The following is a 57,671-nucleotide window of genomic DNA, read 5'->3' on the forward strand; positions in this document are numbered from 1 at the left end:
GGCAGCGTGGCGGAAGGCGATGAGGATATCGCGCCAGAAACCGACGCTGAAGCTGATGATGACATCGCCGAAGATGATGAATAATCTGCGGTAATGTTGCGAAAAGGGCCGGGATATCCCCGGCCCTTTTTATTTGCCCGGCGCGGGTGATCCAGAGAGTATAACGTTGCGACAAAACGTGTTTACCGCTACCTTAACCCCATTCTGTTGAGTCCCTGACGGCCGAGCATCGCCACATTGAAATATCTTGCTTCTTTTCATACCACGCTAAAAGTTTCACGCTACCTGTTCCGGGCGCTGGCGGTCCTGCTGTGGATGCTGATTGCTTTCGTCTCGGTATTTTACATTGTTAATGCGCTGCATGACCGGGAGTCGGAGATCCGCCAGGAGTTTAACCTCAACGCCGATCAGGCGCAGCGCTACATCCAGCGCACGGCGGACGTTATTAAAGAGCTGAAGTATGTTGCCGGCAATCGGCCGGGCGGCGGCCGTGAAGGCGACGCGCCGCCGGTGCAAAATGGCGACATCGCGGTTCCGGACTTCGAACCGCTCTATCCGGATTCAGATTGTGGGGCAATGAGCGGCACCTGGCGCAATTCGCTGCAGTCTCTGGCATGGTTTATGCGCTACTGGCGCGATAATTTCTCCGCGGCTTACGATCTCAACCGTATCTTTTTAATTGGCAGCGATAACCTGTGCATGGCGAACTTTGGCCTGCGCGAGATGCCGCTCGAACGAGACCAGGCGCTGAAGGTGCTGCACCAGCGTATTGAGCAGTATCGCGACGCCCCGCAAAGCGAACGCGGCAGCAATCTGTTCTGGATTAGCCAGGGCGTGCGTCCCGGTGTCGGCTACTTCTACGCGTTGACGCCGGTCTATATAGCTAACCGCCTGCAGGCGATGCTCGGCGTCGAGCAGACCATTCGCATGGAGAGCTTCTTTACGCCGGGCAGCTTGCCGATGAGCGTCACTATCCTTGACGACAACGGCCAGCCGCTCATCTCCCTCGCCGGGCCGGACGCTAAAATCAAGGGTGAAGCCCGCTGGATGCAGGAACGGATCTGGTTCGGCTATACCTCCGGCTTCCGCGAGCTGGCCATGAAGAAGAGCCTGCCGCCATCCTCCCTGAGCATCGTATATTCGGTATCGGTAGACCAGGTCCTCGAGCGCATCCGGATGCTGATCCTCAATGCGATAGTGCTCAATATTCTGACCGGGGTGATGCTTTTCGCCCTCGCGCGAATGTACGAGCGGAGGATCTTTATCCCGGCGGAAAATGACGCCCAGCGCCTCGAGGAGCACGAGCAGTTTAACCGTAAGATCGTGGCCTCGGCGCCGGTGGGGATCTGTATTCTGCGCACCCTCGACGGCACCAATATTCTGAGTAACGAACTGGCGCATAACTACCTCAATATGCTGACCCATGAGGATCGGCAGAGGCTGACGCAGATTATCTGCGGCCAGCAGGTCAATTTTGTCGATGTGCTGACCAGCAATAATACCAATCTGCAAATCAGCTTCGTTCACTCGCGCTACCGCAACGAAAACGTGGCTATCTGCGTGCTGGTAGACGTCAGCGCCCGCGTCAAAATGGAAGAGTCGCTGCAGGAGATGGCGCAGGCTGCAGAGCAGGCCAGCCAGTCGAAATCGATGTTCCTTGCGACGGTGAGCCACGAGCTGCGCACGCCGCTGTACGGCATCATCGGCAACCTCGATCTGCTGCAAACCAAAGAGCTGCCGAAGGGCGTCGATCGTCTGGTCACGGCGATGAACAACTCGTCCAGCCTGCTGCTAAAGATCATCAGCGATATTCTGGATTTCTCGAAAATTGAGTCCGAACAGCTGAAAATCGAGCCGAGCGAGTTCTCGCCTCGCGAGGTGATGAACCATATCTCGGCAAACTATCTGCCGCTGGTGGTGCGCAAGCAGCTCGGGCTGTACTGCTTTATCGAGCCCGACGTTCCGCAGCTGATGTCCGGCGATCCGATGCGTCTGCAGCAGGTCATTTCTAACCTGTTGAGCAATGCCATCAAATTTACCGATACCGGCTGCATCATCCTGCACGTTCAGTGCGCCGGCAACTATCTGCAAATCAGCGTGCGCGATACCGGGGAAGGGATCCCGGCAAAAGAGGTGGTGCGCCTGTTTGACCCGTTCTTCCAGGTCGGTACCGGCGTTCAGCGAAATTTCCAGGGAACGGGTCTCGGGCTGGCGATTTGCGAGAAGCTCATCAGCATGATGGATGGCGATATTGCCGTGGAAACCGAGCCCGGAATGGGCAGCCGCTTTACCATCCGCATTCCGCTGTATGGCGTGCAAAATGGTGCGCCGCTGCTTGCCGATGGCCTGGCGGAAAAATGCTGCTGGCTTGCCGTTCACAACACCGCTCTGACGATGTTTATCACCTCGCTGCTGAATCACCACGGCGTTAAGGTAAAAAACTATGCCGGCGAGGCGCCGGGAGCGGACGATATTTTGCTCACCGATGATGAAGCGCATACCGGCTGGCCCGGGGCGGCGGTGATTATTTTCTGCCGCCGGCATATCGGCATTCCGCAGGAGCGCGCGCCGGGAGAGTGGCTGCATAGCGTCACGACGCCGCATGAGCTGCTGCCGCTGCTGGGACGTATCTTGCGCGTTGACGTGGCCAGCGCCGAACACGGCCCGGCGCTCTCCGTGCCGGAAACGCAGACGGCCAATCATGATGACATGATGATTCTGGTGGTGGACGATCATCCGATCAACCGCCGCCTGCTGGCCGACCAGCTCGGATCGCTGGGCTATCAGTGCGTAACGGCGAACGACGGGATTGATGCGCTGGGCGTCCTGAGCAAGCAGCATATTGATATCGTCCTGAGCGACGTCAACATGCCGAATATGGACGGCTATCGCCTGACGCAGCGTATTCGCGAACTGGGAATGACGCTGCCGGTTATCGGGGTTACCGCCAACGCGCTGGCGGAAGAGAAGCAGCGCTGCCTTGAGTCGGGTATGGACAGCTGTCTGTCTAAACCGGTGACGCTGGATATTATCAAGCAAACCTTGACGCTGTACGCCGCACGGGTGCGTAAGAGCAGGGAATAGGGCGGAGATTTTCGCGGGCGCAGCCTGGCAGTGGCGGGTCGTTTCTCCGGATATGGCGCATGACGGTCGCGCCGTATCCGGGAAGGTGAGCGTTACTCTTTGTCGGTTGCGCTCAGTGAAACGGAAGAGAGGTAGTTCAGCAGGGCAATGTCGTTTTCTACGCCGAGCTTCATCATGGCCGATTTTTTCTGGCTACTGATGGTTTTAATGCTGCGATTGAGCTTTCTGGCAATCTCGGTCACCAGGAAACCTTCGGCAAACAGGCGGAGAACTTCGCTCTCTTTCGGCGACAGGCGCTTGTCGCCATAACCGCTGGCGCTGATTTTTTCCAGCAGGCGCGAAACGCTTTCCGGCGTAAATTTTTTGCCTTTCTGCAGCGCTGCCAGCGCCTTCGGCAGATCGGTCGGCGCGCCCTGTTTCAGCACGATCCCTTCGATATCCAGATCCAGCACCGCGCTAAGGATCGCCGGGTTATTGTTCATGGTCAGAACAATGATCGACAGATCCGGGAAATGGCGCTTAATGTATTTGATCAGCGTGATCCCGTCGCCGTATTTGTCGCCTGGCATGGACAGGTCGGTAATCAGAACATGGGCGTCTAATTTCGGCAGATTATTGATAAGTGCTGTGGAGTCTTCAAACTCGCCGACAACGTTTACCCACTCAATTTGCTCGAGTGACTTACGAATACCGAACAGTACGATCGGATGGTCATCGGCAATAATTACGTTCATAGTATTCATGTATTAGGCTACCTTGCTACAGCAAGCTCTTGACGTAAACGTCAATGTCGCTGATGTATTTTTCTATGCTTTGCGCATCTTTTTCGCGAATCAGATGCTCAAGCGTTTCACATAACTGTCTGCCGGGTATCAGGTTAAGCATAGCAAACGCCCCTTTAAGGCGGTGCGCAGTCTGGGCCAGCGCAGCTAAATCGCTTGTTGCCAGCTCAGTATACAGTCTCTTAACATCATCCGGAACCGTGTCGGCAAATAGCGCATAATAGCCGCTGGCGTGCAGTTCGGCGTTGCTCCCGCTTCCCGGAGGAGAGGGTTGCACGTTTTCTTCCGCCAGCTGCTGTTCAATCAGTTGCAGAATCGCTTCCTGCATGGCCGCGCTGATATTAAAATTGACGCACAGTTGGCCTGGACCTATTTTTCGTATCCCGACCTCATCATCGCTTAAAAGCAAGCCAGAAGCAGTAAGATTAGACGGATTATCCGTTAAAAAGAGATCGTATTCTTGACTTGTCAGCCTCTCATCCGGCGTGATGCAGCTTGCTCCCCAGCTTTCAAGCTGACGCACGACAATCTTTCGGACCTCATTAGCCGTAATATCAAGCAATACCACCACGTCATCCAGCAGATGTTCGCCGGAGTCGCTCTCTTCTTCACCGGCCGGCATTTTGAGGTGCAGGGAGTAGCGGGTGCCCAGAGATTCGCGTGCTTTAATGTTCATCTGGCCGCCGAGCTTGCGCGTCAGCTGGTCGCAGAGCCAAAAGGTGAGCGCATTGGCTTTACCGTACAAGTCGGCCTGGGTATCGTTGAGGAACGGGAAGTGCATATTATCGATTTCGTTTGCCGAAACGCCGTTGCCGGTATCGAGGATGCGAAAGGTCAGACGATCGTCTGCGGATTCGTCCTTGCTCACCTCGAGGGTGATTTTACCGATCTGCGTGGTGGTGACCGCGTACTGAATGAGCAGCAGCAGCGTACGGCGCAGCGCGTCGCGGTCGCCGTAGCGTTGCTCATTTGCCGCCAGGGCATTGTTAATCAGCAGCTGCAGGCCTTTGCGCTTAATCACGGGCAGCACTTCTGGCACCACTTCATCGATCAGCTCCTGAATCGAGAACCGATCCGGCGTGCTCTTCCAGCTATCGCTTTCCAACAGGTTTGCCAGCTGAATTTCGTCAACCAGCTGCACCAGCTCATCCGCGTGCTGCGCCAGCCTGCTGCTTTCGGCAATGCCGAGCGCGGCCGCTTCTTCCGCCAGGCTGCGGGCGGGCTGCTTCAGCGCGGTGCCAATATGCTGCATAAACGCGGTGCGGCCCTGCTGGTTTTTCTCGTACAGGCGCTGGGCCTGCTTGAGCTTTTTACTCACCAGTACTTCCCGATCCTGATCGCGGATGATGAAGATCTGCGTGCGCGGCGCGACCTGGCTGCGGTACTGGCGAATCTCATACAGTTCGTTGTTCACCGTAGCCTGAATCACGCCCTGATGCTGATCCGCCATGTTGGTAATATTTTGCAGGTTGAGATGCGGCAGCAGATGATCGGCGATGGGGTTGCTGATAATCGTGCGGTTAGCTTCCAAATCGTGAACCAGCAGCCCCAGCGGCAGCAGCGAGACAATCTCTTCATTTATTGCCCGCAGCGTACGATGCTCGCCGCTGGCGGCAGAGGAGACGCTCGTCCCGGTCTGACGGCTACGGCCGCTGTAGTGGCGAAAGGTCGTGAAGCCAAACAGGGTCAGCGCCAGTAGGCCGATAATCAGCAGCAGCGGCAGCAGGACGTTCTGCAGCGACTCAATCATCAGGGTACTGAATGGCACCACCCAGATCAGGCGCATCCCGGTGGTATTAATGGCGGTGACAATTTCAATCCGCGTGCCGTTGAAGTTGATGCTGACGTTATCAGACTCTTCTTTATCTGGATTGCCGGTTGCGTTCTGTGACGGGTCAGGCTCAAGGCGGAAGCTGTCCAGGGTCATGCCCGGCGGGATCAAATCGTTAATCGGCAGGTCGAAAGCGACCACGGTGGCCAGATGACCCGGCTGGTTGAAGGTGGTCCGCAGGGTGAAGTAGTGGCCGTTTTGCCATGAAAGCTGGCGCAGCGACGAGAAGGTTTCTCTTTCGTCGAGCGTGTTAGCCTGCAGCAGCATTTCCGCGCGGCGGGACTCCACCACGTTGCTAATCGTCGACTCTTTAAAGCTGGAAGACAGGTCTTTGAGCGGCAGAGTTGAGACCAGAATCAGGCTGTTATCCAGCCCGTTGAGGTAGTACATCGACCAGGGAATGGTCTCTGCGCCCCACAGAATATCGAGATAGTTGGAAATTTTTTGCGTCATTTCCAGCGTTGAGCTGTCATGCGAGCCGAAAATCAGCGCCTCGGTCTTACGCCGCGGCTTTTCCAGATAATAGACATCCTGCTTTAACCGAGTTTCCTGTAAACCCTCGCCGGCGGCGCTGGAAGAGGTGGCGGCAATATTGTCGTAAATTTGCCAGGTGGCATAGCGCCATGCATCGATGCGCTTGTGCAGCGCATGGCTCACGTCGACAACCTGATAGCTTTTCTCTTTTAACCAGGCGTTGACCGCGCTTTGCAGCGTCACGCTCATCGTCGCCAGCAGGACGATGACCATTAAAATGAAGAAACGGGTGATGCTGCCAGGCATCAGGGTGAATTTTTTCTGGGTCATCGTGTAGCAGTGCGACTCATCAATGTTTGTAAGCAGGATGTGCACCAAGGTAACTGGTAGCAGAGTGAATTCGCTAAGCAGTATAAAGGCTAATTTATCAAATCCATACTACAGAATGGCCTTCGGCGCTTTTTTGCTTTGGGATTTATCTTAAAGGAACATTGACAATAAAAATGTACAGCGGAATTGATTCTGTACAGTTATTTACCGATTTCCTGCGCGAAATAGCACAAAATAACAAGAAACTACCCGGATAAGCACTTTCTGATACGCTGAGTGTTTGATTAATAACCGTTATTTTTATCGCGCCTGGCACGGGTATAATTAGAGTTATGTAAAGAAGGGTAAAAAAAACCGGATGCGAAGCATCCGGTCGAAATAGGGGTAAACAGACATTCAGAACTGAATGACGGTAATAAATAAAGTTAATGATGATAGCGGGAGTTATTCTAGTCGCAGGCGACCATTTTGTTTTGTCATTCAGTGCTATACCTGACGCAGCGTGTAACTAACTGATGGTAATTGAAAAAAATTATTTTCTTGATTATTGGTGCTTATTTTACGATTTCTCATCGTTGCGAAAAGTTCCCTTGAATTTACAAATTGAAACATCTTGTGCGCATTTTGAAACACCTTAGAAGTTTTCGTATCATATTCTTGTTGGATTATTCTGCATTTTACAGCACAATGAATATAGCCGACTGATTAGAAGGGTAATCAGTAAGCAGTGGCATAATAAAAGGCATATAACAAACAGAGGGTTAATAACATGAAAGTTAAAGTACTGTCCCTCCTGGTACCGGCTCTGCTGGTAGCAGGCGCAGCAAATGCGGCTGAAATTTATAACAAAGATGGCAACAAATTAGACCTGTACGGCAAAATCGACGGTCTGCACTATTTCTCTGACGACAAGAGCGTAGACGGCGACCAGACCTACATGCGTATTGGCGTGAAAGGCGAAACCCAGATCAACGACCAGCTGACCGGTTACGGCCAGTGGGAATACAACGTTCAGGCGAACAACACTGAAGGCTCCAGCGATCAGGCATGGACTCGTCTGGCATTTGCCGGTCTGAAATTCGGCGACGCGGGCTCTTTCGACTACGGTCGTAACTACGGCGTTGTTTACGACGTAACTTCCTGGACCGACGTTCTGCCGGAATTCGGCGGCGACACCTACGGTTCTGACAACTTCCTGCAGTCCCGTGCTAACGGCGTTGCAACCTACCGTAACTCTGACTTCTTCGGTCTGGTTGACGGCCTGAACTTTGCTCTGCAGTACCAGGGTAAAAACGGCAGCGTCAGCGGTGAAGGCGCGACCAACAACGGTCGTGGCGCTCTGAAACAGAACGGCGACGGTTTCGGTACTTCCGTAACTTACGATATCTTCGACGGTATCAGCGCTGGTTTCGCGTATGCTAACTCCAAGCGTACCGACGATCAGAACCAGCTGCTGCTGGGCGAAGGCGATCACGCTGAAACCTACACCGGCGGTCTGAAATACGACGCGAACAACATCTACCTGGCAACTCAGTACACTCAGACCTACAACGCAACTCGCGCTGGTAGCCTGGGCTTTGCTAACAAAGCACAGAACTTCGAAGTGGCTGCACAGTACCAGTTCGATTTCGGTCTGCGTCCGTCCGTGGCTTACCTGCAGTCTAAAGGTAAGGACCTGAACGGTTACGGCGACCAGGATCTGCTGAAATATGTTGACGTGGGCGCGACCTACTACTTCAACAAAAACATGTCCACCTACGTTGACTACAAAATCAACCTGCTGGACGACAGCAGCTTCACTCGTAACGCCGGTATCTCTACCGACGATATCGTAGCTCTGGGCCTGGTTTACCAGTTCTAAGCGCGCTGAAGTTTTGAAAAAGGCGCCGATGGCGCCTTTTTTTATGCCTCGTTTAAGATGGCTGGTGTACTCTTGCAGCCTTAGCAAGAGGAACCGATTGTATGGATATCACTTTTTTCCGCGCCGCGCTGCTTGGCGTTTGCGTACTCCTTTCCGGCTGTGATTCAGCCACCTCACCTGCAGCGCAAAAGAGTGCCGCGACCGTGCTGGACGGCAAAACCATGGGCACATTCTGGCGGGTCAGCATCATTGACGTTGATCAAGCGAAAGCTCAGGCGCTGCGGCAGAAAATAGAGGCCCAGCTGGACGCCGACGATTGCCTGCTTTCCACCTGGAAAAACGATTCAGCATTGATGCAATTTAACCACGCGACCTCCACCGAGCCGTGGCAGGTCAGCGAAGCGATGGCCGATATCGTCACCCTGTCCCTGCGTATTGGCGCGAAAACGCACGGCGCGATGGATGTTACCGTCGGGCCTTTGGTCAATCTCTGGGGCTTTGGCCCGGATAAGCAGCCGGTAAAAACGCCGGATGCGCAGCAAATTGCCGTGGCAAAAGCGCGCAGTGGGTTACAGCATCTGACGGTCATTAACCAGGCTGACAAGCAGTTTTTGCAAAAAGATATTCCGGATCTGTTTGTCGACCTCTCCACCGTAGGTGAAGGATACGCAGCCGATCACTTAGCGCGCCTGATGGAACAAGAGGGGATCTCGCGCTATCTGGTTTCCGTCGGCGGCGCGCTGGTTAGCCGAGGGATGAACGCCGACGGGCAGCCGTGGCGGGTGGCGATCCAAAAGCCGACCGATCGTGAAAACGCCGTCCAGGCCATCGTCGATATTAACGGCCACGGTATCAGCACCTCCGGCAGCTACCGCAACTATTACGAGCTGGATGGCAAACGGATCTCGCACGTGATCGATCCGCAAACCGGCAGACCGATCGACCATAAACTGGTTTCGGTGACGGTGATTGCGCCGACGGCACTGGAAGCCGACGGCTGGGATACCGGGCTGATGGTCCTCGGTCCGCAAAAGGCGCAGGAGGTGGTGAGAGAGCAGGGCCTGGCCGTCTATATGATTGTCAAAGAGGGGGAGGGGTTTAAAACCTGGATGTCGCCGCAGTTCCGCACCTTCCTGGTTGGCGAAAAGAATTAAACAGCAAGATTTCGGGTTTTATTCGGCGGGCGATGAATCAGACTGGCTATACACTTAAAGCAGGAGCCGATGATGAAACCGATTATTGCTGATACCGATGACCGCCGCTGGCAGGCGGTATGCGATCGTGATGCCCGCGCCGACGGTCAGTTTGTGTTTGCCGTGCTGACCACCGGCGTTTGCTGCCGACCCTCCTGCCGCTCGCGGCGGGCGCTGCGGGAAAACGTCCGTTTTTACCCTGATGTGGCGGCCGCCATCGCCGACGGATTTCGCCCCTGCAAGCGCTGTCAGCCGGACAAAAGCGATCCGCAGCGGCAGAAGGCCGAGAAAGTTGCCAGAGCCTGCCGCCTGCTTGAGCAGGAAGCGCCCATCACCCTCGAGGCGCTGGCCCATGAGCTGGCGGTCAGCCCGTACCACTTCCACCGCTTATTCAAATCCGTCACCGGCATGACGCCGAAGGCCTGGCAGCAGGCGTGGCGCGCGCGGCGTTTACGGGACGCTCTGGCGCAAGGGGAAAAAGTGACCCCGGCGGTGCTGGCCGCAGGCTTTCCCGACGGCAGCAGCTACTATCGTCAGGCCGACGCCGTGCTTGGCATGACCGCCAGCCAGTTTCGCCGTGGCGGCGATGAAACCGATATCGTCTACACGCTCGGCGACTGCGCGATTGGCCGCTGTCTGGTGGCGCAAAGCGAGCGCGGAGTGTGCGCCGTATTGCCCGGAGAAGGTGACGCACCGCTGGACGAGCTGCGCCGCCTGTTTCCTCGCGCCCGGCTTCTGCCCGGTGACGCGCATTTTTCCGCGCGGGTGGCGCAGATTTTTGCCCATATTGACGATAGCCGCCAGACCATAGACCTGCCGTTGGATATTCGCGGCACCGCCTTTCAGCAGAGGGTCTGGCAGGCCCTGCGCCAGATCCCGGCGGGCGAAACGCGTAGCTACCGCCAGGTTGCCGAAAGTATCGGCCAGCCGCGCGCCGTCCGGGCGGTGGCGGGGGCCTGCGCGGCCAACCGGCTGGCTATCGTCATTCCGTGCCACCGGGTGGTCCGCGAAGGCGGGGCGCTGTCCGGCTATCGCTGGGGAACCGCTCGCAAAGCGCAGCTGCTGGACCGGGAAGCACGAACCGAGGAGTCGTAATGCTCGATCTTTTTGCCGATACGCCCCCCTGGCAGGAACCACTGGCGCCCGGGGCCGTCATTCTGCGGCGCTTCGCCCGCCAGCGCGCCCCGGCTCTGCTGCAGGCGCTGCTGGGCGTTGCCGACGTTTCGCCGTTTCGCCAGATGGTCACGCCCGGCGGCTACACCATGTCGGTGGCGATGACTAACTGCGGGCCGCTGGGCTGGACGACCAATATGCACGGCTACCTGTATGCTCCCGGCGATCCGCTAACCGGGCGCGACTGGCCGCCGATGCCGCCGATATTCTCCGAGCTGGCCGCGCAGGCGGCGCTTGCCTGCGGCTACGCGGGCTTTGTGCCCGACGCCTGCTTAATCAACCGCTATCAGCCCGGGGCGAAGCTCTCGCTGCATCAGGATAAGGATGAGCGCGATCTGCGTGCGCCGATCGTTTCCGTATCGCTGGGGCTGCCGGCGGTGTTCCAGTTTGGCGGTCTGCAGCGGAGCGATCCGCTGCGCAGAGTGCTGCTGGAGCACGGGGACGTGGTGGTCTGGGGCGGCGAGTCGCGGCTGTTTTATCACGGTATTCAGCCGTTGAAAGAGGGCGACCATCCGGACACCGGCGCCTGCCGTTACAACCTCACCTTTCGGCTGGCAGGCGATAAAGAATAAAAATAAGAATTATTCTTGATGTCATCGGCGAGCAGTTTACACTGCTGGCTGTTTTGCTTGCCCGGATTGCTGTTATGGAACTTCTTCTTCTTGTTTGGCGCCAGTATCGCTGGCCGTTTATTTCCGTCATTGCCCTGAGCCTGCTCAGCGCGGCGCTAGGGATCGGGCTTATTGCCTTTATCAATCTGCGGCTGATGACCGTTGTCGATACCTCGCTGACGGTGCTGCCGGAGTTTCTCGGCCTGCTGCTGCTACTGATGGCGGTGACGCTGGGCTCACAGCTGGCGCTGACGACCCTTGGGCACCATTTTGTTTTCCGCCTGCGCGGGGAGTTCATTAAGCGCATCCTCGACACCCAAATTGAGCAGGTTGAGAAGATCGGCAGCGCCTCGCTGCTTGCCGGCTTAACCAGCGACGTACGCAGCATTACCATCGCCTTTGTGCGCCTGCCCGAACTGGTGCAGGGCATTATCCTGACCTTTGGTTCCGCCGCCTATCTGGCGTGGCTGTCGGGAAAAATGATGATGGTGACCGCGCTGTGGATGGCGATAACCATCTGGGGCGGATTTATGCTGGTATCACGCGTTTATAAGCATATGGCGACGCTGCGGGAGACCGAAGACAAGCTATACCACGACTATCAGACGGTGCTGGAAGGGCGCAAAGAGCTGACGCTTAATCGCGAGCGCGCCGAATACGTGTTTAATCATCTCTATCTGCCGGACGCACGCGAGTATCGTCACCATATTATCCGCGCCGATACCTTCCACCTCAGCGCGGTAAACTGGTCGAATATTATGATGCTCGGCGCCATTGGCCTGGTGTTCTGGATGGCCAACAGTCTCGGCTGGGCGAATACCGCCGTGGCGGCGACCTACTCTTTGACCCTGTTGTTCCTGCGCACGCCGCTGCTTTCGGCCGTGGGCGCGCTGCCGACGCTGCTCAGCGCCCAGGTTGCCTTCAATAAGCTGCACAAATTCTCCCTGGCGCCGTACCGTGCCGAATTCCCGCAGCCGCAGGCGCATCCGCACTGGCAAACCCTGGAGCTGCGCGACGTCTGCTTCCATTACCCGGACAACAGCTTCGCTGTCGGGCCTGTCAATATGACCCTGAAACGCGGCGAGCTGGTGTTTCTGATCGGCGGCAACGGCAGCGGCAAATCGACGCTGGCGATGCTGCTGACCGGGCTGTATCAGCCGGCTTCCGGTCAGATCCTGCTGGACGGCGAGGCGCTGGCGGTAGACCGGCCGGAAGATTACCGTAAGCTCTTCTCGGCGGTATTTACCGATGTCTGGCTGTTTGACCAGCTGCTGGGGCCGGAGGGGAAAGCGGCCGATCCTGCGCGGGTGAGCCAGTGGATGGAGTACCTGAAAATGACGCATAAGCTGCGGCTGGATAACGGCAGGATCCTCGATCTGAAGCTCTCCAAGGGGCAGAAAAAGCGCGTGGCGCTGCTGCTGGCCCTGGCTGAAGATCGCGATATCATTCTGCTTGATGAGTGGGCGGCGGATCAGGATCCGCACTTCCGCCGCGAGTTTTATCAGGTGCTGCTGCCGCTGATGCAGCAGATGGGTAAAACTATTTTCGCTATCAGCCACGACGATCACTATTTTCAGCATGCCGATCGCCTGCTGGAGATGCGTGCCGGCCAGCTGGCGGAGCTGACGGGCCTGGAGCGCGAGCTGGCGACCCGAGATGCGGTCTCCCGCACAGCCTGAAAGTCGCGCCTGCCGACCCACGGCGGGCGCTATTGCCGATTTTTCCGCCGGACGAACCCGCCGGCGGTTATTATTTCCCCCTCCTCGCGCTATGCTTAGGGCACCTGGCCTGCTGGTCGGCCAACTATTCTCACAAGGATTGCCTGACCGATGTCCGTTTTGCATAAAAAAAGCGCCAGATTGCGCGACGAAGAGCGCGCCCGCCTCATTTGGCTGCTGAGCACTGATAAGGCCGTTACCTCCTCGCTGTTGGGCAAATTAACGCTGGCTGAGCGCTATGACGACGGCACTCTTGCCGACGATCTGGCGGAAGTGGAAGTGCTGGTTTCCCACCTGCCGCCGCCGGATCTTGCCGATGCCCTCGAGGCGCTGCCTTACGACGCGCGTAACGCGCTATGGCGGCTGGTTGCCGACGATAAACGCGGTGAAGTGCTGCTTGAGGCGTCGGAAAGCGTCTGGGGCGACCTCATCGATAAGATGAGCGATCGTGAGCTGCTGTTTACGCTGCAAAACCTGGATATCGATGAGCAGGTCTATATCCTGCAGCATCTGCCGCAGGACCTGACCGCACGCCTGCTGGCGGATCTGCCGGCGGAGAGGCGCGCGCGTATTCGTCAGATGATGCGCTACGCCGACAATACCGTCGGCGCGATCATGGAGTTTGAGGTGATCACCGTTCGCCCGGAGGCGACGCTTGCCGCGGTGCAGCGCTACCTGCGGCGGTTAGGCAAAATGCCGGAAAACACCGATAAGCTGTTTGTCACCACCCGCAACAAGCTGCTGCTTGGCGAGCTGGAGCTGCAGACCATCCTGCTCAACGATGCGCAGAAGCGGGTAGGAGAAGTCATGGAAGGCGATCCGGTGACCTTTCAGCCGCACGAAGAGGCGGAGAAGGTCGCGCGCACCTTTGAACGTGACAACCTGCTGAGCGCCGCGGTGATTGATGCCGACGGCAAGCTGATGGGGCGCCTAACCATCGACGAAATCGTGGACGTGGTTTATGAAGAGACCGATAACGATTTACGTCGAATGGGGGGGTTGAGCAACGATGACGACGTTTTCGCCCCGGTGAGCAAAGCGGTGAAAACGCGCTGGGCGTGGCTGGCGGTGAATTTGTGCACCGCGTTTATCGCCTCCCGCGTTATTGATGGTTTTGAGCATACGATTTCGCAGCTGGTGGCGCTGGCGTCGCTGATGCCGATCGTCGCCGGGATCGGCGGTAATACCGGAAATCAAACCATCACCATGATCGTACGAGCGATGGCGCTGCAGCACATTCAGCCGGGAAGCTTCTCGTTCCTGATCCTGCGTGAAATGGGGGTTGCGGTGATTAACGGGCTGGTGTGGGGCGGGATCATGGGCGCCATAACCTGGTGGCTGTACGACGATCCGCAGCTTGGTGGCGTGATGACGTTGGCAATGATGCTGAACCTGCTGATGGCGGCGATGATGGGCGTTATTATCCCGATGGTGATGGTCAAGCTAGGGCGCGATCCGGCGGTCGGCTCCAGCGTGATGATCACCGCTATCACCGACACCGGTGGATTCTTTATTTTTCTTGGGCTGGCGACGATTTTTCTGATGTAGCCGACGGCCCGCCGCGCAGCCTGCGTGGGATCAGCGCCATCGCCACCAGGCCTGCCAGAACGCCAATTGCCAGATTGCTGGTGCCTACCGTTGCGGCAACGGTCACCAGCATGACCAGCGTTTCCGGCCACGGATTACGCTTCAGCTCGGTCGGACGAAGGCTGTGCCAGCTGAAGGTTTTGGCTGCCACAATGACCATCACTCCGGCCAGTACCGCCATCGGAATTTTTGCCATTACTTCGCTCAACACGGTGACCAGAAGCAGCAGCACCGCGCCGGCGGCGAGGGTGGAGACGCGGCTGCGGCCTTTACCCATTTCAACGTTAACAATGGTCTGACCAATCATAGCGCAGCCGGCGATACCGCCGTAGAACCCGGCAAGAATATTGGCGATGCCCAGCCCGGCGCTCTCGCGCGCTTTGCTGGACGGCGTCTGGGTCAGGTCATCGACTAATTTGGCGGTCAGCAGCGACTCCATCAGGCCGACAAAGGCAATGCTCAGGGCGCAGGGCCAGATAATTTGCAGGGTGTCGAGATTGAGCGGCACCAGCAGGGCGGTGAACCCCGGAAGCCCGCCGCTCATTGAGCCCTCATCGCCGACGGTAGGCAGCAGCTGCCCGGTGGTGACGGTAAACAGGGTTAACACCACGATGGCAATCAGCGGCGCGGGGATTGCTTTAATATAGCGCGGCGCCCAGAGGACAATCAGCAGCGTCAAGACGAACAGGCCGAGGATCAGCGGCTGCTTGCTCCAAAAATGGGGAACCTGGGCGAAAAAGATCAAAATCCCCAGCGCGTTGACGAAGCCGGTCATCACCGCTTGCGGAATAAAGCGCATCAACCGGGCCATGCCGCCCAAGCCAAACAAAATTTGAATAATACCGGCCAAAATGACGGCGGGCAGGATGTAGCCGACGCCGTGTTGATGCACCATCGGTCCAATCACCAGCGCCACCGACCCGGCGGCGGCGGTAACCATTGCGGGCCTGCCGCCGAGTACCGACATCGCCAGACACAGCACAACGGACGCAATCAGGCTGACCTTGGGGTCAACGCCGGCAATCACTGAGAAGGAGATAACCTCCGGAATCAGAGCCAGAGCGGTCAGAACGCCGGCCAGAGCCTCTCGCGTGAGCAGCGACGGCGAACGGAGTACGTGGCGAATAGCGCCTGTTGAAGCGGATGTAGCGTGGTTTGGAGCCTGAGGCATAGGGAGTTCGCAGGTTAGTTTAAGCCGGGACGAGTAAGCCTGAGCTTGCGTGCGGTCTGTCACAAAACGGGGGATGATAGCGCGGTCGCGCCGCTTATACCAGTACAAAATGTGATTTGTGGTACACATTTATTAAACATTTTTATAACAGATCTCAAAACTCAACTTAAATTTTAAACAATATTTAAATTTTTTATCTTCAGTGTTACTTTGATTCCTGATAATCGTGTCACCTGCGCTAAATAAAAAAAGCGAGTAAAGTAAGGCTCAAATTCGATGAAGAAAAAGATGGCCGTACCCAGCTCACCGGCGGTTGGTTCAAATACACCTCGGACCAACACCCGCCATGAGCAAGAGACGGATGTACTGTTGATTGGCGGCGGCATCATGAGCGCCACGTTGGGAACCTGGCTGCAGGAACTGGAGCCGGATTGGTCTATTACCATGGTCGAGCAGATGTCCAGCGTTGCTGAGGAGAGCTCGAACGGCTGGAATAACGCGGGTACCGGGCATGCGGCGCTGATGGAGCTGAACTATACGCCCCAGACCGCCAGCGGGATCAACATCGACAAAGCGGTCGATATCAACGAATCCTTCCATATCTCTCGTCAATTTTGGGCCCACCAGGTCACGCGCGGCATTCTGAGTAAGCCGAAATCATTTATCAACAGCGTACCGCACATGAGCTTTGTGTGGGGCGAAGATAACGTCAACTTCCTGCGCGCGCGCTACGCCGCTCTGCAGCAGAGCGAACTGTTCCGCGGTATTCGCTATTCCGAAGATCATCAGCAGATTAAAGAGTGGGCTCCGCTGGTGATGGAAGGGCGCGATCCGCAGCAAAAGGTCGCCGCGACCCGTACCGAGGTCGGCACCGACGTCAACTACGGCGAAATTACCCGTCAGCTGATTGCCGGCCTGCAGACCCACGCTAACTTCTCCTTACAGCTTGGCACCGTTGTGCGTCGCTTCAAGCGCAACGCCGACAAGAGCTGGACGGTCACCCTGGCGGATGCGAATAACCGTCGCCAGAAGCGGGTGATTAAAGCCAAATTTATCTTTATCGGCGCCGGCGGCGCGGCGCTGACGCTGCTGCAGGAGACCGGTATTCCTCAGGCTAAAGAGTACGCGGGCTTCCCGGTTGGCGGCCAGTTCCTGGTGTGTGAAAACCCGGAAGTGGTTAACCACCACCTGGCAAAAGTCTACGGTCAGGCCGAGGTTGGGGCGCCGCCGATGTCGGTGCCGCATATTGATACGCGTATTATTGACGGTAAGCGAGTGGTGCTGTTTGGACCGTTTGCCACCTTCTCCACCCGTTTCCTGAAAAACGGCTCTTTGTGGGATCTTCTGGCATCGACCAACACCTCAAATATTCTGCCGATGCTCAACGTCGGTTTGGATAATTTCGATCTGGTGAAATACCTGATTAGCCAGGTGATGCAGAAAGATAAAGATCGCCACGAGGCGCTGCGCGAATACTATCCGGAAGCGAATAAAGGCGACTGGCGCCTGTGGCAGGCCGGTCAGCGCGTGCAGATCATTAAGCGCAACGGTAAGAAGGGCGTGCTGCGTCTGGGAACCGAAGTGGTCAGCGATGATGACGGTACCGTTGCGGCGCTGCTGGGCGCCTCGCCCGGCGCCTCGACCGCCGCGCCGATTATGCTGCAGCTGATGGAAACGGTCTTTAAGGATAAGGTTCATTCAGCCGCCTGGCAGGCGAAGCTGAAAACGATCGTTCCCTCCTATGGCCTGCGTCTCGACGGCAATTCCGCGGCAATTGAGCAGGCGCTGGCGTGGACCAGCGAGGTTCTGCAGCTGCGCTATGAGCCGGTTTCGGTCGCGGATAAAGCCCCTCAGGCAGAGCTGAAACCGCTGACGGATAGCAAACCGATAGCGGATATCGCGCTGTAGAAGGCGAAACCGGCGGCCCTGGCCGCCGGTTTCTTATCCTCTGCGGCTAGCGCTCGACGGCATTACCGATAGTTTCGTCTGCTCGCCAGATTCGGTACTTCACTTGTACGTTATCCGGCGTGTAAACCACGACCGGCAGCCTGCTGTTGTAACGCAGCATGCCAGCGTCACCCAGCCCTGCGGTGACAAACTTCTCCACCTTCTTCCCGTCCGGGCAGGCCATCATGGTCGAAACAGGCGACGTCACTTTATCAAAGACGAAATAGTCGTAGCCCCAGCCTTCCAGGGTTTTGCTTTCCAGCTGACCCCCCAGGCGATGGCGGTTGCAGTCGACTTCCAGCGTCTGGCCAATCAGCAGCTCAACTTTATAGGCCGATTCGTCCTGCTGCGGCGGCAGCTGGATCACCTGACGCTTCATGCCTTTCTCCGCTTGCGGATAGGGCGCAATCTTTTCCAGAGGCTGTTCGGCGGCCAGTGCGCTGGTGGAGACACAGGCAACGGTCAGCAGGGAAACAGCAAACGTAGCGATTTTTTTCACGATCGATCATCCTTTGTTATCGTTCTTCAACGCTAAAAGACTATCACTGTTTACGCTATTGGTAAGAGTTATTTACCAATATTTGCATATAAAATAGCGTGATATGCTGCTTTATTGTTTCGGTGTATAGGAATTTACTGAAACTAATCTTAACTAAAGAACTATTATCCACTGGGTTTTATAGGTTTATCGCACCACGCTTTTATTCGTGAAACCAGCATTGATAATCATCAATGAAAAACTTAATTTTCGCATGAAATTATTTCAGTCGCGCCGCGTAATATTCACCGCTTAGAATGATTTACCAGGGAAATTAATTGAAACGGAATTGTTATTAAAATTAGATTATTTATATGAGTGATGAAAGATGAAAGTGAATAAAGTCATGTTGGTCGCGGTACTGGGGATGACGGCAGCCTTAGCGGGCTGTACCTCCGAGGCGCAGCGTTTAGCCAGCTGTGAAGCCAAAGGCGTATCGAAAGATACCTGTTATTTAGCTGAGCAAAATAAACAAGCAGCCCTTAACGCCGCCTATGAGAAACAGGCGATGGAGAACGCTGCCAGCACCGTACAGCACGCACAAGGCGCTAAGGGTAACGTAAAGCACTTTGCGGGGATGGAGATCAAGTCTACGAGTACCGGCATTACCGTTGACGGTAAACCGGCGGCGGTGATTGAGAAGGAGCCTAAGGCAACGGTCTACCAGCAGGGGCTGTACAATTTTATTGTTTATACCAACGGCAAGATAGCGGTGACTGAAAACGGCACTTTCAAAGGCTACGCAAAATAAGAGTATGGTTCGTGCCGCGGACGCCAGGAGGGGCAGGCGGCTCCTCCTGGTTTTTGTCAGCCGCCTAAGGCTGTTGACGTCGCGCCGCTAACGGCTTACTCGTCGCGGGGTAGCTTGCCTTCCTCGATAAATTCTTCATCAATTTCATCGGTATTGCCGGCGTGTTCGCGGCCTGAGAGCAGATTCCAGCAGGCGATAAACAGCGCGGCGATCAGCGGACCGATCACAAAACCGTTAATACCGTAAATCTCCATTCCCCCGAGGGTGGCGATCAGAATCATGTAGTCCGGCATTTTTGTATCTTTACCTACCAGCAGCGGACGAAGGATGTTGTCCACTAGCCCGATAACGATCACGAAGAAGCCGACGACAAACGCCCCTTGCCATACCTGATCGGTTGCGAAGAGGAAGATGGCCGCGGGAACCCAGACGATGGCTGAACCTACCGCCGGGATCAGCGACAGAAACGCCATGATCGCCCCCCATAAAATGCTGCCGTCAATTCCGGCAACGTAGAAGGCAATTCCGCCCAGGATGCCCTGGACCAGAGCGACGGCGACAGTACCCTTCACGGTTGCCCTGGCGACGGCGGCAAATTTGGCAAACAGGTGCTGCTTAACGTAATTCGACAGCGGCAGGGATTCGAGGATCAGCAGCACCAGGTATGGGCCATCCTTGAGCAGGAAAAACAGCAGGTACAGCATGACGCCAAAGCTAACGGTAAAGCCGAACGTCCCTTTACCAATCAGAAATGCGCTGCCGGCCAGGTACTGGCCTCCTTTAAGCGCCGCGTCTGAGAGCTGTTTCTGAATCTGATCGGCGCTGTCGAGATTGTGCTCAGAGAGGAAGCTTCTGACCCACTCCGGGAGATGGGCAAACAGGCTCGCCACTACCGCCGGAAACTGGGTGTCATTGTGCTCAAGCTTGGTGTAAACCACGTTCAGCTCGAGCGCCAGAGAGGAGATAATAATCGCCAGCGGGGTGAAGACAATCAGGCAGATAATCGCCACGGTGAGCAGTGAGGCCAGGCCATTACGTTCACCAAGCTTAGCGCGGAGCTTGTTCTTCACCGGATTGAAGATCACGGCCAGAATCGCCGCCCACAGAATGGCTGAGTAATAGGGAGAAAGAACATCAAAAAAGGCAAGGCTGACTATCAGCAGAATCAGGATAAAAAATCCCTTGGTAATTCCATTAACTCTCATATTTATCTTCCTGGCGTATGACTGATACAGTCGAATGATAGAAGCTATTCCTCTATTTACAATCAGCGGTATCGGAGTTTATTTTGCGCTACGGCTCAAGAGCGGCGCCGCGGGCAGGTTCGCGCCAGCTTTCGGGCACAAAGAACCGGCCAGGGGATATTTTATAGGTTCTGATACGCAGGAATAGCGAGGAAGTGTGGGGTTATTGTCCGGGCTCACTTGTTGACGCCCTGGCGAAAACAGGCATAAAAAACCAGCCTTAAAAGGCTGGTTTCTCGGAGTGATTTGGTCGGCACGAGAGGATTTGAACCTCCGACCCCCGACACCCCATGACGGTGCGCTACCAGGCTGCGCTACGTGCCGACACGTGGCGGTAATATTACCCGTTCTCCTGGCGAATGCAAGCGGGGAACGACCAATTGATTCATAATTAATCAATCAGTTAGCGATAAAGCGCTTTTCATCCGTCAGGATCTGCAGCAGCAGGCTGAGCTGCGGTTTGCGATTGTCGATCTTCTTACCGTCGCTATTCCAGGTGCTGTAGGTTCCGTTGTGGTTCAACACCACGGTGACTTCCGGTGAGGTGACCGCCAGCGTATCGCTGTTCGCCGCGGTGACCCAGCCGCGGCGGCGCGCAGGGCTAAACAGGTCCTCACCCTGCGAATACTCGTTCGCCGGGGTAGAGACGTGCAGCAGGCGCTGCATCAGCGTGGTCATCACGTCTTTGTTATCGGTCAGCGTCGCGATATTCTGCGCCGGAATGCCCGGCCAGTGAATCACCAGCGGAACCTGCAGCTGATCTCTCGACCAGTCAAACTTGCCGTGCTGAGGATTAAGCGGCATGCCGTGACCGGCGGTGACGATAACCACCGTGTTATCCAGCTTGCCCGCCTCGCGAAGGGCGCTGAGCACCCGGCCAATCTGCGTATCGACATCACCCGCCGCGCGGCTATAGCGGCGCACGAAGTTCTGCTGCTGGCCGTCGTCAAGCGAGGTGCCGTTGAGCGAAATCCACGAGAACCAGCGATTTTCATCCTGAGCGTAGCGATTCAGCCAGCCAATCCACTGGTTTGCCGTCTGCTCATCGCTTTGGGTTTTGGCGACCGGCAGCGAGAAGTCCGACAGCAGCGCCTGGCGATAGAGCGGGCTGCTGAAGCCGTCGGAAGAGAACAGGCCCAGCTGATAGCCCTGCTGGTTGAGCGCGGTAATCAGCGCGGCCGGAATACGGGCCGACAGCACGCCGTCCATATAGCCTGGTGAAATGCCGTAGAACAGGCCAAAAATACCGTTATCGGTGCTGTTGCCTGAGCTCATATGCTGGGTAAAGTTGACGCTATCTTTGGCGAAGCTGGCAAGCTCCGGCATATTCTTCTCGAAACGCGAGTAGTTCAGGTTATCAACGGTAATCAGCAGCACGTTATAGCCGGCGCCGAGGTCGCGATAGCGCAGATCGCTCAGCGGATACTGGACGGAGACGGCTTCCGGAGCGCCTTGCTCCACCAGACGACGCTGGTAGTCCTGCGCATCCAGCAGGCCGTGTTTCTCAAGGAAGCGGCGCGCGGTCATCGGATAGGAGAGCGGCAGGTTCGCCCGCTGCATGGTAATCGGACGATAGAAATTAGCATCCGCCCAGATATAGATCAGGTGGCTGCTGATAAAAGAGATAAAGAAAAGCCAGGCAACGGGGCGCGCGTAGTGGCGGCGACGCGTCAGGCTGCGCAGCTTCTGCCAGCTCCAGGTCGCAAAGAGCATTTCCAGCAGGAAGATAATCGGCACGCTGATAAACATCAGCTGCCAGTCCCGCGCCATCTCGTTCTGATCCGGGTTGATAACCAGTTCCCAGACGATAGGGTTGAGATGCAGGTGGAAGCGGGTGAAAACTTCGCTATCAATCAGCAGCAGCGTCATTCCCACGGTGGCCAAAATGACCGACAGGAAGCGCATAAGCCGCTGTGATATCACGACAAAGGTCAGCGGAAAGAGGATCAGTACGTAGCTGGTAAAGACCAGGAAACTGAAGTGACCAACGAGGCTGACGTACGAAAAAATGCGTCCGCCCAGCGTCGTTGGCCAGTCGGCGACAAAAAGATAGCGGCTGCCGAGCACCATAGCCAACAACATGTTGAACAGGGCGAACCAGTGCCCCCAGCTGACCATCTGGGAGACTTTTTCTCGGTAGGGCTGACGAAGAGTCACCATATAAAGTTGTTGGTTATCCTTAGTGCGCCGGGTCGTCGTTGATTGAGGACTGCAGAGCCTGGGCAAAAGAACGGGCGATCGCCTGACGCTGCGCCGGCGCGACGCTACTATTGATCAGGTTGGTCACCATATTGCCTAGCACCATCAGTGAAAGGTCAACGGGGGCTTTGTGTGTTTCCAGCACGTTGGTCAGCTCGCTGAGCAGCTGTTCGACGTGTTCATCACTATAGCGGGATAATTGCGGCATAAAAGTCAAAATCTGTTTGTTCGTGAAAGGGCAACATATTACCGTAGCAGCAGCTTTTTTTCCGCATTTTTTCGCCACGGCGCAAAAGCGCGCAGGATCGCGAGTCTCCGCTAGCCGAAGAGTCACGCGCCGGTTGCGTCGCCGTCCCGGCGGTGGTTGAATACCGCCCGGTCTAAAAGGAGAGTTTAACATGAGTCTGGATATCGACCAGATTGCCCTGCATCAGTTAATTAAACGTGATGAACAAAACCTTGAGCTGGTGCTGCGCGATTCGCTGCTGGAGCCGAATGCGACGGTGGTAGAGATGATGGCCGAGCTGCATCGTGTCTACAGTGCAAAAAACAAGGCCTATGGCCTGTTTAATGAAGAGAGCGAGCTGGCACAGGCGCTGCGCCTGCAGCGCAAAGGCGAAGAGGATTTTCTGCCGTTCAGCCGCGCGGCCACCGGTCGTCTGCGCGACGAGCTGGCGAAATATCCCTTCGCCGAGGGCGGGATCGTCCTGTTTTGCCAGTATCGCTATCTGGCGGTTGAGTATCTGCTGGTGGCGGTGCTGAACAACCTGAGCAGCATGCGCGTCAACGAAGAGCTGGATATCAGCGCCACCCACTACCTGGACATCAATCATGCCGATATTGTGGCGCGCATTGATTTAACCGAGTGGGAGACGAACCCGGAATCCACCCGCTATCTGACCTTCCTGAAGGGTCGGGTAGGGCGTAAAGTCGCCGATTTCTTTATGGATTTCCTCGGTGCCAGCGAAGGGCTGAACGCCAAAGCGCAGAACCGCGGCCTGCTGCAGGCGGTGGATGATTTTGCCGCCGACGCGCAGTTGGATAAGTCCGAGCGGCAAAACGTGCGTCAGCAGGTTTACGCCTACTGCAGCGAGCAGCTGCAGTCCGGAGAAGAGATCGAGCTCGAATCGCTCTCTAAAGAGCTGGCGGGCGTGAGCGAGAAGAGTTTCCAGGAGTTTACCGCTGAACAGGGGTATGAGCTGGAAGAGAGCTTCCCGGCGGATCGCAGCACTCTGCGGCAGCTCACCAAGTTTGCCGGCAGCGGCGGCGGGCTGACGATCAACTTTGATGCCATGCTGCTCGGCGAGCGCGTGTTCTGGGACCCGGCGACGGATACCTTAACCATTAAGGGCACGCCGCCGAATCTGCGCGATCAGCTCCAGCGCCGGACGTCCGGCGGCAGCTGAAGCTAAACGCTCCCCGGCTTCAGGCCGGGGGCGTTCTCCTCTCTCACTGCGCGCCAGCGTGGATCGTTTCAATGCCGCATTGTGCCAGCCGCGCCTGCAGCATCTCATCCACCGGGCTATCCACCACCAGCGTACCGGCAAGGCTCAGCTCGCCGATGGCAAAAGCCGACGCCGAATTCAGCTTCTCCTGCGACGCCATCACGATGGTTTCCGCCGCCCGCGCGGCCAGCGCCCGCTTAATGCCCGCTTCTTCATAGTCTCCGGTGGTGAAACCCGCATGATGATGTACTCCGGTGACGCCCATAAAAAACAGATCGGCGTTGATCCGCGCAATGCCTTCCAGCGCCGCGGCGCCGACGGCGACCAGCGAATGTTTAAACAAGCGGCCACCGATCAGGATCACCTCAACCAGCGGCCGATCGACCAGCGCGACGGCAATGCCGGGGCTGTGGGTCACGATGGTGCAGGCCAAATCGGCGGGCAGAAACTTCACCATCTCGGTGGTGGTGGTCCCGCCGTCAACGATAACCACCTGGCCTGGATGAATGAGCGCCGCCGCCCGGCGGGCAATCGCCTGTTTTGAATCGATTTGCACGTTTCTGCGCGTCGCTATCGGCGCGACGGCGGCCGAAGCCGGCAGCGCGCCGCCGTGAACCCGCTGGAGCTTCCCTTCCGCCGCCAGCTCGCGTAAGTCGCGACGAATGGAGTCCTCCGAGACGCTAAAACGCTGGCTGAGCTCCCCCGACATCACCTGCTTCTCGGCGGTGAGAATCTGCAAAATAAGCTGCTTTCGTTGGCTGGCAAGCATGCGGTTTCCTTCACGAATGATCTTGTTTGTGCCTGATTGTGCATGTTATGGTGCCTGTTGTCACCTGGTAAGGAGCAAAACATGCAAACTAACGCACCATACGTACGCAATATCCGCGAAACGCTGCTATCCGATAACTGGTATACGCTCAAAACATATACCTTTGAGCTGCTGCGGCGGGACGGGCGCTGGCAGGAGCAGAGCCGCGAAGCCTACGACCGCGGAAACGGTGCCGTTATTCTTCTCTACAGCCGCGAGAAAAAAACCGTGGTTCTCATCCGCCAGTTCCGCTTTCCGGTCTGGATTAACGGCCACGACGGATTTTTAATTGAGGCCGCCGCCGGACTGTTGGATAACGCCTCCCCGGAAGAGCGAATTATCGCCGAAGCGCAGGAGGAGACGGGCTTTCGGGTGACCCGCATTGAGCCCGTTTTTACCGCCTACATGAGCCCCGGCTCGGTCACGGAAAAGCTGTACTTTTTTATTGCCGAATATTCGCCTGACGATCGGCAAACCGGTGGCGGCGGGCTGGCGGAAGAGGGGGAAGATATCGAAGTGCTGGAGTGGCCGCTGGAGCAGGCGCTGCAGGCTATCCGCGACGGTGAGATCGTTGATGCCAAAACCATCATGCTGCTGCAGCACCTGGCGCTTAATTCAGCCTCGTTCTTTGCCACAGAACGGGCAAAGAACGATAGGGTTTAGCGCAGCTGGCGGGCGATGGCGCTGTACATCAGCGCGGCCTCCAGCGGCTGGGCGCTAAACGAAGGCTCCGCCTGCGGCCAGGTTGACCACTGGACGATAACCAGATGCTCAGCGCGATTGACCATAATCACCTGGCCATAGATGCCGAGCGCCCACAGGGAATCCTTCAACCCTTGCTGAGCCGTCGGTTCGACGTTTTTGGCATTAGCCGGAACGGCGTTATTCCACCACTGGAATCCGTAAATTCCCTCAGGATGCGCCGCGGAGACCGACTTCTGCGCCTGAGTCCAGTCGGAGGCCATATCGAACCAGCCGTCAGGCACCAGTGCTTTCCCGTTGGCCAGGCGCCCATCCCGGGCGACGAACTCACCGAAGCGTCCCCAGTCTTCAAGCGTGGCGTTGAAGCCGTGGGCGCCGACATCGTGCTTGCCTTGCTGATAGGCGTGCCACACGCCATCCTGGGCCATGCCGCCAGGCCGCCATAGCGTTTGCTCCAGCCAGGCGGCAAGGGACATGCCGGTTGCCCGCTCCACGATATCCCCCAGTAGCCACGCCCCGCCGGAGGAGTAGGACCACTGCTCCCCGGCTGGATGGGTGCGTTTCAGGGAAGCGACAATCTTCCTGACGCAGTCGTAGGCGCCCGGATGCGCCTCGCACTGGGTCAATCGGGCGAAGTGGGACTGCGGGTTGGTGTAGTCCTCATTCCACTCAACGCCGGAGGTGTGCTGAATCAGCTGACGGAGCGTCACGCCCTCCCAGGCCGTCCCTTTAAGGTCGGGTTCATAATCGGTCACCAGGTCATCTAAAGAGCGGATTTTTCCCTGCTGAATCGCAATACCGACCAGCGTGGAAACCACCGCTTTGCCGACCGATCGTGAGGTCCACAGGGTCGTATCGCTGTTGCCGGCGCCGAGATATTTATAGGCAATTTTGCCCTCTTTCAGTACCAGGAAGCCGGTAACGTTCTGGCGCTTCAGATAGTCCCGCAGGTTCCAGGTGTGGCCGTTTAGCGTATAGCTGGCGTCGGTCAGCTGCCGATCGGCCTGCTGGAGCGCAGCGGAGGCACCGTGGTGAAAGACATCCCCGGCATAGTTACGATAGTCGTTACGAAAACCAATCACCCGATCGGTCCGCTCCCAGGTGAGCATCTCTGTAGCCGCCGGCAGCGTTTTATCAAACGGCGTCGGGCAGGTATCGAGCAGCACGCCGCCGCACTCATGCTGCGGCTGGGCCTGCGCCAGCGCGGCGCCGGGCAGGGCGGTAAGCATCAGCGCCAGAGCCAGCGGTTTCATCGTTTTTATACTTGTCATCAGAAATTCCTTGTTAGCCATTACAACCCGATGCGCAGTATATAAATCGTCGGCCGCAGGCTAAAATCAGCCGATGGGGGATTTTCCCCCGCAAGGATGGGATGGTATGAAAACGCTGCAGTACTCTTTTGCGCAAATTGAGGCTTTCGCCACCGTCGCCGAAACGGGCTCGCTTTCGCGGGCGGCGATTCGCCTCGGCAAAGATCGCACGACGCTGCGCGATCTGCTGGATTATCTGGAAGATGCACTGGGCTACGCACTATTCCTGCGCCACGGACGCAGCCTGGCGTTAACCGCGGAGGGGGAGCAGCTTTTTCGCCAGGCGCATCTGCTGCTGCGTCAGGCGCAGGCCTTTGAATCCTTTGCCCGGACGCTGCCGGGCACGGCCTGGCAGGAGCTGAGGGTGGCGTACGATCCCTTCGTGCCGCGCGGCTTTCTCTGTGCGCTGGCCGATAATCTTGCGCAGCGTCAGCTGCGGATGAGCTGCTGGAGCGCATCGCGTCGCGAGGCCGAACAGGCGCTGGCCGACGGCCATGCCGACCTGGCGCTATGTCAGGCCAATAACCGCACCCTTGGCAGCGAGATGGAGTGGCGCGCGCTGGGGACCGTTGAGCTGGGATTTTATGCCGCAGAGCGGCTGTTTGCCGGCTATGCGAGGCCGCTGACGCTGCTGAACCTGGCGCTGGTACCGCAGCTGGTGATGCATCGTCGCTCTGACGATCAGATTGCCCGCCGGCTGCAGATCTCCGGCCATACGCAGTATATGAATGAAATCACGCTGCTGCGTCACGCCATGCAGCAGGGGCAGGGCTGGGGATTTTTGGCCGATCACCTTCAGGCGCAGCGCTGGGATGGGGTGAGTAAAATCGACACCGAGGTCGGCAGTCAGGGGCTGAACGTCACGATGGTGATGCTCTGGCAGCCGGGCATGAACAAACACCAGGATCTGAAGACGGTTATCGATTTAGCACCGGCTCTGTGGGCGCAAATCACATAACAAAACGCCCCGGACCTTGCGGACCGGGGCGCTTCATACAACAACTGCTATCGGCTATTAAGCGCGAACGAAGTCGATGTGAGACAGTTTTGGCTTGAACGGGTGACGCTGAACAGCCTGAACCTTAACTTTCTCTTCTTTGCCATCGAGAACGATGGTCAGAACTTCACCGTAGAACTCAGCTTTACCCTGAATGTTCCACAGTTTGTCCTGGTCCAGCTCAATTGCTACCGGAGTAGCTTCGCCGCCATAAATGATGGCCGGGAATTTATTAGCTGCACGCAGGCGGCGGCTCGCACCCTTACCCTGCTCTTTACGTACTTCTGCGTCGATAGTAAACATTGATGTCTCTCTATATTTAAATCCTGCTACAGGCGACCCAGCAGCAGGCAGATGATCTGCTTTGCGAATGCAAAAGCGGGCGGCATTATAGCCGCCTGAGGTTTTTACGGCAATCAAAACCTCAGCCTTAATGTCGATCAGCGCAGTTCGTTGGCCCGGCGGAAGCGTCCCTGGTAGTCGAACATTTTCTCCCGCACCTGCCAGTATTGCCCCTTCATGCGGGCGACGACAAAGTCAGGATGGCGCAGCAGCGCCTGCTGAGCAAGGATATCGGCAGCGGTTATCCAGCGCAGCGGCACGCCGGGCGTGCGGGTGTGTGGGCGAATAAACAGCTGTTCAAACGCGGTGCGCTGGGCGGGGGTCTGCAGGCGGAAGCGCTCGCTGACGTCGGCACCGTCTTCATCGTAGTAGGTGATTTTCAGCCACGGGCCTTTGTCGTCGGCGCCGTGCTGCAGATCCATGCCGCTGCAGCGCAGCACCAGCGCATCTTTGAGCTTCAGCGCCGCCTTCAGCATATCATCGGGATCGACGAGGATCGTGTCGCACTCGCGGCAGCGGCGGGCGGCGATATCGTTCTCCGCATTACACTGCGGGCAGTTCTTAAAGCGAAAACGAAAGTCGCACTGCTCGCGATGGCCGTCATCATCCTCAAACCAGCCCTGACAGCGGCGGCCAAAATGTTCTATCAGCGTGCCGTCGGCGGTGGTTTTACCCCAGAAGGTATTGGCAAAACCGCAGGCCGGGCAGAAGACCTGCACCGGCACGTTGTCGCTCTTACCTTTAGGCGCCCCGACTTCGGGCGCGTAGAGGTCGTGCGGGTTGCCGGCATAGTCGAGGATCAGGCAGTCGGTCTTTCCCGGCGCCAGGCGCAGGCCGCGACCGACGATCTGCTGATAGAGGCTGACCGACTCGGTCGGGCGCAGAATGGCGATAAGATCGACATGCGGGGCGTCAAAGCCGGTGGTCAGCACCGCCACGTTGACCAGATAGCGGTATTGCTGGGTTTTAAACGATTCAATAATGCGGTCGCGCTGCGGACCCGGTGTTTCGCCGGTAATCAGCTCGGCCTCGCCTGCGGGCAACAGACCGGTGATTTCCCGCGCGTGCTCCACCGTGGAGGCGAAAATCATCACCCCTTTTCGCGTCTGGGCAAACTCAACGATCTGGCTGACGATATGCGGCGTAATGCGCTGCTGTTTTTTCAGCTCGTGATTGAGGTCGGCTTCGCTGAACAGGCCGTTGCTCTGCGCCTGAAGGCGGCTGAAATCGTACTGCACTACCGGCATATCGAGCCGCTCCGGCGGCGTCAGATAGCCGTGTTTAATCATGTAGCGCAGCGGCAGTTCATAGATGCAGTCGCGAAACAGCGCCTTCTCGTCGCCGCGCACCATGCCATGATAATGGAACTGATAAATCCAGCCCTTGCCGAGGCGAAACGGCGTGGCGGTGAGCCCAAGCAGGCGCAACTGCGGGTTGACCTGCCGCAGGTGGGTGATAATTTGCTGGTACTGGCTATCGTCGTCATCGCTGATGCGGTGGCACTCATCGACGATCAGCAGCGAGAACTCTCCCTGGAAATGCTCAAGATTGCGGGCAACCGACTGCACGCTGCCGAAAACCACCTTACCGTGGCTCTCTTTCCGCTTCAGTCCTGCGGCGAAAATATCGGCTTCCAGCCCGAGGGCAAGATATTTAGCGTGGTTTTGCGCCACTAGCTCTTTGACGTGCGCCAGAACCAGCACGCGGCCGCGGGCCAGGCGCGCCAGTTCGGCAATGACCAGGCTTTTGCCTGCCCCGGTTGGCAGGACGATAGCGGCGGGCTCATGGTGGCGACGAAACCAGGCTAAGGTGGCATCGACCGCCTCTTTTTGGTAGGGGCGTAGTGTAAAATTCATGGCTTCACAGGCGTTAATTAACTCGCAAATAGTATGCCACGAATCTTTTCCCTTGAGTGGCGTTAAGAGCCCGTTATACTAGCCAATGAATTTCTTCTTTTTCGGGCGCTTGCCCGCTCCAGCATTATTACAGGCTAAAAAAATCTCATGCGACTTGATAAGTTTATCGCTCAGCAACTTGGCGTCAGTAGGGCTATTGCCGGACGTGAAATCCGCAGCAGCCGCGTTCTCGTGGATGGTGAAATCGTGAAAGACGCTTCGTTCAAGCTCCAGCCGGAGCATGACGTTGAGTATGACGGTAATACGCTTACCCAGCAGAACGGCCCGCGCTACTTTATGCTTAACAAGCCGCAGGGTTATGTGTGTTCTACCGACGATCCGGATCACCCAACGGTGCTCTATTTTCTTGACGTGCCGGTGGCGCACAAGCTGCATGCCGCAGGGCGTCTGGATATCGATACCACCGGCCTGGTGCTGATGACCGACGACGGCCAGTGGTCGCACCGTATAACCTCTCCACGCCATCACTGCGAAAAGACCTATCTGGTGACGCTTGAAAACCCGGTCGCTGAAAACACCGCGGAGCAGTTCGCCGAGGGCGTTCAGCTGCACAATGAAAAAGAGCTGACCCGGCCGGCGGTTCTCGAAGTGATTACCCCGATGGAAGTTCGGCTGACCATCAGCGAAGGGCGCTACCACCAGGTTAAGCGGATGTTTGCCGCCGTGGGCAACCACGTTGTCGGCCTGCATCGTGAACGAATCGGCGCTATCGCGATGGACGACTCTCTGGCGCCCGGCGAGTATCGCCCGCTGACGGAAGAAGAGATTGCCAGCGTTGGCATTCAGCATGCACGGAGTAAAACGTGACGGCAAAGCAGAATTCTTCCCTGGGGATTGTGTTTATTCTTGGCCTGCTGGCCATGCTCATGCCGCTGTCGATCGATATGTATCTCCCGGCTCTGCCGGTGATCTCAGCGCAGTTTAACGTGCCGGACGGCAGCGCGCAGATGACGCTCAGTACCTATATTCTGGGCTTTGCCTTTGGCCAGCTGCTGTACGGCCCGATGGCCGACAGCATCGGCCGTAAGCCGGTTATCCTCGGGGGGACGCTGATTTTTGCTGCCGCCGCGGTGGCCTGCGCGCTGTCGCAGACCATCGAAATGCTGATCACCATGCGTTTCTTCCACGGCCTCGCGGCGGCGGCGGCGAGCGTGGTGATTAACGCCCTGATGCGCGATATTTATCCGAAAGAAGAGTTTTCGCGGATGATGTCGTTCGTGATGCTGGTCACCACCATCGCTCCGCTGGTCGCGCCGATGGTGGGCGGGGCGGTGCTGGTGTGGTTCAGCTGGCATGCGATATTCTGGATCCTTGCGGTGGCGGCGCTGCTGGCTTCGGCAATGATCGCGTTCTTCATCAGCGAGACCCTGCCGCCGGAGCGGCGGCAGAAGTTCCACATTCGCACGACTCTCGGCAACTTTGCCACCCTGTTCCGCCACAAGCGCGTGCTGAGCTATATGCTGGCGAGCGGCTTCAGCTTTGCCGGGATGTTCTCATTTCTGAGCGCTGGCCCGTTTGTTTACATCAAGATTAACCACGTTTCCCCGCAGCACTTTGGCTACTATTTTGCACTCAACGTGGCCTTCCTGTTCGTCATGACCATGATTAACAGCCGCTTTGTCCGGCGGGTTGGCGCGCTGAATATGTTCCGCGCCGGGCTGTGGATCCAGTTCGCGATGGCCGTGTGGATGGTGGTCTGCGCGCTGTTTGATGTCGGCTTCTGGGCGCTGGTGTTCGGCGTGGCCGCGTTTATTGGCTGCGTGTCGATGGTCTCCTCGAACGCGATGGCGGTCATTCTCGATGAGTTCCCGCATATGGCCGGGACGGCCTCTTCGCTGGCGGGAACCTTCCGCTTCGGCATCGGCGCGATTGTCGGGGCGTTGCTGTCGATGGCAACCTTCACCACCGCCTGGCCGATGCTGATCTCTATCGCTTTCTGCGCCAGCAGCTCCATTCTCTTCTACCTCTACGCCAGTCGGCGGCGAAAAGTCGCGCTTTGAATCGCATTTAAAGGGGCTATTTCAGCCCCTTTTTTGATGCATATCAACCGCGGCGGGCTTCGTTATTCTGCTATTTGTTTCTTTTATGTAAAATCAATTAGTGTAAAAAGTCGCAATGTTGCGATAAAAAAGTTGTTTTGGATCACAGAAACGGGTACATATAGCCCCGATCTGTTCCGCAGCGAAACTATAAAGTTCCGGATAATAAGCGGTTAACCCCGGCTCCGCGCCGGTGTAAACGTTTTCCACGCTGATACAGGACTAGTTGTCAACAATGTGTTAATATTGATGTAAATTTATTGTGAAGCATTTTGCTTCCGGGGAAAACCAGGTGAATACACAGCAACTCTCTATCGTACACCGACTGCCGCAAAGCTATCGCTGGCTGGCCGGTTTTGCGGGTTCAAGAGTTGAACCGATTCCGCAAAACGGCGCGCAGAGCGAAAATAGCCTCGTGGCGCTGAAGTTACTCAGCCCGGACGGCGAGAAAGCGTGGCCGGTTATGCATAAGCTTAGCCAGGCGCTCAGCGACATCGAAGTCGATTGCTCCATCGTTGAGTGTGAAGGGGAACCGTGCCTGTTTGTCAACATGCAGGACGAGTTCGCCGCCACCTGTCGTCTGAAAAATTTCGGCGTAGCCATTGCCGAGCCCTTCTCCGGCAACAACCCGTTCTGACCGTCAGCCCAGCGCCAGCAGCTGGCGGGTATACTCCTGCTGCGGAGCGGTAAATACGCGCTCACACTCTCCCTGCTCGACCACCTCTCCTTGCCGCAGCACCATCACCTGATGGCATAGCGTCCGCACGACGCGCAGATCGTGGCTGATAAAAATATAGGCCAGCTGATGCTTTTGCTGTAAAGCTTTCAGCAGGGCTAAGATTTGCGCCTGCACGGTCTTATCCAGCGACGAGGTCGGTTCATCCAGCACGATAAGCTGAGGCTTAACGATCAGCGCCCGGGCGATGGCAATACGCTGCCGCTGGCCGCCGGAAAACTCTGCCGGGTAGCGCAGGCGCGTTTGCGCATCCAGCCCCACCTCTTGCATCACCTGAATGACCGCCCGTTCGCGCTCGGCGGAGGTGAGCGTCGGCTGGTGGACGCGCAGCCCTTCCTCAATAATTTGTAAAACGTTTAGCCGCGGGTTCAGCGACGAGTTCGGATCCTGAAACACGACCTGCATCCGGCGGCGTAGCGGCAGCATCTGTCGACGGCTGCGACCCTGCAGCGTCTGGCCATCAAAGGCAATAATCCCTTCAGAGGCAATCAGGCGCAGCAGCGCCAGCCCGGTGGTGCTTTTGCCGGAACCCGATTCGCCCACCAGGCCCAGAGTTTCCCCCGCGCGTAGCTGAAAGCTCAGGGCGTTAACCACCCGATTATGCTCAACCACCCGGCGCAGAAGGCCTCGGCGAACCGGGAAGGCGACGCTGAGCCCGCTCGCCGCGAGCAGCAGCGGCGCATCGGGCGCCAGCGGAACCGGCAGCCCTGCCGGTTCGCTATCCAGCAGGCGGCGGGTATAGGGATGCTGAGGGGCCGAGAAAAGGGCGCGACAGCCGTTCTGCTCGACACAGCGTCCGTTTTGCATCACCGCCACGCGGTCGGCGAGCTGGCGGACGATGCTCAGGTTATGGGTGATAAACAGCAGCCCCATGTTCAGCTCCTGCTTCAGCTCCCGCAGCAGCTGCAGAATTTGCGCCTGCACCGAGACGTCCAGCGCGGTGGTCGGCTCGTCGGCAATCAGCAGCTCCGGGCGGGTGAGCAGGGCCATGGCGATCATCACCCGCTGGCGCTCGCCGCCGGAAAGCTGATGCGGGTAGTCCGCCAGCCGGCGAGGGGCCTGGCGAATGCCGACGCGCTCCAGGCAGTCGAGAATCTCTCCCCGGGCGGCTTCTTTGCGCATTCCGCGATGCAGAGAGAGCACTTCATAGAGCTGCTTTTCCAGGGTGTGCAGCGGATTGAGTGACACCATCGGCTCCTGAAAAATCATCGCAATACGGTTGCCGCGCACCCCGCGCAGGGTTCGCGCATCGGCATGCAGCAGCGACTGGCCGTGAAAGCGGATATCGCCACTGGGGTAGCTTACCGGCGGCGAGGGGAGCAGGCGCAGCACCGACAGCGCGGAAACGCTCTTGCCGGAGCCGGATTCGCCCACCAGCGCCAGGGTTTCCCCCGCCGCAATGTGCAGCGACAGTTCGCTGACGACGTTCTGGGTTTCGCCCTGCTGGCGAAAGGCGATGGAGAGATTGTCGATTTCTAACAGAGGCTGCGCCATGCTATACCGCCTTACTCGGGTCGAAGGCGTCGCGAACCGCTTCGCCAATGAAAATTAAAAGCGTTAACAGCACCGCGACGGACAAAAAGGCGGCGATCCCCAGCCACGGCGCCTGCAGGTTGTTTTTCCCCTGCAGCAGCAGCTCGCCCAGCGAAGGCGAGCCCAGGGGCAGGCCGAAGCCCAGAAAATCCAGCGAAGTCAGAGTGGTAATCGAGCTGCAGAGAATAAACGGCAGGAAGGTGAGGGTGGCAACCATCGCGTTGGGCAGCATATGGCGCAGGATGATGCTGCGGTCGTTAACGCCCAGCGCCTGCGCCGCGCGGATATAGTCGTAGTTGCGGGTGCGCAGGAACTCGGCGCGCACCACGCCCACCAGCGTCATCCAGCCGAACAGGACGGTAATCGCCAGCAGCCACCAGAAGCCGGGTTGCACGACGCTGGAGAGGAGAATAATCAAAAACAGCGTCGGCATTCCCGACCACACTTCAATAAAGCGCTGCCCCCAGAGATCGATTTTGCCGCCGTAATATCCCTGGATAGCGCCCGCCAGCACGCCGAGCACGCTGGAAAAGAGCGTTAGCAGCAGGCCGAACAGAATGGAGATCCGCGTTCCGTAGAGGATCCGCGCCAGCACGTCGCCGCCGTTGGCGTCGGTGCCGAGCCAGTTTTGCAACGACGGCGGCGAGGGGAAGGGGGATTGGGTCGCAAAGTTGATGGTCGTCGCCCCGAAGCGCACCGGCGCCCACAGCACCCAGCCGTGAGCCTCGAGCTGCTTCTGCAGCCACGGATCCTGATAGTCGGCGGCGGTGGCAAAGTCGCCGCCGAAGGTCTTCTCGCTATATTCTTTTAATAGCGGAACGTACAGGCTGCCGCGGTACTGCACCAGCAGCGGGCGGTCGTTGGCGATCAGCTCCGCGCCGAGGCTGCAGACGAAGAGGATTAAAAACAGCCAAAGCGACCAGTAGCCGCGGCGGTTGTGGCGAAAACGCGCCCAGCGGGCCTGGTTGACGGGACTCAAAAATGACATCAGCGGCCCTCAAAATCGATACGCGGGTCGACCAGCGTGTAGCAGATATCGCTGACGATATTAAGCAGCAGGCCAATCAGCGTAAAAATATACAATGTGCCAAACATCACCGGGTAGTCGCGCGAAACCGTCGCCTCATAGCCCAGCAGCCCGAGGCCGTTGAGGGAGAACATCACCTCAATCAGCAGCGAACCGGTAAAGAACATGCTGATAAACATCGCCGGGAAACCGGCTATAACCAGCAGCATGGCGTTGCGGAACACGTGGCGCCACAAAATCTGCTTTTCACTTACCCCTTTGGCGCGGGCGGTGACCACGTACTGCTTGCGGATCTCATCCAGAAAGCTGTTTTTGGTCAGCATGGTGAGCGCTGCAAAGCCGCCGATCACCGTCGCCAGCACCGGCAACGTAATGTGCCAGAGGTAGTCAAGGATCTTCTGATACCACGGCAGGCTGTCGAAATTGGCGGAGACCAGCCCGCGCAGCGGGAACAGGTCAAAATAGCTGCCGCCGGCGAAAATAACGATCAGCAGAATCGCGAACAGGAATGCCGGGATCGCGTAGCCAATGATAATCAGCGTGCTGCTCCAGATATCAAAATGGCTGCCGTTGCTGACGGCTTTACGGATCCCCAGCGGGATCGACACCAGGTAGATAATCAGCGTACTCCACAGGCCGAGGCTAATGGAGACCGGCATGCTGTTTTTAATCAGCTGCAGCACCGAGGCGCTGCGAAACAGGCTGTCGCCAAAATCAAAGCGCAGGTAGTCGCCGAGCATTTTCAGGTAGCGTTCGTGGATGGGTTTATCAAAGCCGTAGCGATGGGTTATCTCGGCGATGACCTCCGGGTCGAGGCCACGCCCGCCGCGATAGTGGCCCTCGCTGACGTTGCTTACGCCAGTGCGCGCGTGGCTGGCGGCCATTCCGCTGTCGCCCGCGCCCGGCATCCCGCCGTGATTGCCGAACTCAACGGCGGCAATGGCCTGATCGACCGGACCGCCGGGGGCAATCTGGACGATAAAAAAGTTGATCGTAATGATCGCCCACAGGGTGGGGATAATCAGCAGCAGTCGGCGGATCAGGTATGCGCCCATCGTCGTTCCTCAGCGTCTGTCCGCGGGCAGTTTTGCCGCTTTGTTAACGTCATACCACCAGCTGTCAAAGCCGGAGGAGTATACAGGCCGCGTTGACGGGAACGAGAACTTGTCCCAGCGGGCCGTTCTGTCCTGCGCCATATACCACATCGGCAACATGTAGTAGTTCCAGGTGAGCACCCGGTCCAGCGCGCGGCCCAGAGGCAGCAGCTTCTGCTCGTTGCCCTGCCAGCGAATAATCTGCGCGATAAGGCTATCCACGACCGGGCTTTGCACCCCCGGCGCGTTGTAGCTGGAGTGAATATAGGCCGAGTCCCAGGAAACCTGCAGGTCGGTGCCGGGCCACGGCGTCGCCCGCCAGACCATCGGCATCATATCGTAATCCCGGCTGCGGCGGCGATTGCTGTACTGGGAATTATCCACCTGGCGAATATCCATGGTGATGCCGAGACGGCGTAGGTTGTGCTGAAAGGGCAGCACCCAGCGATCGTTACCGCCGGCGGGCAGCAGCAGCTCAAAACGCAGCGGCTTCCCGGTTTTGCCGTTCACCCGGCGCTGGTTTTTCAACACCCATCCGGCCTTGTTGAGCAGGCTGTCCGCCTTTAGCAGATTTGCCCGATCGAAACCGCCGCCGTCGGATTGTGGCGGCTGATAGAGCGCGGTGAAGACCTCGGGCGGAAGATCGTTTTTCATCGGCGTCAGCAGGGCAAGCTCATCGGCATCGGGCGCCGCGCGGGCCGCGTATTCGGTATTCTGGAAGTAGCTGTTGGCGCGGCTGTAGGCGTTGTAAAACAGCGCCTTGTTCATCCATTCAAAATCGAAGGCGAGGGTAATGGCCTCGCGTACCTGACGATCGGCAAAAACCGGGCGCTGAATGTTGAAGGCCAGCCATTGGGTATCCTGCGCCGAGGTATTCTGATACTCATCCTTCACGATGTAGCCGCGCGTAAAGTTGCGTCCCACGTAGCGGGTGGCCCAGTTTTTGGCCATCGTCTCCTCCCGCCGGTCTACCGCCCCCGCCTTAAAGGCCTCAAAGGCGACGTTATCGTCGAGATAGTAGTCGTAGCGTAGCGTATCGAAGTTCCAGCGCCCGCGGTTGACCGCAAGATTGGCCGCCCAGTAGGTTTTAACGCGCGAGTAAACGATGTACTGACCCATCCGCCAGTCGGTAATACGATAGGGGCCGCTGGCCAGCGGCGGGGTGGAGAGCGGGTCGCTGAGCTTGTGATCCCGCCAGAACTTTTCCGGCATGACCGGCAGGGTGAACAGGCTGAGCATGTTCTCTTTGCCCGCCTGGCCGAGCTCGATGCGCACGGTGAGCGGGGCGATGGCCTTGACGCGGGTACCTTTGTAGAACAGGCGAAACTGCGGGACGCCTTCGGTCATAAACTTCTGGAAGGTAAAGGTGACGTCGCTGGCGCGGATCGGCGTGCCGTCATGAAAGCGGGCCTGCGGATTGAGGGTGACCTCAACCCACGAAAAGTCATCGGCGTAGCGCGCCCCGTCGGCGATCAGCGGATAGTAGCTGCCCGCTTCGTCGTCGGAGGTGGTGAACAGCGTATCGTACAGGGCATCGGTACGCACGCCGGGGTTACCGCGCAGCGCGTAGCGGTTGAAGTTGTCGAAGGTGCCAATGGAGGTGAGCGTGATGCCGCCGCCTTTTGGCGCCGCCGGATTGGCGTAGGCGAAATGGCTAAAGCCGTCAGGGTATTTCGGCTCGCCAATAATGGCGAAGCTGTGGCTCTCTTTCACGGCCTGCGCCTGACCGTTAAGGCTGATAAAGGTAATTAATATCAGACAGATACGCGAAAACATAGCCAGGTTGTTATCCTCTGTCGGTGGGCCCAGAGCGGGCCCGTCCATAGATTAAATCATCATCAGCGCTCGGCGGCGGCGAAGTATTTCGCCGGTTCGTCGTGCGCGGTGAGCAGCGTTTCCAGCGGCAGAGGCCGGCTTATCCAGTAGCCCTGCAGGTAGTGCACGCCGTGCTTGCGCAGCCACTCCGCTTGTTCAGGCGTTTCAACCCCTTCGGCAACGGTCAGGAGCTGCAGGCGGCGGCTTAGCGTCAGCACGGCATCAAGCACCGGCGAAGTGACGGTTTCGGTGCCGATAGCCTGCACGAAGCCGCGATCGATTTTCAAAAAGTCGAAGTTGTAGCGTTCAAGATAAATCAGCGCGCTGTGGCCGGTGCCAAAATCATCAATCGCAATTTCAAAGCCCTGTTCGTGCAGCCAGTCAAAGATGGCCAGCGATCGGTTCTTATCGATCATCGCGCGTTCGGTTATCTCCAGCACTACGCTAAAGTGGTTGGCCGGCAGGGCGGCGGCAAACTGCCGTAAATCCGACTTAAAGCTGTCGGCGTGCAGGTGGGCCGGGGAGATATTCAGGCCGAGCTTGCTCCCCGCCGGGAAGATCTTTTGCAGCGTTGGCGCATCGCGCGCGATCAGCGCCAGCAGATGGTGGGTCAGCGGCACGATCATCTGCTGGGTTTCAGCCAGGTTGATAAAGACGTCCGGGGGAATCTCGCCGGCGACCGGATGGCGCCAGCGCATCAGTACCTCAACGCCGCTAATGTGCAGGGTATCGGCTTTGACGACCGGCTGATAGACAATGTAAAACTGGTCGTTCTTTATTCCCATCAGGATTGCTTTTCGCGGATCGGACTTGATCGTTAGCACGTAATAGCCCAGCAGTCCCGCCAGCAGCCCGCATACCACGCCCAACAGCAGGGCGTACTGGGTGTTTTCAGCCAGCCAGCTGTTGGCGTAGAGGTAGACCTTGAGCGGCAGCTCCTTGATCTGCACTGCGCGAATCGGCTCGGAGAGCATCGCTTGCGGGTTAACCAGCCTGTTGCTGAAGGTCGAAATAGCGCTGTTGTTGACCACCAGCGCGATGCCGCTGAAGTCATTTTGCCGGGCGGAATAGAGAATATAGGGCGTCAGGTTGGTATTAATTGACACGAAGATACCGTCGTTACCGCCGTGTGGGCTGCGTACCCACATCGCCAGCGCCGAGCTTTTTGGCATCATCGGCGTACCCGGAAGAATGGCCATATCAACGGGTTTAGTGATATCGAGCTGCGGAATAAGCTGCTCCAGGGGCGTCTTCATGGGGCCGGTTGCCGAGGAGCAAAACGCCTGACCATTTTTAACCAGCAGAAACGCCCGCACGTTTGGGCTGAATGCGGCATGCGCGGTCAGGCCCGACGCGACATTCTCACACTCCCGGTCGACCAGCGGCTGCAGCTCGGCGATGGTCTGATTAAGCTGGTGGAAATACTCATTCAGGTAGACGTTGACGTTATTGATGATGGAGTCAAAGCGTTCAGAGCGGTTGTGGTAGATAACCATAAATTGAATGCTACCGACCAGCAGGGCGACGATAACTCCAATCAGTGTGCTGGCCAGCCAGATTTTACGCCGGGGTGAGAAGTAGCGGGTAAGCATAGGCTATAGTCAGTCCGTGTTTATGAGGCGCGCTAATGGGGTGACAGAAAAACGATTTCACCGTTTCCATTTAAAGACATAGCTTATATTGCGGCTTTGCGAGGCGATGAGCAAAAAAAACACTGCCTTGGCAGTGTTTTTTAATTTCCGTTCGTCAGCCAAGGGAAAACTGACGATGGAAGAGATTACGAACGGCTCAGTACACGGCGCGCTTCGTTATAGCGCTTTTTCCAGTACGGCTCGTTCATGCTGGAGATGGTCACACCGCTGCTGGTGGAAGCATGAACGAACTGGTTGTTGCCGATGTAGATACCCACATGGCGGCCAGTGGAACCCGCTCTGAACAGGACTAAATCACCCGTGCGCAGCTGGGAACGTGAAATCGACTTGCCGGAATCCCGCTGCTCGGAAGTTGAGCGCGGCAGTTCCAGACCAAACTGTTCGCGGAAGGTGCGCTGCACGAATGCCGAACAGTCGATGCCTTTCCGGGTGCTACCGCCAAGGCGGTAACGCACGCCTTTCCAGCTAGCATACTGGTCCATCAAACGGGACTTAACGTCCAGATTGCTAACCATTGTTTCAAATTCATCCTGAGAGGCTTGCAGTGATGATAAATCGCCACTACCCACACCAAGCGTCTCAGAATGCATATTCTTTGCGGTACTACTTGTTGTCGAACTACAGGCAGAGAGCAAAACTGCCACTGCTATCGCGGGAACGACCCGCAGGATATATCTCAAAATCGGCTGAGATTTGACCATGTTGTGTGTTTTCCCTTGTTGTCCTTAACGACAATGTCGTTATAAAAAATGCCAAACGTGTTAGAGCCTAAATACCTGGCAGCAATGAGACAATTCCTTAAATCTAAATTTGTGCAGTAACGCACAATTTAATTCTGATGCCGGTTTTACGTTGCTGGAAAGGCAAAACGAGAATGAGATTACCCTATCAACACTGGGATGGCGAGCGGTTTTGCGAGATTTCTTATAAGAATTTTTGCGACAAAAAGTGAAACATCGGGAAAGGCCAAAATAGCGGCAGAGATGGGTGAAAAATACGCAATTACCTCATTTCTAAGACGATTAATGTGACAGAAAGATGATTGTGGGGATAAAAAAGGCGAAACTTAAAAAAAGGGACCGAGAACGATCCCTTATGGATATTTAATAATATGCGACGGGGATGTTAATTTTTGTGCATTCCAGCGGGCAGGGTCCGGTCGAACCAGGCAATCATTTTGTCGCTCAATGGCGTCAGCAGAACCCAGGGAGCGCCGACCAGCAGCGCGGTTAATGAACCGACGGCAATATCGGTAAACCAGTGGGCGCCAATCATCACTCGCGGGAAGGCAAACACAACGAAAATGGCGAGGGAAATAGCAAACGCCCGACGGCCAAAATAGCGCCACATGAAGGTGGCGAAAATCAGCAGCATCATCCCGTGATCGCCCGGGAAGCTATCCTTTGAGGCATCTTTGGTCGGGAATGAGACCACGTCGCTGACCTTAACGATACCGCTAAACGAGAGCGACGGGCTGGCGCGTTTAACCGGCATCAGATGCTGCGCCAGCTGGTTTATCACCACCGCCGACAGCAGCATGACCAGGCCGATGATGACGATTCGCCGGCGGCCGGCGCTTTGCTCCTTCAGCCAGAAGCTCAGCATCACGGCTCCCATCGCCAGCAGAGAGCAGGCGTCGAAAGCGCGGTTGTTGATAATCGCCAGCAGCCAGGTATAGCCGCGGTTGACGCCGACGTTGTGGTTAAAGAAGTGGAAAATGGCGGAATCCAGCGGAAACCACAGCCCGTGGTTGGCGGGCAGATACCATGATAAAAAAAGCGCAATGCCCGCGGCGTTAAGCAGCAGGATAAGGGGGATTCGGGTTTTATTCATAACGGTCGCATATTGTGTAAAACGGTGGCAAACATAGCTGCCTTAACTTAAACGTAGCCTCAACAGAGCGGCTTGTAGTGCATTCCAGTCCGCCTCGCCGTCGCAGATAAGCTCTATGCGGCTGTCCGGCGGGGCGACGTTCTGCGTTTCAATACTGAGGTCCAGTCCCTGACGGTTAATCCGCACCAGGCCTTCGGCAATACGCATCACGCCCTTCACGCGGCCCACCGGGGCCAGCCGCGCCCACTCCAGCAGGCCAACAGTATCGAAGGTGGTATCGGCGTCAAAAATCCAGCCGCAGGCCTGGTAGCCCTGGCCTGCGTTCAGGCTACGGCGCCAGCGCTGGTGGCCGGGGAGACTCAGCGCCGCGAGGCCCTTTTTCTGCCCGTGGCCGTGCGCATGTTCCGCGCTCTCCGGTAGCGGGCGAAGGTTCAGCCGCGGCAGGTCCAGCAGCGCCGGGTCAATACTTCCCTGGGTGGCGCTGACGTGCAGGCGCTTGCCGGCATACTCCTGCCACCAGACGCTGAAGGCGCGCTCGCTTTCAGCGGTCATCCGGTCGGTTTTATTGCTGATAATGACGTCGGCGGCGGCCAGCTGATCGCGGAAGTTTTCGTTGGCCACCGCTTTCGGATCCAGAAGCTGGCGGGGATCGAGGACGCACAGCGTCGCGCGCAGGTCGATCCACGGCTCGTAGACCGCGGCGGTGAGAATATCGAGGATCTGTTTCGGGTGACCGAGCCCGGTTGGCTCAATCAGCAGCCGGTCCGGCTTCCCCTGGCGCAGCAGGGTATTCAGCCCGACCTGCATTGGCAGGCCGTTGACACAGCACATGCAGCCGCCGGGAATTTCTTTGAGTAATGCGCCGCTATCGGCCAGCAGAGCGCCGTCGATGCCCACTTCGCCAAACTCATTGACCAGTACGGCCCATTTTTCATCTGCAGGCTTGTGGGCCAGCAGATGAAGAATCGAGGTCGTTTTACCGCTGCCGAGAAACCCCGTGATCAAGTTTGTTTTGGTCACATTTTCTCCAGGATAGAAATGTAATGTTGTAACAGTTGAGACTATCCTGACGAAAAAAAGGGGAAAAGAGAAGGGTTAGGGCGGACAGAAAATATTTCTGTCCGTTAAACAGCAGAAATTGTTAAGAATCCAGCGCGGCAGCGATGGCTTGGCGTGCACCCAGCGATAAGAGCTGGCGCCAGGCCGAGGTCACGTTGGCGACAAATTCGACGCTGTGAGGAAGGTCGTTGCCAAAAATCTCTTCGAGGGAGAGCAGGGCGCTGACCCGCTCTTGCTCATTGCTGCCGGCGACAAGGACGTGGATTTTCTCCGCCAGCGGGTCGCGAACGTCAATCGGCTGGCCGGCATCGTCCACGCCGCTGACGTAGCGCATCCAGCCGGCGACGCCAAGCGCCAGCAGCGGCCAGCGGCTGCCGCGAGCGAGGTGCACCCGGATGCCGTCAAGCATGCGCTGCGGAAGCTTCTGGCTGCCGTCCATTGCGATCTGCCAGGTGCGATGCTTTAACGCCGGGTTGCTGAAGCGCTCGAGAAGACCGTCGGCATAGCCCGTCAGATCGACGCCTTCAATAGAGAGCGTCGGCGCCTGTTCATCGAGCATCAGCCGGCGCGCGGCGGCGCGCAGCACCTCATCCCGCATGCAGTCGCTGATATGCGCATTGCCCGCAAGGTAGCCGAGCCACGCGAGGAAAGAGTGGCTGCCGTTGAGCATTCGCAGCTTCATCTGCTCCCAGGGCAGCACGTTGTCGGTCATCTGCACGCCGACGGTTTCCCACGCCGGGCGGCCGGCGACAAAGTTATCTTCAACCACCCACTGAATAAACGGCTCGCAGCTGATGGCGCAGGGATCTTCGACGCCCAGCGCGGCGCTGATTTCCGCCAGCGACTCGTCGGTGGCGGCGGGAACGATGCGGTCGACCATCGTGCCGGGGAAGCTGACTCGTTCAGCAATCCACTGCGCCAGCTCCGGACAGCGTTTCTGTGCCATTCCCAGCACGGCGTTTTTCACCACGTGGCCATTGTCGGGAATGTTATCGCAGGAGAGCACGGTAAACGGCGGCAGGCGGCGCTCACGACGGCGGGCAAGCGCCTCGACCAAAATGCCCGGCACCGACTGCGGTAGCGTCGGGTTATCCAGATCGTGCACGATGCGCGGCTGTTTGACATCCAGCAACCCGCTTGCCGGGTCGATGCAGTAGCCTTTTTCAGTAATCGTCAGAGAGACGATGGCGACCTGCGGTTCGCAAAACTTCTCGATTATCGCCGGGAGCGAATCGAGTTTAGCGTTCAGGCACTCGTGCACCGCGCCGACCACGATAGCCTTATTGCCCTGCGCCCCTTTCTCCAGCACGGTAAACAGGTGATCCTGCTGGCGGAGCTGGCTCATCAGCCGATCGCCGCTGAACAGACTTATTTCGCAGATCCCCCAGTCGCCGCCGCTGTTGTTGAGCACCCGGTCGGTAAGCAGCGCCTGGTGCGCGCGATGAAAGGCGCCAAACCCAAAGTGCACAATACGCGAGCGCAGCTGGCTGCGATCGTAGCGGGGAAGCTGTACGTCTTCCGGTAGCGTAGCTGTAGCAATAGTCGTCATTCTTTACACACCTGATTAACCAATGATTAACACGGTCAGTGTAAAGTTATATGACAACAAATTAAATTGGTGAGCCGTATTTATACGCTTAGTGTGAGCTGGATCAATCAATTCAGCGGGATAAATTGACCCTCCTGCGGAAGCCTGTATGGTAGTCGTCATTGATGTTCGCGTTATTGGTATAACAACTTTGAAGGGGTATAGCGATGGAGCAAACCTGGCGTTGGTACGGACCGAACGATCCGGTATCGCTTGATGATGTACGACAGGCCGGCGCGACGGGCGTGGTTACCGCGTTGCACCATATTCCGAACGGGCAGGTATGGCCCGTTGAAGATATCAAGCAGCGTCAGGCGCTGCTGGCGGAAAAAGGGTTGACGTGGTCGGTGGTCGAAAGCATCCCGGTGCATGAAGAGATCAAGACCCATAGCGGGCAATATGCGACCTGGATTGCCAACTACCAGCAGAGCATCCGCAACCTGGCGGCCTGCGGGATCGATACCGTCTGCTACAACTTTATGCCGATCCTCGACTGGACGCGTACCGATCTGGAGTATCAGCTAGCGGACGGCTCGAAGGCGCTGCGTTTTGATCACATCGCTTTTGCCGCCTTTGAGCTGCATATCCTGCAGCGCGCCGGTGCGGAGGCCGACTACAGCGAAGAGGAGCAGCGCCAGGCGCAGGCCTGTTTTACGGCGATGAGCGCTGCGGAAGTTGAAAAGCTGACCCGCAATATTATTGCCGGCCTGCCGGGAGCCGAAGAGGGCTACACCCTCGATCAGTTCCGCGCGCGCCTGGCCGAATATGACCATATTAATAAAGCGCAGCTGCGTGAAAATATGGCCGTCTTCCTGCGCGCCATCGTGCCGGTATGTGAAGAGGTGGGCGTGCGCCTGGCCGTTCACCCGGACGATCCGCCGCGTCCAATTCTGGGCCTGCCGCGCATCGTGTCGACCATCGAGGATATGCAGTGGCTGAAAGAGGTTGTTGATAGCATTAACAACGGTTTTACCATGTGTACCGGCTCCTACGGCGTGCGCGCCGACAACGACCTGGTGAAGATGGTGGAAACCTTCGGCGATCGTATTCACTTCACCCATCTGCGATCGACCTGCCGCGAAGAGAACCCGAAAACCTTCCACGAGGCGGCGCACCTGAACGGCGACGTCAATATGGTAGCGGTGGTGAATGCTATCCTGAGCGAAGAGCTGCGCCGCAAGCGCGCCGGCGATCTGCGGCCGATCCCGTTCCGCCCGGATCATGGTCACCAGATGCTGGACGATCTGCGTAAGAAAACCAACCCGGGATATTCGGCGATCGGTCGCCTGAAGGGGATGGCGGAAGTGCGCGGCGTTGAGCTGGCGCTGAAGATGACGAAATACCCGGAACTGCTGTAGGTCACAGAGTTCGTCGGATAATAAAATGCCCGTCAGCGGCGATGCTGACGGGCATTTTTGCGTTGATTATCGGAGATTAAGCCGCCGTTCGATTAGTCGGCACGGCCCATATAGCGGCTCTCTTCGATATGGATACGAATGCGTTCGCCCGAGCTCAGGTATTCAGGAACCTGCACCACAAGGCCGGTGCTCAGGGTTGCCGGTTTGTTGCGCGCGCTGGCGGATGCGCCCTTGATGCCCGGCGCAGTTTCGACAATTTCCAGATCGACGGTCTGCGGCAGCTCCAGCGCCAGCAGCTGGCCGTCCCAGGTCAGAACCTGCATGTCCGGCATGCCGCCTTCCGGAATAAACAGCAGCTCTTCTTCAATCTGCTCTTTGGTGAAGATATACGGGGTGTAATCTTCTTTATCCATAAACACGTATTCGTTGCCATCGACGTAGGAGAAGTCAACGTAGCGGCGGGTCAGGGTCACGGTATCGACAATGTCGTCGCCCTTAAAGCGTTCTTCAACCTTCAGACCGGTACGTACGTCAGCGAAACGCATTTTGTACAGCGTTGCTGCGCCACGGGCGCTCGGTGACTGAATATCAATGTTTTTAACAATCAGCAGCTTGCCGTTGTAATTCAGCACCATACCTTTTTTAATTTCATTCGCTCTTGGCATTGCGGTAATCCTGTAACTTAAAGGGTCAAAATATCGCGTAAAACTACTCGCGCCGGGCCTTTCAGGCAAGTGGAATTCGCGCGTTTTGCTATCCTGGGATAAAACGTTTAGGCTGAGCCTGAAAAAGCACCGTTAAGAGAACCATCTATGGAATGTCGTATTGACTGCGGTGCCTGCTGTATCGCTCCTTCCATCTCATCCCCGATCCCCGGCATGCCTGACGGCAAACCCGCGAACACGCGATGCGTACAGCTGTCTGCGGGCAACCTGTGCAATATCTTTGGCTCCCCGCTGCGCCCCAAAGTTTGCGGCAGCCTGCAGCCAGAGCGCGAGATGTGCGGAACCCGGCGCGATGAGGCACTGGCGTACCTTATTCATCTCGAACGGCTCACCGCCGGCTAACGGCGCCGTTCTATCTCTGCGGCTTAAATATCCCTGATGCGCCACAGGCACAGCTGGGCGATCGCTCCCATGCCGAGCGCGATCCAGAATACCGCGTGATAGCTCCAGATCTCGGCGACCACGCCGGCCAGCGACCCGGAAATAATCCAGCCGACGCGGATGGTATTCGCATACAGCGTGGTCGCCGCCCCCGCCTGACCCGGCATTAAATCCTGAAAATAGAGCATGCCAATTCCCGCGAGGATGCCAATAAAAATGGCGTTCAGCAGCTGTAACGCCAGCAGCAGCCCGGGCGTGTGAGCCAGTAGCATGCCGACGTAAAACAGCAGCCCGGCGACGGCGGCGACGCGCATCAGAAAACGCTTGCCGAAACGGCGGGCGTAATAGCCGGCGATCAGCATCGTCGGAATTTCAAGGCCGGCCGCGGCACCCATCATTAATCCCGCCAGCTTCTCCGGCAGGTGCAGCTCATTAATGATATAGAGCGGCATATTAATAATGTAGAGGCTGTTGATCCCCCACATCAGCGTGCAGACGCTGAACAGCAGCAGCGCGTCGCGACGATGGGTGCGCGGAGCCTCCAGCTGGCCCGACGCCGCCCTCGGCTCTTTGCGCATGCTGGGCAGAAAGAACCACACTATCGCCCCGCAGAATACGAAGGCGACGGCGGCGCTGAGGTACATCACGGTAAAGCCGAAGCCCATCGCCAGCGCGTAGGCCAGCGGCGGGCCGATCACCCACGCCAGCGACACCTGGGCGCGCAGAATCGAGCTGAACATCACCGCCTCGCGGCCGGTTTTATCCGCATGCTCGCGGGCAAGGGCGAACATCTGCGGGTTGGCGGTGGAGCCGAAGCTGCTGAGGAATACCCCGACGAAAAGCAGAACAAAGTAGCTGCGGTTCCACGCAAACAGCAGGCAGGCCAGCACGCCCAGCAGGCAGCAGAAGACGATCAGCTGCTTACGATCCCCGCGGCGGTCCGAGCGGCCGGCGAGAAACTGGCTTACCAGAATGCCGATGACCGCGCTGCCGGTAAAAAAGAAGCCGACCATCGCCGGGCGCACGTGCACTTCATTGGTCAAAAACAGGCTCAGGGTGGGCGTTTGCAACGCGCCGGCAATCCCGGTCAGAAAAGCGACTATCAGGAAGGCGGAAGAGGTTAAATCGAACCCGCGTCGGGGAAGGGCGGCGCTACTGTTTTGCATGTGCGGTTATCTGTGGTTTCAGGAGTCGCGGAGTTTACGCCGCCCGTCAGAAAATGAACAGTAGTGTGGCGCTAATAAATCAAAAAGGCGTTTCAAAATATTGCGTTCAGCAAAATGCTGAAGCTGAGGCCGTTCTTGCGATACGGCTTCAGCAAAAATGTGCGTTATCTCTAACTTCTGTTATCAAGCTGATAACTTATCTTGCGCGGTGATTAAGAAAGGTACAGACTAATTGAAACGTTTCAGCGTCATCAGGGTTTTCTTCAGCAGCACGGTGACGCATTTTTTCACCATGTTGCTGAAACGATTCAACTCAGCAGGAGAGGAGATCCATGTTCCAGTTATCTGTGCAGGATATTCATCCCGGCCAGCAGGCCGGTAATAAAGAAGAGGCAATTCGTCAGGTTGCTTCTGCGCTGGTAAGCGCAGGCAACGTGGCGGAGGGCTACGTTAACGGGATGCTGGCGCGCGAGCAGCAGACCTCTACTTTCCTTGGTAATGGGATTGCAATTCCGCACGGTACCACCGACACGCGCGATCAGGTGCTGAAAACCGGCGTTCAGGTCTATCAGTTCCCGCAGGGCGTGACCTGGGGGGAAGGGCAGACGGCCTATGTTGCCATTGGTATCGCCGCCAGTTCTGATGAACATCTCGGGCTGCTGCGTCAGCTGACGCATGTGCTAAGCGATGATTCTGTCGCCGAGCAGCTCAGGTCGGCTATCACGGCGGAAGAGCTGCGCGCCCTGCTGATGGGTGAAAAGCAGAGCGAGATGCTGAAGCTCGATAACGATACGCTGAGCCTTGATATCGCAGCCAGCGATCTGCTGACCCTGCAGGCGCTGAACGCCGCGCGGCTGAAAGAGGCCGGCGCCGTTGACGCCGCGTTTGTCAGCCGCACCATTAACGATAAGCCGCTGAACCTGGGTCAGGGTATCTGGCTGAACGACAGCGCGGAAGGCAACCTGCGCAGCGCCGTTGCCGTGAGCCGCGCCGCCAGCGCATTTACCGCCGATGACCAGCCGGTCTCGCTGCTGATTACCGTCGCGATGGCCGACGAGCAGCCGACCGCGGTGCTCAGTCGCCTGAGCAATCTGCTGATTGATAAAAAAGCTGACCGTCTGCTGAAGGCCGACAGCGCCACGCTGCTGGCGCTGCTGACCAGCGATGATGCGATTGCCGAGGACGTGCTGAGCGCTGAATTTGTCGTGCGCAACGAGCACGGGCTGCACGCGCGTCCGGGCACTATGCTGGTTAATACCATCAAACAATTTTCCAGCGACATTACCGTCACCAACCTCGACGGTTCCGGCAAGCCGGCCAACGGCCGCAGCCTGATGAAGGTCGTGGCGCTGGGCGTGAAAAAAGGTCACCGTCTGCGCTTTACCGCCCAGGGTGAAGATGCGCAACAGGCGCTGGATGCGATTGGCGAAGCTATCGCCGCAGGCCTTGGGGAGGGCGCATAAATGAGCAGACGTGTAGCAACGATTACTTTAAACCCGGCATACGATCTGGTGGGCTTCACCCCGGAAGTTGAGCGCGGCGAAGTCAACCTCGTCCGTACCACCGGCCTGCACGCGGCCGGAAAAGGCATCAACGTCGCCAAGGTTCTGAAAGACCTCGGTATTGACGTCACCGTCGGCGGCTTCCTCGGCAAAGATAACCAGGATGGTTTTCAGCAGCTGTTTAGCGAGCTGGGAATTGCCAACCGTTTTCAGGTTGTGCAGGGCCGTACCCGCATTAACGTCAAGCTGACGGAAAAAGACGGCGAAGTCACCGACTTTAACTTCTCCGGCTTCGAGGTCACTCAGGGGGACTGGGAGCGCTTCGTCAATGATTCCCTGAGCTGGCTGGGTCAGTTCGATATGGTTTGCGTCAGCGGCAGCCTGCCGTCAGGCGTCAGCCCTGAGGCCTTCACCGAATGGATGATTCGCCTGCGCAGCCAGTGCCCGTGCATTATTTTCGATAGCAGCCGCGAAGCGCTGGTTGCCGGCCTGAAGGCGGCACCGTGGTTAGTGAAGCCAAACCGCCGCGAGCTGGAGATTTGGGCCGGCCGTAAGCTGCCTGAAATGAAAGACGTGATTGACGCCGCCCACGCGCTGCGCGAGCAGGGGATTGCCCACGTGGTTATCTCGCTGGGTGAAGAGGGCGCGCTGTGGGTTAACGCCTCCGGCGAATGGATTGCCAAGCCGCCTTCAGTCGAAGTGGTCAGCACCGTTGGCGCCGGCGATTCTATGGTTGGCGGCCTGATTTACGGCCTGCTGATGCGTGAATCCAGCGAGCATACTCTGCGCCTGGCCACGGCCGTTGCGGCCCTGGCGGTGAGCCAGAGCAATGTTGGTATTACCGATCGTACCCAGTTGGCTGCAATGATGGCCCGCGTCGACTTACAACCGTTTAACTGACAGCAGGAGAGGCATAATGAAAACGCTGCTGATTATTGATGCCGGACTCGGACAGGCTCGCGCCTATATGGCGAAAACCCTGCTGGGCACCGCGGCGCAAAAAGCGCAACTCGAACTGATTGATAACCCGAACGATGCGGAGCTGGCTATCGTCCTCGGCTCAACGCTGCCTGCTGACAGCGCGCTGAACGGTAAAAAGGTGTACCTCGGTGATATTAACCGCGCCGTTGCCCACCCGGAGCTGTTCCTCGGCGAGGCGAAAAGCCATGCCACACCTTACGCCGCGCCGGCTGCGGCGCCCGCTGCGGCCAGCGGCCCGAAACGCATTGTCGCCGTGACCGCCTGCCCAACCGGCGTGGCGCATACCTTTATGGCCGCAGAGGCTATCGAAACCGAAGCGAAAAAACGCGGCTGGTGGGTGAAAGTTGAAACGCGCGGCTCCGTGGGCGCAGGCAATGCAATCACTCCGGAAGAAGTTGAACTGGCTGATCTGGTGGTTGTGGCTGCCGATATCGAAGTGGATCTGGCGAAATTCGCCGGTAAGCCGATGTATCGCACCACTACCGGTCTGGCGCTGAAGAAAACCGCTCAGGAGCTGGATAAAGCCGTTGTTGAAGCGAAACCGTATCAGCCTGCGGGTAAATCCCAGGCCGCGGCGGAAGGCAAAAAAGAGTCCGCTGGCGCCTATCGCCACCTGCTGACCGGCGTGTCGTACATGCTGCCGATGGTGGTCGCGGGCGGTCTGTGTATCGCGCTCTCCTTCGCTTTTGGTATTAAAGCCTTTGAAGTGAAGGATACGCTGGCGGCGGCGCTGATGCAAATCGGTGGGGGCTCAGCCTTCGCGCTGATGGTACCGGTACTGGCGGGCTTTATCGCCTTCTCCATCGCTGACCGTCCGGGCCTGACGCCGGGTCTTATCGGCGGTATGCTGGCGGTAAGCACCGGGTCCGGCTTCATCGGCGGTATCATCGCTGGTTTCCTTGCCGGTTACGTGGCGAAAGCGATCAGTACGAAGCTGAAACTGCCGCAAAGTATGGAGGCGCTAAAGCCAATCCTGATCATTCCTCTGGTTTCCAGCCTGATCGTAGGTCTGGCGATGATTTACCTGATTGGTAAACCTGTTGCCGGGATCCTCGAAGCGTTGACCCACTGGTTGCAAACCATGGGCACGGCAAACGCGGTTCTGCTCGGTGCGATCCTCGGCGGTATGATGTGTACCGACATGGGCGGTCCGGTGAACAAAGCGGCGTACGCCTTTGGCGTCGGGCTGCTGAGTACCCAGACCTACGCGCCGATGGCGGCAATTATGGCGGCGGGTATGGTTCCACCGCTGGCGATGGGTATCGCCACGCTGGTTGCGCGCAACAAGTTTGACAAAGGCCAGCGCGAAGGCGGTAAGGCGGCCCTGGTTCTCGGACTGTGCTTCATCACCGAAGGGGCGATTCCGTTCGCCGCCCGTGATCCGATGCGTGTTCTGCCATGCTGTATCGTTGGCGGTGCAGTCACCGGTGCGATGTCCATGGCGGTCGGTGCTAAGCTGATGGCGCCGCACGGCGGTCTGTTCGTCCTGCTGATTCCTGGCGCGATTACGCCGGTTCTCGGTTATCTGATGGCGATTGTCGTTGGTACGCTGGTCGCAGGGCTCTCCTACGCGATGCTGAAACGCCCTGAAGTTCAGGTAGTAGAAAAAGCAGCCTGATCGACCCATTAAATCGTTCTCAAGGGCAGAGTCTTCTCTGCCCTTTTTTTATGCCTCATCACCTCCCGCTCATCCTGCCGTATGTGCTCTCCTTCGCATTTTTAAACTGTTTAAAAACCATACAATTCATTTTTTGTGATTTTGTTCATGTTCATATGAAATCCCTCTTGCTGACCTCTTTACTTTAAAAACATTCCGCCTAACATAAACACATGTTCACATTCAAACATGTGTTTATTTAAGGGTGATGAATGGGAGTATGCTTATTTATTGATATTCAATAATTCCACTGCCATAGCATTTTTTATGCTGGAGGTTATTTTCATGCCTGAAAATGATTACGTTGTAATTATTGGATCGGCAAATATGGATGTTGCTGGTTATTCCAATGTATCGTTGAACTATGCGGATTCTAATCCCGGGAAAATAAAATATACTCCCGGCGGCGTAGGGCGAAACATTGCGCAAAACATTTCCTTGTTAAATAAAGCAGCGTGGCTATTATCGGTTGTCGGTGACGATTTTTATGGCCACTCTCTATTAAAACAAACGGCCCAGTCCGGGGTTCACGTCGATAAATGTCAGGTTATCCAGGGGGAAGGCACTTCAAGCTATTTATCGCTGCTTGATAATACCGGTGAAATGCTGGTGGCGATTAATGATATGAGCATCACTGAACATATTACGCCAGCGTTTTTAAGACAGCATCATGATTTTATCTGCAATGCCGCGGTGATTGTCGTTGATTGCAATATCAGCGAGGCCGCTCTCGCCTGGTTGATGAAAAATAGCGGCACAACGCCCGTTTTTGTTGATCCGGTTTCAGCCTGGAAATGCGTGAAAATCAGCCAGCATCTGGGGCGTATTCACACCCTGAAACCGAACCGAATTGAAGCTGAAACGCTGAGCGGTATCGCGCTGTCCGGCACGGATGACGTCGCGCGCGTTGCCGACTGGTTTCATCAGCGTGGCCTGAAGCGCCTGGTGCTGAGCATGGGCGGCGACGGGGTTTACTACAGCGAGAAAGAGGGCGAACGCGGCTGGTCAGCGCCGCTGAAAACTCAGGTCGTTAACGTCACCGGCGCCGGTGACGCCATGATGGCTGGCCTTGCCTGCTGCTGGCTCGACGGCTGTTCATTTTCGCAAGCGGTGAAGTTTGCTCAGGGATGCTCTTCTCTGGCGCTCTCATCGGAATTCACCAATAACCCTGAATTATCTTACGCCAACGTAAAAAAGGTAGTGGAGAAAGAATATGTCTGAATTAAATATTTCCTCTGAATTATTACAGGTTTCTGCGGAAGTTCAGCAGGCGTTGAAAAATAATCAGCCAGTAGTAGCGCTGGAATCGACCATTATTTCTCACGGCATGCCATTTCCGGAAAATGCGCAAACGGCGCTGGAAGTAGAAGCAACCATTCGTCGCCAGGGGGCGGTGCCGGCAACCATTGCGATTATTCATGGCGTCATGAAAGTTGGCTTAAGCCGTCAAGAAATTGAACTACTGGGCCGCGAAGGGCATAACGTCGCCAAAGTCAGTCGTCGTGATTTACCCTTTGTTGTTGCCGCGGGATTAAATGGCGCGACCACCGTGGCGTCCACCATGATTATTGCCGCAATGGCCGGGATTAAAGTCTTCGCCACCGGCGGTATTGGCGGTGTGCATCGCGGAGCCGAGCACACGTTTGATATTTCCGCCGATTTACAGGAGCTGTCAAATACCAACGTCACCGTCGTCTGTGCCGGTGCAAAATCTATTCTCGATCTCGGTTTAACGACCGAATATTTAGAAACGTTTGGCGTTCCGCTTATTGGTTATCAAACTTCTGCGCTGCCGGCATTCTTCTGCCGAACCAGCCAGTTTGACGTCAGCATTCGCCTCAATAGCGCCAAAGAGATCGCCAAAGCGATGGCGGTGAAATGGCAGTCGGGTCTGAATGGCGGCATGGTGGTGGCGAACCCCATTCCTGAAGCGTTCGCGATGCCGGAAGAGAAAATCAACGCCGCCATCAACCGGGCGGTGAAGGAGGCGGAAGAGCAAGGCGTGGTGGGGAAAGCGAGTACGCCGTTCCTGCTGGCCCGCGTTGCGGAGCTGACCGGCGGAGACAGCCTGAAATCCAATATTCAGCTGGTCTTCAACAACGCCATTCTGGCCTGCGAGATTGCCAAAGAGTATCAGCAGGTAGCCTGACGACAGTTGCGGGTCGTTTGCGGTGGCCCGCCCCGATATCAACGATACCGAAAGCCTGGCCTGCGCTGGGTTTTCCACCAGGTAAGGATATCATTATGGACATCATGAGAAGTCTTCTGGGGATGGTGGTGTTGCTGGCCATTGCCTTTGCGCTGTCAGTCAATAAAAAGCGCATCAGCGTCAGAACGGTAGGGGCGGCGCTGCTGCTGCAAATCGTCATTGGCGGGGTGATGCTCTACTTTCCGCCGGGCAAGTGGCTGGTCGAGCAGGCCGCGCTTGGGGTACATAAAGTCATGTCCTATAGCGACGCCGGAAGCGCGTTTATTTTTGGTTCACTGGTCGGACCGAAGATGGACGTGCTGTTTGACGGCGCCGGTTTTATCTTCGCCTTCCGCGTGCTGCCCGCCATCATTTTTGTGACCGCGCTGATAAGCCTGCTTTACTACCTCGGCGTGATGGGGCTGCTGATCCGGATTCTCGGCGGGATCTTCCAGAAGGCGCTGAATATCAGCAAAATTGAGTCTTTTGTCGCCGTGACCACCATTTTTCTTGGGCAAAATGAGATCCCGGCGATCGTCAAACCGTTTATCAACAAGCTCAACCGCAATGAGCTTTTTACCGCGATTTGCAGCGGGATGGCGTCGATCGCCGGGTCGATGATGATCGGCTATGCCGGTATGGGGGTCCCGATTGATTATCTTCTGGCCGCTTCGCTTATGGCTATCCCCGGCGGGATTCTGTTTGCCCGTATGCTGAGTCCGGCAACCGAAGCATCCGAGGTCACTTTCGACAATCTCTCCTTCACCGAGACGCCGCCGAAAAGCATTATCGAGGCGGCGGCGTCAGGGGCGATGACCGGCCTGAAAATTGCCGCCGGGGTGGCAACGGTAGTGATGGCGTTTGTGGCGATTATTGCTCTGCTGAACGGTATTATCGGCGGCATTGGCGGCTGGTTTGGCTACGGTCACGCCACGCTGGAGGGGATTTTCGGTTTCTTGCTCGCACCGCTGGCATGGATTATGGGCGTTGACTGGAGCGATGCGACGCTGGCGGGCAGCCTGATTGGCCAAAAGCTGGCGATAAACGAATTCGTTGCCTACCTCAACTTTTCGCCCTATCTGCAAACCGGCGGAAATCTGGACGTGAAAACCGTTGCGATTATCTCGTTCGCGCTGTGCGGTTTCGCCAACTTTGGCTCGATCGGCGTGGTTGTCGGGGCGTTTTCGGCCATTTCACCGCAGCGCGCGCCGGAGATTGCCCAGCTTGGGATGCGCGCCCTGGCGGCGGCCACGCTCTCTAACCTGATGAGCGCCACCATTGCCGGGTTCTTTATTGGCCTGGCATAACACGCTGCGCGCACCGCGCCTGCGGTGCGCGCTACTCCACGCCGGGGAGTAAATTGAGCGCGTTATCAACGGACAGCGAGGGGTTATTGATACTGTCGCTGGCGCGGGTGATGGCGGTGCAGGCCATGGCGAAAGCGACGCTCTCTTTAAAGTCGCTACCGTCGAGATAGCTATAAAGTAGCCCTGCCATTAGCGCATCGTCGGCGCCGAAGCTGTCTATCGTCGTATGGTTCGGCAGACTCATCCGGAAGCGTTCACCCCCTGCTTCGCTACAGAAAACAGCGTCGTCTTCCGAGCAAATCACCACCCGCTGAGTTCCCCTTTCGTGCAGCCATGCTAGCGCCCGATCGCGATCCGCGTCGTTTTCGATAGCCTGTCCCCAGAGGATCTGTAGTTCGCGCAGCGTGGGTTTGAGGGTGTGGATCTTTCCCAGCCATGGGCGAATGCGGTGCGCTTTAAACTCGGACACGGTATCAACAAACACCGGAATGCCGTTAGCCAGGGTAAATACCCACTCCAGCGACTGCTCCGTCAAGTTACAATCGACCAGAACGACGCCGGCATGCGTCAGCAGATCCCGATACTGATTCAGCTGCTGGGGCGTGAGCGACTGTAAAATATGCGTATCGTTAATCGCCAGCACCGTCTCTTCCTGCGGGTTCGCGATGGAGAGATAGGTGGCGGTATTATGGCCGTGCAGGCGGATACAGCTCTGCACGTTAACGCCCGCCTGGCGGGTTTGCTCCAGCAGCGTTTCGCCGTAAAAGTCGCTGCCGACGGCGGAAATCAAATGCACATCGCGGCCCAGCAGCGCCAGATTATGCGCGATGTTCCGCGCCACGCCGCCGGCGGAGCACTGGATATTCCCCGGGTTGGAGACCGGTTGAGGATAATGAATATCGGCAATTCCGCGGATATCCATATTCACCGCGCCCAGCGAGACGCAATACTCCTGCTCGGTAAGGATGTAGCCTTTGCCTTTGATGGCCCCCTTACGCGTGAGGTCCATAATGTGCGCGGCCACGCGGGAGCGGCTAATCTGCAGAATATCGGCAATCTCATGCTGCTGAATCAGCGGATTGCGCCGCAAAATTTTGAGGATCTGCTTTTCCCTGTCGTTCATATCAGACCGTGGCCCCTTCCGTTTGCTGCGCCCGCAGCCAGGCGATCTCTTCCGCCCAGATATCAGGATTGATCGTTTCCAGAATGAGCGGGATACCGTCAAAGCGGTGGTCCTGCATAATCCAGCGGAAAGCATCATGGCCAATATTGCCTTCACCCAGGCTGTGGTGACGGTCAACGCGGCTGCCGAACGCGCTTTTCGCATCGTTCAGGTGCATACCGCGAAGATACTGGAAACCCACAATTCGGTCGAAATCAGCGAAGGTTTTTTCGCACTCTTCGGCGCTGCGCAGGTCGTAGCCGGCGGCGAAGGCGTGACAGGTATCAATGCACACGCCGACGCGTGATTTATCTTCCACGCCGTCGATGATGGCCGCCAGATGCTCAAACTTAAAGCCCAGGTTACTGCCCTGGCCGGCGGTGTTTTCAATGACCGCCGTGACGCCTTCGGTTTTTGCCAGCGCGATATTGATCGATTCGGCGATACGCGCCAGACATTCGTCTTCCGGGATTTGCTGCAGATGGCTACCCGGGTGGAAGTTCAGCAGCGTCAGGCCGAGCTGCTGGCAGCGGGAGAGTTCATCAATAAAGGCATCGCGGGATTTTTCCAGCGCGTCCTCAACCGGATGACCGAGGTTTATCAGATAGCTGTCGTGCGGCAGAATTTGCCCCGGGCCGAAATGGTACTTTTCGCAGGCGGCTTTAAATTCAGCAATGGTTTCGTCGCTCAGAGGGGCGGCGCGCCATTGGCGCTGGTTTTTGGTAAAGAGGGCAAATGCGGTCGCGCCGATTTCGGCTGCGCGAATGGCGGCGTTGGCTACACCGCCGGAGGCGCTGACGTGCGCTCCAATATATTTCATAAAAAAACTCCAGTTAAGCCGCTGGGGGGAGGGT

The 57,671-nt window shown here is 57.2% G+C and carries 48 protein-coding genes and 1 tRNA gene (1 of these 49 cut by a window edge); 24 read left to right on the forward strand and 25 right to left on the reverse strand.

What is annotated here, in order from left to right:
* A protein-coding gene (gyrA, locus tag GVK32_RS12105; protein ID WP_041146529.1) for a DNA topoisomerase (ATP-hydrolyzing) subunit A crosses the window boundary here: on the forward strand, positions 1-84 show its final stretch. Its footprint begins 2,556 nt before the window's first position; 84 of the gene's 2,640 nt are visible here — the last part of the coding sequence; the start codon falls outside the window, past its left edge; its stop codon occupies positions 82-84.
* Positions 85-237: 153 nt separating this feature from the next.
* Positions 238-3,084 (forward strand): two-component system sensor histidine kinase RcsC, encoded by a 2,847-nt coding sequence (gene rcsC, locus GVK32_RS12110; RefSeq protein ID WP_159865991.1) that lies wholly within the window; start codon positions 238-240, stop codon positions 3,082-3,084.
* A 92-nt stretch (positions 3,085-3,176) separates the two neighbouring features.
* Here rcsC and rcsB read toward each other — a convergent pair whose 3' ends face one another.
* On the reverse strand, positions 3,177-3,827 hold the full coding sequence (gene rcsB / locus GVK32_RS12115; RefSeq protein ID WP_041146527.1) for a response regulator transcription factor RcsB: 651 nt from the start codon (positions 3,825-3,827) through the stop codon (positions 3,177-3,179).
* A gap of 16 nt (positions 3,828-3,843) precedes the next feature.
* Positions 3,844-6,501, reverse strand: a complete 2,658-nt coding sequence (rcsD, locus tag GVK32_RS12120) for a phosphotransferase RcsD (RefSeq protein ID WP_159865994.1) — start codon at positions 6,499-6,501, stop codon at positions 3,844-3,846.
* A gap of 769 nt (positions 6,502-7,270) precedes the next feature.
* Between rcsD and ompK36 the strand changes: the two genes are divergently transcribed.
* From ompK36 to mgtE, 6 genes are all read left to right on the forward strand, one after another.
* Positions 7,271-8,362 (forward strand): porin OmpK36, encoded by a 1,092-nt coding sequence (gene ompK36 / locus GVK32_RS12125; RefSeq protein WP_159865996.1) that lies wholly within the window; start codon positions 7,271-7,273, stop codon positions 8,360-8,362.
* 101 nt (positions 8,363-8,463) lie between these two features.
* A complete protein-coding gene (gene apbE, locus GVK32_RS12130; RefSeq protein ID WP_159865999.1) occupies positions 8,464-9,516 on the forward strand; it encodes an FAD:protein FMN transferase ApbE in 1,053 nt (350 codons plus the stop codon).
* Between the two features lie 72 nt (positions 9,517-9,588).
* On the forward strand, positions 9,589-10,650 hold the full coding sequence (gene ada, locus GVK32_RS12135) for a bifunctional DNA-binding transcriptional regulator/O6-methylguanine-DNA methyltransferase Ada (protein WP_159866002.1): 1,062 nt from the start codon (positions 9,589-9,591) through the stop codon (positions 10,648-10,650).
* A complete protein-coding gene (gene alkB, locus GVK32_RS12140; protein ID WP_123709365.1) occupies positions 10,650-11,300 on the forward strand; it encodes a DNA oxidative demethylase AlkB in 651 nt (216 codons plus the stop codon). The genes ada and alkB overlap by 1 nt, the downstream gene beginning before the upstream one ends.
* Before the next feature lie 74 nt (positions 11,301-11,374).
* A complete protein-coding gene (locus GVK32_RS12145) occupies positions 11,375-13,018 on the forward strand; it encodes a multidrug ABC transporter permease/ATP-binding protein (RefSeq protein ID WP_159866005.1) in 1,644 nt (547 codons plus the stop codon).
* Between the two features lie 150 nt (positions 13,019-13,168).
* A complete protein-coding gene (gene mgtE, locus GVK32_RS12150; protein WP_159866008.1) occupies positions 13,169-14,605 on the forward strand; it encodes a magnesium transporter in 1,437 nt (478 codons plus the stop codon).
* Here the strand turns inward: mgtE and GVK32_RS12155 are convergent.
* Positions 14,568-15,815, reverse strand: a complete 1,248-nt coding sequence (locus GVK32_RS12155; protein WP_159866011.1) for a SulP family inorganic anion transporter — start codon at positions 15,813-15,815, stop codon at positions 14,568-14,570. The genes mgtE and GVK32_RS12155 overlap by 38 nt on opposite strands.
* A gap of 276 nt (positions 15,816-16,091) precedes the next feature.
* On the opposite strand from GVK32_RS12155, the gene mqo reads away from it, so the two are divergent.
* Positions 16,092-17,723, forward strand: a complete 1,632-nt coding sequence (gene mqo / locus GVK32_RS12160; RefSeq protein WP_159866014.1) for a malate dehydrogenase (quinone) — start codon at positions 16,092-16,094, stop codon at positions 17,721-17,723.
* Positions 17,724-17,769: 46 nt separating this feature from the next.
* On the opposite strand, the gene eco is transcribed toward mqo, so the two are convergent.
* Complete coding sequence (gene eco / locus GVK32_RS12165; RefSeq protein ID WP_159866017.1) at positions 17,770-18,261, reverse strand: serine protease inhibitor ecotin; 492 nt, start codon at positions 18,259-18,261, stop codon at positions 17,770-17,772.
* Positions 18,262-18,628: 367 nt separating this feature from the next.
* Here eco and GVK32_RS12170 point away from each other — a divergent pair, with 367 nt between their 5' ends.
* Positions 18,629-19,051, forward strand: a complete 423-nt coding sequence (locus GVK32_RS12170; RefSeq protein ID WP_159866020.1) for a hypothetical protein — start codon at positions 18,629-18,631, stop codon at positions 19,049-19,051.
* A 95-nt stretch (positions 19,052-19,146) separates the two neighbouring features.
* Here the strand turns inward: GVK32_RS12170 and GVK32_RS12175 are convergent, their stop codons facing one another.
* From GVK32_RS12175 to GVK32_RS12190, 4 genes are all read right to left on the reverse strand, one after another.
* The gene (locus tag GVK32_RS12175; protein ID WP_159866023.1) at positions 19,147-20,256 is read right to left on the reverse strand and encodes an AI-2E family transporter; all 1,110 of its coding nucleotides are present in this window, start codon (positions 20,254-20,256) and stop codon (positions 19,147-19,149) included.
* 286 nt (positions 20,257-20,542) lie between these two features.
* Positions 20,543-20,619 (reverse strand) — tRNA-Pro (locus GVK32_RS12180).
* 75 nt (positions 20,620-20,694) lie between these two features.
* Positions 20,695-22,455: an LPS biosynthesis-modulating metalloenzyme YejM gene (yejM, locus tag GVK32_RS12185; RefSeq protein ID WP_159866026.1), complete on the reverse strand. Its 1,761-nt coding sequence runs from the start codon at positions 22,453-22,455 to the stop codon at positions 20,695-20,697.
* Between the two features lie 19 nt (positions 22,456-22,474).
* Complete coding sequence (locus tag GVK32_RS12190; protein WP_015583825.1) at positions 22,475-22,702, reverse strand: YejL family protein; 228 nt, start codon at positions 22,700-22,702, stop codon at positions 22,475-22,477.
* A 190-nt stretch (positions 22,703-22,892) separates the two neighbouring features.
* Here GVK32_RS12190 and yejK point away from each other — a divergent pair, with 190 nt between their 5' ends.
* Positions 22,893-23,900 carry a nucleoid-associated protein YejK gene (yejK, locus tag GVK32_RS12195; RefSeq protein ID WP_159866029.1) on the forward strand — a complete coding sequence of 336 codons (1,008 nt, stop codon included), beginning with the start codon at positions 22,893-22,895 and terminating at the stop codon, positions 23,898-23,900.
* Between the two features lie 43 nt (positions 23,901-23,943).
* Here yejK and GVK32_RS12200 read toward each other — a convergent pair whose 3' ends face one another.
* Complete coding sequence (locus tag GVK32_RS12200; RefSeq protein ID WP_132512306.1) at positions 23,944-24,708, reverse strand: DeoR/GlpR family DNA-binding transcription regulator; 765 nt, start codon at positions 24,706-24,708, stop codon at positions 23,944-23,946.
* Between the two features lie 81 nt (positions 24,709-24,789).
* Between GVK32_RS12200 and GVK32_RS12205 the strand changes: the two genes are divergently transcribed.
* Entirely contained in the window at positions 24,790-25,410 is a 621-nt protein-coding gene (locus GVK32_RS12205) for an NUDIX domain-containing protein (RefSeq protein WP_159866032.1), read from the forward strand.
* On the opposite strand, the gene GVK32_RS12210 is transcribed toward GVK32_RS12205, so the two are convergent.
* On the reverse strand, positions 25,407-26,702 hold the full coding sequence (locus tag GVK32_RS12210) for a serine hydrolase (protein WP_200842871.1): 1,296 nt from the start codon (positions 26,700-26,702) through the stop codon (positions 25,407-25,409). The two genes, GVK32_RS12205 and GVK32_RS12210, sit on opposite strands and share 4 nt — an antisense overlap.
* Positions 26,703-26,826: 124 nt before the next feature.
* On the opposite strand from GVK32_RS12210, the gene GVK32_RS12215 reads away from it, so the two are divergent.
* A complete protein-coding gene (locus GVK32_RS12215) occupies positions 26,827-27,717 on the forward strand; it encodes a LysR family transcriptional regulator (protein WP_159866038.1) in 891 nt (296 codons plus the stop codon).
* 57 nt (positions 27,718-27,774) lie between these two features.
* Here the strand turns inward: GVK32_RS12215 and rplY are convergent, their stop codons facing one another.
* Both rplY and GVK32_RS12225 read right to left on the reverse strand, forming a co-directional pair.
* Positions 27,775-28,059, reverse strand: coding sequence for a 50S ribosomal protein L25 (gene rplY / locus GVK32_RS12220; RefSeq protein WP_041146506.1), 285 nt, complete (start codon positions 28,057-28,059; stop codon positions 27,775-27,777).
* A gap of 137 nt (positions 28,060-28,196) precedes the next feature.
* Positions 28,197-29,954 (reverse strand): DEAD/DEAH box helicase, encoded by a 1,758-nt coding sequence (locus tag GVK32_RS12225; protein ID WP_159866041.1) that lies wholly within the window; start codon positions 29,952-29,954, stop codon positions 28,197-28,199.
* Positions 29,955-30,101: 147 nt separating this feature from the next.
* On the opposite strand from GVK32_RS12225, the gene rsuA reads away from it, so the two are divergent.
* From rsuA to GVK32_RS12240, 3 genes are all read left to right on the forward strand, one after another.
* Complete coding sequence (rsuA, locus tag GVK32_RS12230) at positions 30,102-30,821, forward strand: 16S rRNA pseudouridine(516) synthase RsuA (RefSeq protein ID WP_159866044.1); 720 nt, start codon at positions 30,102-30,104, stop codon at positions 30,819-30,821.
* Positions 30,818-32,014, forward strand: a complete 1,197-nt coding sequence (locus GVK32_RS12235; RefSeq protein ID WP_132512296.1) for a Bcr/CflA family multidrug efflux MFS transporter — start codon at positions 30,818-30,820, stop codon at positions 32,012-32,014. The genes rsuA and GVK32_RS12235 overlap by 4 nt, the downstream gene beginning before the upstream one ends.
* A 331-nt stretch (positions 32,015-32,345) precedes the next feature.
* Positions 32,346-32,690, forward strand: coding sequence for a YejG family protein (locus GVK32_RS12240; protein WP_041147706.1), 345 nt, complete (start codon positions 32,346-32,348; stop codon positions 32,688-32,690).
* A gap of 3 nt (positions 32,691-32,693) precedes the next feature.
* Here GVK32_RS12240 and yejF read toward each other — a convergent pair whose 3' ends face one another.
* The 9 genes from yejF to GVK32_RS12285 form a co-directional block, all read right to left on the reverse strand.
* On the reverse strand, positions 32,694-34,283 hold the full coding sequence (yejF, locus tag GVK32_RS12245; RefSeq protein WP_159866047.1) for a microcin C ABC transporter ATP-binding protein YejF: 1,590 nt from the start codon (positions 34,281-34,283) through the stop codon (positions 32,694-32,696).
* A gap of 1 nt (position 34,284) precedes the next feature.
* Positions 34,285-35,310, reverse strand: coding sequence for a microcin C ABC transporter permease (locus tag GVK32_RS12250; protein ID WP_159866050.1), 1,026 nt, complete (start codon positions 35,308-35,310; stop codon positions 34,285-34,287).
* The gene (locus GVK32_RS12255; RefSeq protein WP_159236727.1) at positions 35,310-36,404 is read right to left on the reverse strand and encodes a microcin C ABC transporter permease YejB; all 1,095 of its coding nucleotides are present in this window, start codon (positions 36,402-36,404) and stop codon (positions 35,310-35,312) included. The genes GVK32_RS12250 and GVK32_RS12255 overlap by 1 nt, the downstream gene beginning before the upstream one ends.
* Positions 36,405-36,413: 9 nt before the next feature.
* Positions 36,414-38,219, reverse strand: coding sequence for an extracellular solute-binding protein (locus GVK32_RS12260; protein ID WP_159866053.1), 1,806 nt, complete (start codon positions 38,217-38,219; stop codon positions 36,414-36,416).
* A gap of 62 nt (positions 38,220-38,281) precedes the next feature.
* A complete protein-coding gene (locus tag GVK32_RS12265; protein ID WP_159866055.1) occupies positions 38,282-39,850 on the reverse strand; it encodes a cyclic di-GMP phosphodiesterase in 1,569 nt (522 codons plus the stop codon).
* Positions 39,851-40,035: 185 nt separating this feature from the next.
* Entirely contained in the window at positions 40,036-40,611 is a 576-nt protein-coding gene (gene mepS, locus GVK32_RS12270; protein WP_159866058.1) for a bifunctional murein DD-endopeptidase/murein LD-carboxypeptidase, read from the reverse strand.
* A 424-nt stretch (positions 40,612-41,035) separates the two neighbouring features.
* Positions 41,036-41,743: a phosphatase PAP2 family protein gene (locus tag GVK32_RS12275; protein WP_159866061.1), complete on the reverse strand. Its 708-nt coding sequence runs from the start codon at positions 41,741-41,743 to the stop codon at positions 41,036-41,038.
* Between the two features lie 42 nt (positions 41,744-41,785).
* On the reverse strand, positions 41,786-42,763 hold the full coding sequence (locus tag GVK32_RS12280; protein ID WP_159866064.1) for a GTP-binding protein: 978 nt from the start codon (positions 42,761-42,763) through the stop codon (positions 41,786-41,788).
* Between the two features lie 121 nt (positions 42,764-42,884).
* On the reverse strand, positions 42,885-44,351 hold the full coding sequence (locus GVK32_RS12285; RefSeq protein WP_159866067.1) for a mannitol dehydrogenase family protein: 1,467 nt from the start codon (positions 44,349-44,351) through the stop codon (positions 42,885-42,887).
* Between the two features lie 206 nt (positions 44,352-44,557).
* Between GVK32_RS12285 and uxuA the strand changes: the two genes are divergently transcribed.
* Positions 44,558-45,748 carry a mannonate dehydratase gene (uxuA, locus tag GVK32_RS12290; RefSeq protein WP_159866070.1) on the forward strand — a complete coding sequence of 397 codons (1,191 nt, stop codon included), beginning with the start codon at positions 44,558-44,560 and terminating at the stop codon, positions 45,746-45,748.
* 92 nt (positions 45,749-45,840) lie between these two features.
* On the opposite strand, the gene yeiP is transcribed toward uxuA, so the two are convergent.
* Positions 45,841-46,413, reverse strand: a complete 573-nt coding sequence (gene yeiP / locus GVK32_RS12295; protein WP_041146493.1) for an elongation factor P-like protein YeiP — start codon at positions 46,411-46,413, stop codon at positions 45,841-45,843.
* A 147-nt stretch (positions 46,414-46,560) separates the two neighbouring features.
* Here yeiP and GVK32_RS12300 point away from each other — a divergent pair, with 147 nt between their 5' ends.
* On the forward strand, positions 46,561-46,815 hold the full coding sequence (locus GVK32_RS12300; RefSeq protein WP_159866073.1) for a YkgJ family cysteine cluster protein: 255 nt from the start codon (positions 46,561-46,563) through the stop codon (positions 46,813-46,815).
* 23 nt (positions 46,816-46,838) lie between these two features.
* Here the strand turns inward: GVK32_RS12300 and setB are convergent, their stop codons facing one another.
* Positions 46,839-48,020: a sugar efflux transporter SetB gene (gene setB, locus GVK32_RS12305; protein ID WP_159866076.1), complete on the reverse strand. Its 1,182-nt coding sequence runs from the start codon at positions 48,018-48,020 to the stop codon at positions 46,839-46,841.
* Between the two features lie 332 nt (positions 48,021-48,352).
* Between setB and fruB the strand changes: the two genes are divergently transcribed.
* The 6 genes from fruB (at position 48,353) to GVK32_RS12335 (ending at position 55,655) form a co-directional block, all read left to right on the forward strand.
* A complete protein-coding gene (fruB, locus tag GVK32_RS12310; RefSeq protein ID WP_159866079.1) occupies positions 48,353-49,483 on the forward strand; it encodes a fused PTS fructose transporter subunit IIA/HPr protein in 1,131 nt (376 codons plus the stop codon).
* Positions 49,484-50,422: a 1-phosphofructokinase gene (fruK, locus tag GVK32_RS12315; protein ID WP_041146489.1), complete on the forward strand. Its 939-nt coding sequence runs from the start codon at positions 49,484-49,486 to the stop codon at positions 50,420-50,422.
* A 16-nt stretch (positions 50,423-50,438) separates the two neighbouring features.
* On the forward strand, positions 50,439-52,121 hold the full coding sequence (gene fruA, locus GVK32_RS12320; protein WP_159866082.1) for a PTS fructose transporter subunit IIBC: 1,683 nt from the start codon (positions 50,439-50,441) through the stop codon (positions 52,119-52,121).
* Between the two features lie 324 nt (positions 52,122-52,445).
* Complete coding sequence (locus GVK32_RS12325) at positions 52,446-53,381, forward strand: pseudouridine kinase (protein WP_159866085.1); 936 nt, start codon at positions 52,446-52,448, stop codon at positions 53,379-53,381.
* Positions 53,374-54,309: a pseudouridine-5'-phosphate glycosidase gene (locus tag GVK32_RS12330; RefSeq protein ID WP_159866088.1), complete on the forward strand. Its 936-nt coding sequence runs from the start codon at positions 53,374-53,376 to the stop codon at positions 54,307-54,309. The genes GVK32_RS12325 and GVK32_RS12330 overlap by 8 nt, the downstream gene beginning before the upstream one ends.
* Positions 54,310-54,404: 95 nt before the next feature.
* On the forward strand, positions 54,405-55,655 hold the full coding sequence (locus tag GVK32_RS12335) for a NupC/NupG family nucleoside CNT transporter (RefSeq protein ID WP_159866091.1): 1,251 nt from the start codon (positions 54,405-54,407) through the stop codon (positions 55,653-55,655).
* Positions 55,656-55,686: 31 nt separating this feature from the next.
* On the opposite strand, the gene GVK32_RS12340 is transcribed toward GVK32_RS12335, so the two are convergent.
* Positions 55,687-56,778 (reverse strand): sugar kinase, encoded by a 1,092-nt coding sequence (locus tag GVK32_RS12340; protein ID WP_159866094.1) that lies wholly within the window; start codon positions 56,776-56,778, stop codon positions 55,687-55,689.
* A 1-nt stretch (position 56,779) separates the two neighbouring features.
* On the reverse strand, positions 56,780-57,637 hold the full coding sequence (gene nfo, locus GVK32_RS12345; protein ID WP_159866097.1) for a deoxyribonuclease IV: 858 nt from the start codon (positions 57,635-57,637) through the stop codon (positions 56,780-56,782).
* Positions 57,638-57,671: the final 34 nt, after the last annotated feature.

The sequence above is a fragment of the Klebsiella sp. 18074 genome (genome assembly GCF_902705905.1).
Taxonomy (GTDB): Bacteria; Pseudomonadota; Gammaproteobacteria; order Enterobacterales; family Enterobacteriaceae; genus Klebsiella; species Klebsiella terrigena.

Excerpts from the sequence above, each read along its gene's own strand:
- GVK32_RS12330 (WP_159866088.1), top strand. The coding sequence starts at position 53,374 with ATGTCTGAATTAAATATTTCCTCTGAATTATTACAGGTTTCTGCGGAA.
- yejF (WP_159866047.1), bottom strand. The coding sequence starts at position 34,283 with ATGGCGCAGCCTCTGTTAGAAATCGACAATCTCTCCATCGCCTTTCGC.
- GVK32_RS12335 (WP_159866091.1), top strand. The coding sequence starts at position 54,405 with ATGGACATCATGAGAAGTCTTCTGGGGATGGTGGTGTTGCTGGCCATT.
- GVK32_RS12225 (WP_159866041.1), bottom strand. The coding sequence starts at position 29,954 with ATGAATTTTACACTACGCCCCTACCAAAAAGAGGCGGTCGATGCCACC.
- fruA (WP_159866082.1), top strand. The coding sequence starts at position 50,439 with ATGAAAACGCTGCTGATTATTGATGCCGGACTCGGACAGGCTCGCGCC.
- rsuA (WP_159866044.1), top strand. The coding sequence starts at position 30,102 with ATGCGACTTGATAAGTTTATCGCTCAGCAACTTGGCGTCAGTAGGGCT.
- nfo (WP_159866097.1), bottom strand. The coding sequence starts at position 57,637 with ATGAAATATATTGGAGCGCACGTCAGCGCCTCCGGCGGTGTAGCCAAC.
- GVK32_RS12190 (WP_015583825.1), bottom strand. The coding sequence starts at position 22,702 with ATGCCGCAATTATCCCGCTATAGTGATGAACACGTCGAACAGCTGCTC.
- fruB (WP_159866079.1), top strand. The coding sequence starts at position 48,353 with ATGTTCCAGTTATCTGTGCAGGATATTCATCCCGGCCAGCAGGCCGGT.
- GVK32_RS12255 (WP_159236727.1), bottom strand. The coding sequence starts at position 36,404 with ATGGGCGCATACCTGATCCGCCGACTGCTGCTGATTATCCCCACCCTG.
- GVK32_RS12200 (WP_132512306.1), bottom strand. The coding sequence starts at position 24,708 with ATGCTTGCCAGCCAACGAAAGCAGCTTATTTTGCAGATTCTCACCGCC.
- GVK32_RS12300 (WP_159866073.1), top strand. The coding sequence starts at position 46,561 with ATGGAATGTCGTATTGACTGCGGTGCCTGCTGTATCGCTCCTTCCATC.
- rcsB (WP_041146527.1), bottom strand. The coding sequence starts at position 3,827 with ATGAATACTATGAACGTAATTATTGCCGATGACCATCCGATCGTACTG.
- GVK32_RS12275 (WP_159866061.1), bottom strand. The coding sequence starts at position 41,743 with ATGAATAAAACCCGAATCCCCCTTATCCTGCTGCTTAACGCCGCGGGC.
- GVK32_RS12285 (WP_159866067.1), bottom strand. The coding sequence starts at position 44,351 with ATGACGACTATTGCTACAGCTACGCTACCGGAAGACGTACAGCTTCCC.
- GVK32_RS12250 (WP_159866050.1), bottom strand. The coding sequence starts at position 35,310 with ATGTCATTTTTGAGTCCCGTCAACCAGGCCCGCTGGGCGCGTTTTCGC.
- rcsD (WP_159865994.1), bottom strand. The coding sequence starts at position 6,501 with ATGACCCAGAAAAAATTCACCCTGATGCCTGGCAGCATCACCCGTTTC.
- GVK32_RS12265 (WP_159866055.1), bottom strand. The coding sequence starts at position 39,850 with ATGCTTACCCGCTACTTCTCACCCCGGCGTAAAATCTGGCTGGCCAGC.
- rplY (WP_041146506.1), bottom strand. The coding sequence starts at position 28,059 with ATGTTTACTATCGACGCAGAAGTACGTAAAGAGCAGGGTAAGGGTGCG.
- mgtE (WP_159866008.1), top strand. The coding sequence starts at position 13,169 with ATGTCCGTTTTGCATAAAAAAAGCGCCAGATTGCGCGACGAAGAGCGC.
- GVK32_RS12170 (WP_159866020.1), top strand. The coding sequence starts at position 18,629 with ATGAAAGTGAATAAAGTCATGTTGGTCGCGGTACTGGGGATGACGGCA.
- apbE (WP_159865999.1), top strand. The coding sequence starts at position 8,464 with ATGGATATCACTTTTTTCCGCGCCGCGCTGCTTGGCGTTTGCGTACTC.
- GVK32_RS12210 (WP_200842871.1), bottom strand. The coding sequence starts at position 26,702 with ATGAAACCGCTGGCTCTGGCGCTGATGCTTACCGCCCTGCCCGGCGCC.
- GVK32_RS12215 (WP_159866038.1), top strand. The coding sequence starts at position 26,827 with ATGAAAACGCTGCAGTACTCTTTTGCGCAAATTGAGGCTTTCGCCACC.
- ada (WP_159866002.1), top strand. The coding sequence starts at position 9,589 with ATGAAACCGATTATTGCTGATACCGATGACCGCCGCTGGCAGGCGGTA.
- alkB (WP_123709365.1), top strand. The coding sequence starts at position 10,650 with ATGCTCGATCTTTTTGCCGATACGCCCCCCTGGCAGGAACCACTGGCG.
- GVK32_RS12175 (WP_159866023.1), bottom strand. The coding sequence starts at position 20,256 with ATGAGAGTTAATGGAATTACCAAGGGATTTTTTATCCTGATTCTGCTG.
- mepS (WP_159866058.1), bottom strand. The coding sequence starts at position 40,611 with ATGGTCAAATCTCAGCCGATTTTGAGATATATCCTGCGGGTCGTTCCC.
- uxuA (WP_159866070.1), top strand. The coding sequence starts at position 44,558 with ATGGAGCAAACCTGGCGTTGGTACGGACCGAACGATCCGGTATCGCTT.
- fruK (WP_041146489.1), top strand. The coding sequence starts at position 49,484 with ATGAGCAGACGTGTAGCAACGATTACTTTAAACCCGGCATACGATCTG.
- yejM (WP_159866026.1), bottom strand. The coding sequence starts at position 22,455 with ATGGTGACTCTTCGTCAGCCCTACCGAGAAAAAGTCTCCCAGATGGTC.
- yejK (WP_159866029.1), top strand. The coding sequence starts at position 22,893 with ATGAGTCTGGATATCGACCAGATTGCCCTGCATCAGTTAATTAAACGT.
- GVK32_RS12340 (WP_159866094.1), bottom strand. The coding sequence starts at position 56,778 with ATGAACGACAGGGAAAAGCAGATCCTCAAAATTTTGCGGCGCAATCCG.
- ompK36 (WP_159865996.1), top strand. The coding sequence starts at position 7,271 with ATGAAAGTTAAAGTACTGTCCCTCCTGGTACCGGCTCTGCTGGTAGCA.
- GVK32_RS12155 (WP_159866011.1), bottom strand. The coding sequence starts at position 15,815 with ATGCCTCAGGCTCCAAACCACGCTACATCCGCTTCAACAGGCGCTATT.
- GVK32_RS12325 (WP_159866085.1), top strand. The coding sequence starts at position 52,446 with ATGCCTGAAAATGATTACGTTGTAATTATTGGATCGGCAAATATGGAT.
- mqo (WP_159866014.1), top strand. The coding sequence starts at position 16,092 with ATGAAGAAAAAGATGGCCGTACCCAGCTCACCGGCGGTTGGTTCAAAT.
- GVK32_RS12260 (WP_159866053.1), bottom strand. The coding sequence starts at position 38,219 with ATGTTTTCGCGTATCTGTCTGATATTAATTACCTTTATCAGCCTTAAC.
- GVK32_RS12205 (WP_159866032.1), top strand. The coding sequence starts at position 24,790 with ATGCAAACTAACGCACCATACGTACGCAATATCCGCGAAACGCTGCTA.
- setB (WP_159866076.1), bottom strand. The coding sequence starts at position 48,020 with ATGCAAAACAGTAGCGCCGCCCTTCCCCGACGCGGGTTCGATTTAACC.
- GVK32_RS12145 (WP_159866005.1), top strand. The coding sequence starts at position 11,375 with ATGGAACTTCTTCTTCTTGTTTGGCGCCAGTATCGCTGGCCGTTTATT.
- yeiP (WP_041146493.1), bottom strand. The coding sequence starts at position 46,413 with ATGCCAAGAGCGAATGAAATTAAAAAAGGTATGGTGCTGAATTACAAC.